Genomic DNA, 55514 nt, shown 5'->3' with positions numbered 1-55514 from the left:
CGGCTCCTGTCTTTGCGGGGTCGAGGCACTCAGGCGTTGCGCAACTTGTCGAGGGTGAAAGCTTCGCGTTCGGGCATCAGCAGCAATCCAGCCTGAGTGGCTTCGAGCATGGCGCCGTAGCAGGCTTGAAAATGCTGTTCGGCGCTCCGCTCGCAAGGCAGTGCATGACGCAGGTTGTTCATGGCCAACGTGGCATCACTGGCACAACCGAGGGTGTCTACCTGGCTGTCGCTCAGCTCGATGGGACTCAACATGGCGACGCTTTCGGGCGTATCGGGAGCCCCTGGAAAGTGCTGGGGAATACCATCGCGATCGAGCCAGCTCCAGAACACCGCTGGACGCAGCCACGGCTGTTGCTGATCGGCTTGCAACACATGACTGAACAGCAGCGGGAACAGACGCGGATCGTGATAGCGCAGCAACCCCGGATAGCCGCCATTGCGTGCTTCAAGACAGCGCCCCAGGTGCTCGGCCAAGGCCTGGAAAGGCCAATGGGAAGCGAGCGCCAGCAGTTGCGAGCGCCCCTGCAAGTCATGCATCAACCCCTTGAGCCACTGCCGCTGCAGCGGCTGCGCCAGGTCAACGCGCACCAGCAACGGAGCCAGTTCTTCGGCCCCGGCTTCCGGCAGCCCGGTGAACAACGAGTACCAGGTCAGTGATGGCTGCACACTGACCACACTTGGAAGCAATGGGGCATTGCTGCCTGCCTGGTCGATGATGATGTCCAGGCAGGTGATTGACGCTTTCGCGCACGAGGCCTCCAGCAAACCGATCCAGGAACCGGGTTGAGTGATCGTCATGCTTGAGTCTCCCTGAGCACGAAGCCCTGCGCTGCGGCCTGGGCTCTTTTCAGGCAGTCCTTGCACACTGAGCCGGGCAGTTCAGGCAGAGGAAAGGGCTCGCTGGCGGCCAGGTTGAACTCGTGACTCGCAGCCTTGACCTTGTGGTCGCCCGCCGTACCCGATTCGATGCCGCCCGCATCCAGGTTGAGGTAGCTGCCGCCGCCGTTGAGGGCGATTTTCTTTTTCGCGGTGATATGGATTTCGTCTTCGGTGCTGGTAATCGACAACCCGAGGCGAGCCAGCAGTTCCAGGGTGCCGTTCTGCGCCTGCACGGAGATCGGCCCGTGGTTGGCAAACAGCTTGATCCCCAGCTTGCGCACGAACAGGCTCAATCCCTGGCCCACACCCATGAACAAGCGCTTGACCACGCTGAGATCAGCCTGGCCGCCGGCGTTGAGCATCAGGTTCTCCTGCGCCGCCAGTTGCAGGTGCTGTCCGCTGCTCAACCCGCGCAGTGTGGCTGAAGTGATTGCCGACTGGACCGGCGTGCCGCTGGGCAGTCTGCTCAAGGACGAGCAGGCCAGCCTGTTGGCACTGGAGCGGCAGTTGAGTGATCGTGTCGTCGGCCAGGATCATGCCCTGGGAGCACTGGCCCAGCGCCTGCGCGCGGCCAAAACCGGCCTGACCGAGGAGCAGGCACCGTTGGGTGTGTTCCTGCTGGTCGGTACCAGCGGCGTCGGCAAGACGGAAACCGCCCTGGCGCTGGCCGACTGCCTGTTCGGTGGTGGGCAGTCGCTGATTACCCTCAATCTCTCCGAGTACCAGGAAGCCCATACCGTCAGCCAGCTCAAAGGTTCGCCACCGGGCTATGTCGGTTACGGCCAGGGTGGCGTGCTCACCGAAGCGGTACGCCGACGCCCCTACAGCGTCGTATTGCTCGACGAAGTGGAAAAGGCTCACCGCGACGTACTCAATCTGTTCTACCAGGTCTTCGATCGCGGCTTCATGCGCGATGGCGAGGGGCGCGAAATCGATTTTCGCAACACCGTCATTCTCATGACCTCGAACCTGGGCAGCGATGAACTGCAAGCCTGCCTGCATGAACATCCTGAAGCAGCGGACAGCACCCTGCAGGAGCTGTTGCGGCCACTGTTGCGCGAACACTTCCAGCCGGCCTTGCTCGCCCGCTTCCAGACCCTGATCTACCGCCCGCTGCAAGTCGACGCACTGCAGCGCATCGTCGCGCAAAAACTCGCCCGGGTCGCTACGCGCCTGCAACGCCACTACGGCCTGACCTGCCAGATCGACAACGCACTCAACCAGGCCCTGGTTGCCGCCTGCCTGCTGCCCGATACCGGCGCGCGCAACATCGACAGCCTGCTCAACCAACAGATCCTGCCGGTGCTCAGCCAGCAACTGCTGCAGCGCCAGGCGACCCATCGGCAAGCCCTGGGGGTGACCCTGGGTTACAGCGACGATGAAGGCATCACGCTGCAGTTCATCGACACACAGGAATCGATGCCAAGCGTCGCCAAGGAGGCTCGAACATGAGCACCCAGCCACGCATCTTCTTCAACCACACCCGCCACAAATTCGCCATCCGCTGGTTCGACGCCGTCTTCGACGTCCTGGCGTTCGAGGGCGAAGAACACCTGAGCCAACCCTTCACCTACCGTATCGAATTCACCTGCACCGAGCAGGACCTCAGCGCCGAGCAGATGCTCAACAAGGACGCCAGTTTCAGCCTGTACCCCCTGCCGCCCAAGCCACCTTACCCAGGCCTGCCAGCGCCCGAGTACAAGCCGTTGCGCAGCCTGTACGGCATGGTCAACCGCTTCCAGCGCCTGTCCAGCTCCCGCGACGAAGCCCGCTACGAAATCACCCTGCAACCGCGCCTGGCGCTGCTCGCACGTGGCCGCCAGTACCGCCTGTACCAGCATCAGTCGGTGCCGGAGATCGTCGAGCACATCCTGCGCAGCCGCCATGACTTTCTCGGCCAGCATTTCCTGTTCCAGCTGGTGCGCGAATACCCCCGTCGCGAGCAGGTCATGCAATACGGCGAAAGCGACCTGGCGTTCATCGAACGGCTGCTGGCCGAGGTCGGCATCTGGTACTGCTTCAGCCACGATGACCGCCTGCAGATCGACGTCGTCGAGTTCCACGACGACCAGCGCCACTACCAGTTCGGCGTAAAGCTGCCGTTGCGTGCACCGGCCGGCTTCGCCAGCGGCGAGGACGGTGTTTGGGATCTGCAGACCCGTCATCAGGTGGTGGAAAAATCCATAAATTTCCGTGCCTATCACCACCGCGACGCCCGGGCCCGGCTCGATGGCGAAGTCGACCAGACCCGCGGCACCACGACCACCACCTACGGCGAGGCCTACCACTACGCCGAACCCTACCGCGTGCTCGGCGATCGCCTCGATCAGGACGAAGACCTGCAAAGCGAAAGCGGTTTTTTCTACGCCCGCCTGCGCCACGAACGCTACCTCAACGACCAGACCCACCTGCGCGGTGCCAGCAGCAGCGCCACCCTGGCGCCGGGCCAGGTGCTGAAAATCGCCGGCGCGCCCCAGGCCTTTACCCCCGGCGCGGTGATCACCGGCCTGCACACCCGCGCCGCCCGCGACCGCAGCATCGAAGTGCACTTCGAGGCCATCCCCTACGCGGAAATGGTCTGCTTCCGCCCGCCGGTCCCGCCCAAACCGATCATCGCCGGCACCCTGCCGGCCCGCGTCACCAGCGGCAAAGCCAACGATCCCTACGCCGAAATCGACCTCGAAGGCCGCTACAAGGTCAACTTCCTGTTCGATCGCGACCCCTGGAAGCTTGGCCAGGAAAGCATGTGGCTCCGCCAGGCGCGCCTCTACGCCGGCGACACCCATGGCCTGCACCTGCCGCTGATCTGCGGCACCGAAGTGGCCATCGCCTTCGAACAAGGCGACCCCGACCGCCCCTACATCGCCCACGCCCTGCACGACAGTGACCATCCGGACCACGTGACCCTGCGCAACTACAAACGCAACGTGCTGCGCACCCCGGCGAACAACAAGCTGCGCATGGAGGACAACCGTGGGGAAGAGCACGTCAAGCTCAGCACCGAGCACAGTGGCAAGAGCCAGCTGAATCTGGGGCATCTGGTGGATGCGCAGAAGCAGAAGCGGGGGGAAGGGTTTGAGCTGAGGACCGATGGGCATGGCGCTATACGTGGCGGCAAGGGCGTGTTTATCAGCGCCGATGTGCAGCCCAAAGCCCAGGGCCAGGTGCTGGACATGCAGGCCGCACTGGGCCGCTTGCAACAGGCTGGCGAGCAACTGCAAGGCATGTCCACCGACGCCCAGGCAGCCCACGCTGATCCCGCCCATGTGCAGGCGCAGTGGGCCCTTATGAATGAACGAATCGACGCACTGCAGGCCCAGGTAGTCCTGCTCAGCGCGCCCCAGGGCATCGCCTTTTCGTCACGACGCTTACGACCTTTACGTTCTCGAGCAGAACGGTGTAGTAAACGACCTCCTGGCCTGCGTCATTGATGCGATACCACTTGAACTCGGCGCTCTTGAAGGTCTGACCCAGGGATGCGCCCTTGAGCAGATAGACGCTGGCGGCATCGATTTCCTTGGTGAACATGAACGGAGTGTGAATCCGTGTGCCTGTCAGCTTGCCGGTGTTGTTGTCAGTAGGAATGGTCAGGCCATGATCCTGGGCCAGCACTTCGATGCTGCCCTCACGCCCTTGAACATCCACCGAACCCTTGATGTCGGCGCCGCCGTCATTTTTCAGCCACAGGTAAACGGGAATTGCCATGTGAAGCTCCTTCTCTCTGAACATGAATGCCGCGTTATGCGACAGGGGGTTGCAAATCCGGCCCCGTAGCGGGGAACACGCAGGCTCCCGGCTCCGGTACCAGACGAATATCGACTCGGCGATTGGCGCTGCGTCCGGCCTCGTTGTCATTGCTGGCGATGGGCTGGCTGGCACCGAAGCCCTGCACCGCAAAACAACTGGCGGGGATACCGCCCATGCGCTGCATCCAGTCGTGCACGGCGGCCGCCCGGGCCCGGGACAACTGCAGGTTTTGCTCGGCGCTGCCAGTGGCATCGGTATGGCCACTGATCACGATGAGCCAGCCAGGCTGGGCCCTGATGTCGACCAGGGCATTGATCAGTACCTTGGTCGAGCCAGGCTTGAGTTGGGCGCTGCCGGTACTGAACAGCGACAGGCTGTCCAGGCGCACCGGCTTTGGATTGCCCGCAAGCCTTGGGACCAGCGACGGATGACGGTGACCGGCAATCGTCGACTGCAGCCTGATGCGCAATCGCTCACCCCTGTAAAGACCCAGTCCCAGCGACAGGGGAGCGCCGTGTCGGTAGTAGCTGTCCAGGCGCAGGGCATCCTCGCGCAGCACCGTAAGTGCCTGCTCGCGCAGGATGAATTCAGGCCGATCGGGTTGTCCTGACACGGGAATGGCGTGGTAACGACGCAGGTCGTCACTGACCTGGCGGACCAGCAGGGTGTTCTGCCAGGCCGAGCTGGCCAGGGCCGTTGTCCCGGCAATGGCGAACATCCACAACGCGATGACGCTCGCGCGGCGCAATGGGGCGCGTTGAGTCTGCGTGGGCATCAGCGCCAACAAGGGATCGGGGAATGGCATTGACGTGCCCTGCCCTGGCTGCGCCAGCCTGACGTCATGCAGTGCAACCTTGTTGCGCAGCCATTGCTGCCACAGGTTGCCCGCGACTGAATGCGCTAGCGCCGGTACGAAGGTGATGGCACAGACCCTCGGCAGGCTGTCGGGATCGCGCACATCACGGGGGGCCAGGTGGGGCATTACCGCGTTGTCCAGCCATGCCACGACACTGTTCAGCTTCACGCTGGTATGCACCCGGGCTGAGCGCGTTGCGCTGTCTGAAGACTGCCTTTGCCAGTCGCCCAGGCTGGTGCAGGTTCCTGCCTCGCGCACCCTGGGGCTGACTTCACCGGCCTCCCAACTGAACCAGGGGCCTTCTGCGGTCGAGGCTTGCACATAGCTGGTCAACAGTAGCGGCAGCGCAACGTCGCCCTTTCGAACGATGCCGAGCTGATAGCGCAATGCACGCACATTTCCAGCCAACACGGCGCTGTCGACGTGTTGGCCCGGATTGACGATGAACATGACGCTGAGCTGCCCAGTCCACTCAGGGCGCAGCGTCACCAGGCTGGCGGTGATCGCAGGCAACTGCTCAAGCTCGGGGACCCGCACATAGCAACCCTGGCGGGTTGTGCGCAATGCCAGTTGTTCCACGGGAGTATCACCGAACAACCCCGTCAGGCCATCGCCACAGACCAGCACCACCGGATGACGATAGGCTGCCGGGGGCAGCGATGTATTCTCGGCCAGGGTCAATGATGCGCACATTGACGTTGCACGTCGCCCGAGCCGATTCCAGGCCAGGACCGTGACGCACACAACCACCAGCACAGCCACTGCCCGCAGGCCCCAGGCCAATGGAACGACTATCAGCAACGCCAGTGACAGCGCGCCCGCCCACAACCAGAGACCACGCATCTGCGCCAGCGTCATCGGCCTCACCTCAGACCTCACCGGGCAAAACCGAGTTGAGGAGATTGGCCAACAGTTGGTCAAGCCCCCACCACAGGCCGACAAAAAGCAAACCCACAAGCAGACCATGAGCCAGTGGCGAGCGCGGCCACAGCGCGATACGCAGTCCCTGTCCGGTCTTCACTTTTGTCGCCGGCGTCTGGCTGAGCGCCAAAGGTGCGACCTGCGCATGGAACGCGCTCAGCAACTGTTCGCGCTCAGGGTCGTCGGCATCGCGGTAGCGCCCCTGGAAGCCCAGCATCAGTACCCGATGGAACGCCGTCAGCACCAATGGATCCGGGACGGGCTCGCGCAAGACTTCGCGCATGTCTTCATACAGGAACTCGCCCGCCTGGTGGCGACTGAAGAACTTCGCTTGCAAGGGCTCTTTCGTCCAGGCATCGCGAGCCTGCTTATCGACACGCAGTACGGTTTCATCAAGCAAGGCGCACTGGGCATGGCTGATGTGATCAATGCTGCGCGGGCTCAGGCCGGCGTGCTCGAGCATCTGGCGAACATGTTCGACCTGCTTTACGCAATGGTCCTTCAGGGTTTGGCCATCGTGCGCCGATGCCCCCTGGCACAGTTCCACCACCAGCAGGTAGCTGTCCTGCAGCAACGCGTCGATATCCACCGCCAGTGCGGCTGGTTTTCTTGAGGCTTTCAGGTTCATGTGCGCAACACCGCAAACAGTTCAAGTTTCACCTCGGCCAGCGTGCTCGGGACGTAGAAGGCGCAAACCCCTGCAGCCAACACCGCCTGCCCCTTGGCATGGTCGAGATCGAGGGCGAAATACTGGTTCTCCAGTCGCAGCGGAATGGCAGCCGGGACATGGCTGAGTGACTGCAACGGCACACCGTCGAGCGCGGCGTTGATCAGGTGATCGACTTCATCCGGCGTACCGATCTTGCACAAGCGCGGGAACTGGCTCTGCACCTGTGCTGCCGGCAAGCGGCAACGCACCGACAGATAGAAATCAGCACCTTCATGCTCACGCAGACGTGGATCATTGAGGCTGACCTTCCACCGGTTGGCGCCGTCCTCCGCAAGCTCCAGGGCGATGACACGCGAAGGCAGGCTGGCCTCCAGCAAGGTGGAAATCAGCCGCAACAGTGGGGGGAAAACGTTTTCCAGATGCTCATGCCGGTAAGGCGGAATCTGCTCGATATCGTGTTCCAGGGAAAAGGTCAGCAGGCTGCCGGCCAACTTCGCCAGCTCCCGATAGACCTGCTCGGGATGCCGTGCCGGGTGGGTCTTGAGATCAACCAGAATCGGCTGGTAGGTGTTCAAGGCGTTGAGCAGCCAGAACAGTGACACATCGGCCACGGCAAAATCGGCCATGCGCTGGTTACTTTCACGACGCATGCCCATCAGCCGTTGACGTTTGGCGGCCAACTGGATCAGCAGATTATCCAGCTGAGCCAGCAATCCCGGGTGAGCCGCGAAGTCGAGCGATGGCGGCACATAAGCGCTGTCAAGGCCCCACGCGCCCTGCCCGTCCCGCATCAGGCGCGCGATCGGGCAGGTCAGGTAATCGGCGTTATCGTCGTTATCGTCGTGAGCAAAACGCAGGCTCAGCACGTGTTCGAGCACGCCGATCTGTTGCGCCTCGCCATCGTACAAATCCTGCACGTTGCGCCAGTCCTGACGATAACGCGTCGGTCGCTCGGACTTGGTGGTATCAAGCAGGCAGTTGTTGCCATTGGCCTGTTCCAGCGGCAAGGCCAATAGCACCGTAGCGTCCTGAACTTCACTGGAAAGCAGATGAGTCAATTCCAGAGCAGAAGGCAGACGATCCACCTGATCGGTATCGATCAAGGTGCCATCGGGCATGCGCAGGCACAATCGGGTGGCCTTGAGCTTGCCCAATCGCAAAGTCTCCAGGTCAAACGCCACCGCCTGGACACCCCACGGATGCACCAATGACAAATGCGCCAGACGTTCGTTGGACCAGGCTTCCCAGCGAGCCTGTTGCTGGAACTGCTGGGGGCACAGCAGTGCCCCCGCAGACCATACGGGACGGTCGATTTTCAAGACCTGGATTCCCCGCGAATATTATCGGCCTTACGCTTGGGCATCTGCGACACCAGCGACAGATTGACGTCCATGCCTTCGACCTGGAAGTGCGGCACCGCATACAGCTTGACGCGGAAGAAGCCCGGGTTGTCTTCGATGTCTTCCACGGTCACCTTGGCGTCACGTAGCGGATGCGAGGCCTGCAAGTCGTCGCCCGGGTCGGTCATTTCGGTCACCAGCCCGCCGATCCACTTGTTCAGTTCCAGTTCCAGCAACCGCCGGTCCTTGGTGGTGCCGATGTTTTCGCGCTGGATCAGCTTGAGGTAATGGGCAATGCGCGACAGCAGGAAAATGTAGGGCAAGCGCGAATTGATCCGACTGTTGGCGGTCGCATCGGCGGTGTCATACAGGGCCGCTTTCTGGGTTGAGTTGGCCGAGAAGAAGCACGCGTAGTCACGGTTCTTGTAATACGACAGCGGGATGAAACCGAGGTCGGCGAATTCGAATTCGCGGGTCTCCGGGATCATGACTTCCGAAGGGATCTTCACCTGGTTGCCGGTGCCAAGGTCGTACAGGTGGATCGGCAATTCAGTGACCGCGCCGCCCGACTGCGGCCCGCGGATCTGCACGCACCAGCCGTTGGCGATGAAGCTCTTGACCATGTTGGCGGCGAAGGCGAACGAGGCGCTGGTCCACAGGTACTTGTCGTGGTCGGGGCCCTTGACGCTCTCGATGTAGTTGAAGCTGCGCACCGGGACAGTGTCCGGGCCATAAGGCAGGCGCCCGAGGACTCGGGGCATGACCAGGCCGATGTAGCGGGCGTCGTCACTGTCGCGGAACGCCTTCCATTTCAGGTATTCGGCACGGTCAAAGTAGTTGCCGATGTCCTTGATGGCGGCCACTTCTTCCATCGAGCGCTTGCCGAAGAAGGCCGGGCCAACGGTGCCGATGAACGGCATGTGCGCGGCCGCGGCGACTTTGGAAATGTTGCGCAGCAGGGCGATGTCCTGCGGGCTGCGATCGAACTCGTAGTTGGAAATAGCCGCGGCAATCGGCTCGCCGCCCGGTGTGTCGTACTCCTGGGTATAGGTATGCACGTAGAGGCCGCTTTGAGCGATTTCCGGTGCATCGTCGAAGTCCTGGACCAGATGATCCTTGCTGATATCCAGCAATTCGATGCGCACGTTCTGGCGAAAATCGGTCTGGTCGACCAGGGATTTGACCCCGCGCCAGGTTGACTCGACGCGCTGGAAATCCGGGTGATGCATCACGGCATCGAGTTGCCGGCTGATTTGCGCATCCAGTGAGGCAATGTGATCATCAAGCAGGACTTTATCCAGGCGCTCGACTTTCTGCGAAGACTGCCCGAGTAGCTTGAGAAACACACTGACTGCCGCCGTCACTCGCTCATCGGCCGACACTTCGGACAGTGCCTCGGTATTCTGAAACACTTCGATACTACTTAGTGTGTCGACCGGGCTGAGATTGATCTTGCCGAACAGTGCGCCATATACACCTCTATTTTCTTCGGACAACACTGTAGCGCCGCGCGATTGCACGTTAGAACTTTCGATGGACATGAAGGTAACTTCCCTTTAAACGAACCGAAGTGGGTTAACGATTTTCTTGCGGCGCCAACGCGGCCAATTCAGCGCGCAGTTCGTCACTCAGCGCATCGTCCTTGAGAATGCGTTCCAGTTCATGACGAAAAGTGGCATTGTCCAGCAAGTTCGACTTGAGGTCGCGCAACAGGTTGCGCATGGCCAGCAACGCACGCAGGTGCGGAATTTGCCGTGCCACCTGCTCCGGCTCGAAGTCCTTCATGCACTGGAAATTCAGCTCGACGGAGGTATCGCCGCCATCATCGACCAAGGTATTTTCCACGGCCACTTTCAAGACCGGCGAAAACTCCGCCAATACGCTATCGAAGTTGTTTTTATTGATGGAAACCTTGCTGCGAGCGAATAAGGGACGCTGCTCCTGGCCATTGCTGTAGTCGCCCATCACCATCAGCTTCAGGGGTAACTCGACTTTTTTCTGCGCACCGCCGGTATGCAGGTCAAGCTTAATATTGACCCGGGCCTTCGGTACTTCGTTTTGAAAACTGCTTGAAGACATAACACCTCCCGATTTTTTTGCGACAGCCACTGCCATCGCTAAAACCTGTAGCGACAGGAACTCAAAACTCTAGCCAACAGAATATAAAGTTGCTCCGCTACAGCCTGTGAATTCCATATCAAAATGAGTAAAGCAACATACGCACGGGAACTATGTCTGTTCTCCTACAACGACATTGAACTATCTCACTCGCACATTCCACCCCTCCCAGCAACTTTGGGAAATTTCGTACTCATTTCCAGAAATGCCCTACAAGAATCCACGGGATACGGACGTTTTGCCGGGCATAAGTCGATGATTTTCTTCTCCGACCGGGCTGCGCCCTCCCCTCCCATCCGCCCGGTCGAAGCCTCTGCATCAATTATTTATACTCAAATCCCAGCTTAATAATATTTTACCGATATCAGGCTGATCCCTAGTCTTGAGCCCAGGAAATGGCAGGTCGACACCGACCGTTAACCAACTTCGAAGGGCAAAGAGATGACCATTGAAAAAACAATAATAGATACCTTGATTGTCGGCGCCGGCCAGGCCGGCGTCGCCATGAGTGAACACCTGAGCAAGCTCGGCGTGCCGCACCTGGTGCTGGAGCGCAACCGTATCGCCGAGCGCTGGCGCACCGGCCGCTGGGATTCGCTGGTGGCCAATGGTCCGGCCTGGCACGACCGTTTTCCGGGCCTGGAATTCGACGATATCAGCCCCGATGGTTTTGCCCCCAAGGAGCGCGTGGCCGATTACTTCGAAGCTTATGCCCGCAAGTTCAAGGCGCCGATTCGCACCGGCGTCGAGGTGAAGAAGGTCGAACGCAACGTCGGTCGCCCGGGCTTCACCATCGAGACCTCCCAAGGCGTGATCGAGGCCAGTCGCGTGGTAGCTGCCACGGGGCCCTTCCAGCGTCCAGTGATCCCGCCGATCGCCCCCCAAGATGCGCAATTGCTGCAGATCCACTCGGCCGACTACCGCAATCCAGGACAATTGCCCGAAGGCGCGGTGCTGGTGGTAGGTGCGGGTTCGTCGGGGGTGCAGATCGCCGATGAATTGCAGCGCTCCGGCAAGCAGGTCTACTTGTCGGTGGGTGCTCACGATCGCCCGCCTCGCGCCTATCGCAACCGTGATTTCTGCTGGTGGCTGGGGGTGCTGGGCGAGTGGGACCAGGCCGCCATGAAACCCGGCCGCGAACACGTGACCATCGCCGTCAGTGGTGCCCAGGGTGGCCGCACCGTGGACTTCCGTGGCCTGGCGCATGCCGGCATGGTGTTGGTCGGCCTGACCCAAGCGTTCAATGGCAGCGTGGCGACCTTCCAGCCGAACCTGGCGGAAAACCTGGCCCGGGGCGATGAAAACTACCTGGCCTTGCTCGATGCCGCCGATGCCTACATCGAACGCAATGGCCTGGACCTGCCGGAAGAACCCGAAGCGCGCCATACCTTCCCGGAGCCGGACTGTGTCACTAACCCGATCCTCGAGCTCGACCTGGCCAAGGCCGGCGTGACGTCGATCATCTGGGCCACCGGTTTTGCCGTGGACTACAGCTGGCTGCAGGTCGACGCCTTCGACGACAACGGCAAGCCCCGGCATCAGCGCGGTGTGTCCAGCGAGGCTGGCGTGTATTTCCTCGGCCTGCCGTGGCAGTCCCGTCGCGGTTCGTCGTTCATCTGGGGCGTGTGGCACGACGCCAAGTACGTGGCCGATCACATTGCCATCCAGCGGACCTACCTCGAGTACCGCGATGCCGCTCAACGTGAGGCGCAAACCTCCCCGGCCGATCACAAGACCACTGTCAGCGCTTGATAACCGCTCGGCGCGTGAACCGCGCCGGCCCCCCATACTTCAGGAGTTTCAAATGACCACGCCTACTCACACTCGCATCCGCATGTTCAACACCAAGGAAACCTACCCGAACCAGAGCCTGGACAACGACCTGTGCCAGGCCGTCCGTGCCGGTAACACCGTGTATGTGCGCGGTCAGGTCGGCACCGATTTTGAAGGCAACCTGGTTGGCCTCGGCGATCCGCGGGCGCAGACCGAGCAAGCCATGCGCAACGTCAAGCAATTGCTGGAAGAAGCCGGCAGCGACCTGAGCCACATCGTCAAGACCACCACCTATCTGATCGACCCGCGCTACCGCGAGCCGGTGTACCAGGAAGTGGGCAAGTGGCTCAAAGGCGTGTTCCCGATATCCACCGGGCTGGTGGTCACGGCATTGGGTCAGCCGCAGTGGCTGATGGAGATCGATGTGATTGCCGTGATCCCGGAGTAGGAGCGAGCTTGCTCGCGAAAGCGCCCGCAAGAACACCACTTCCCCCCAGGCTAGACAAGGACCCGCCCCATGACCTTTTCCATCGCCGCCCGCTGCCCCGACACCGGCCAGTTCGGCATCGCCATCAGCTCCTCGAGCATCGCCGTGGGCGCCCGCTGCCCCTGGTTGTTGCCCGGTGTGGGCGCCGTCTCCACGCAGAACATCACCCTGCCCTCCCTGGGCCCGGAAACCCTCGCCCTGATGGAGCAGGGCCTGGCACCCGCCGAGGCCCTGGACAAGGTACTGACCCGCAATGGCTACAGCCAGTACCGGCAGATCACCGCCATTGACCACCTTGGCCGCACCGCGCATTTCAGCGGCGCGCAAACCCTGGGCAACCACAATGCCGTGTCCGGCGAGCAATGCGTGGCGGCCGGCAACATGCTCGCCGCCCCCGGGGTGATCGAGGCCATGGTCCGCGCCTTCGAACAGGCCGAAGGCCAACTGGCCGACCGTTTGCTCGCGGCGATGCAAGGCGGCATGGCGGCCGGTGGCGAAGCCGGGCCGGTGCATTCGGCCGCCGTGATGGTGGTCGGGGAACTGACCTGGCCGATCGTCAACCTGCGGGTCGACTGGGCGGATGAAGACCCGATTGGTCAGCTGCAAAAGCTCTGGCAGGCCTACCGCCCGCAAGTCCAGGACTACATCGACCGCGCCCTGGCGCCCGACCGCTCCCCGGGCTACGGCGTCGCCGGAGACGATCGATGAGCGCCAGCCGCGATCTGCTCGAAAGCCTGGTGGCGTTCGACACCACCAGCCGCGAGTCCAACCTGCAGCTGATCGAGTTTGTCCGCGACTATCTCGCAGGCTTCGATGTGCCGTGCCAACTGGTCTACAACCAGGAGCGCAGCAAAGCCAATCTGTTCGCCACGATCGGCCCGACGGACCGGCCAGGCATCGTGCTCTCGGGGCACACCGACGTGGTTCCCGTCGACGGCCAGCCGTGGACCGTCGCGCCGTTCCAGCTCACCGAACGCGAGGGCAAGTTGTACGGTCGCGGCACGGCGGACATGAAGGGCTACATCGCCTGCGTGCTCGCCCTGATACCCTCGCTGGTGCAGGCCTCGTTGCGCCTGCCGGTGCATATCGCCCTGTCCTACGACGAGGAAGTCGGCTGCCTGGGGGTGCGATCGCTGCTCAAGGCCCTGGAACAACGCCCGGTCAAACCGATGCTGTGCATCATTGGAGAACCCACCGAACTCAAGCCGGTGCTGGGCCACAAGGGCAAGCTGGCGATGCGCTGTGACATCCACGGCCATGCCTGCCATTCGGCCTACGCTCCGCTCGGGGTCAATGCCATCGAATACGCTGCTGAGCTGATCGGTGAACTGGGGCGTATCGGCCAACGGCTCAAGGCACCCGAGCAGCATGACGCGCGCTTCGATCCGCCGTTCTCCACCGTGCAGACCGGCGTGATTGGTGGCGGCAAGGCCTTGAACATCGTTCCGGCCGACTGCCGCTTCGACTTCGAAGTTCGCGCCCTGCCCTCACACGACCCGCGCCTGGTGGCACAGGAACTGCAGGCCTATGCCGAGCAGCACCTGTTGCCGCGCATGCGCGCCGTGAGTGAACAGAGCGAGATCCGTTTCAGTGAGTTGTCGGCGTATCCCGGCCTGGCCACCGATGCGCGCAGCGAAGCCGCTGAGTTGATCGCGGCGTTTTCCGGCTCCCGGGATTTCGGTACGGTGGCGTTCGGCACCGAGGGCGGCCTGTTCGATGCGGCGGGAATCCCGACGGTGGTGTGTGGCCCGGGCAGCATGGAGCAAGGCCATAAACCCGATGAGTTTGTCAGCCTGGACCAACTGCACGGCTGCGATGCCATGCTGCAACGGATGCTGTTAGCGATCAGCAACTGATGGCTGGCCCGATGCTCAGGTATAGAGCCGGGCCAGTTCTTCCTGACAGTAATCAACGAAAAGCTGCACCGGTTTGGTCAACTGCGCCCGGCGCAACCACGCCGCGGACAACCCGGAACCGGTCACGGTTTCGGCCAGCGGCACGCACACCACTTGTTGTCCGTCATAGGTGTATTCGGAAAACGGTTTGGTCACCAGGATCGAAAAACCGAAACCCCGCCCTACCATCCCCCGCACCATCTCGATCGAAGGCGAACTAAAGACGATGTTCGGCGTCAGCCCGCGCTCTTCAAAAATGCTCACGAAATAGGTCCGGCTGGGCACCACGTCCAGCAAAATCATTGGTTCCAGCACCAGGTCGTGCAGCGAGACCTTCGCCTGCTGCGCGAAGCGATGGTCCGCGGGAAGCAGCGCGTAGGGTTGCTGCGGCGGCATCAGTGCCACGGTCTCGATCGTGCTGTCCAGGTCGTGCTCGAAAACCATGGCCATGTCGATGCTGCCGGCGGTCAGCGCCTGCACCAATTCCTGCTGTTCGCCATCGCGAATGCGGATTTCCACCCCTGGCCAGCGTGCCTTGAAACCGGCGATCAGCCGTGGCAGGTACAGCGGCGCCACGGTCTCAAAACAGCCGATGTCAATCTGCCCCGCCACCACGTCATTGTCCGCCAGGGCGTTCTGCTCGAACTCATGGGCCACCCGCAGCAGCTCCTGGGCCTTGCGGTAGAACCGCGAACCGCTGGGCGTCAGCGAAACGCCCTGGGCGTGATGGCGGATGAACAGTTGCACGCCAAAACTCTCTTCCAGGTGCTTGATCGCCGTCGACACCGATGGCTGCGCGATATAGAGCTTGCGCGACGCCTCGGCCACGCTGCCGCAGTCGGCCGTGGTGACGAAATATCTGAGCTGGCGCAAGTTGTAAGCGGCCATGGGGACCTCCGGAAAACACAACATCAGGATCAAGGGATCGACAGCGCCCACAAGGGTTTTGCGTCAAGGCTGAACATACCGGAGGCGAGCGCAGCCACGGCATATATTTTTTAAGGTTTGAGGCAACAAACTTACTAATTTATCTATCCCGATCCATTGCACATGATCACTCCAACAAGAAAAGCGTCGTTCGCGCGGCGCTCTCCGAAGTACGTCCACGTACTCACTTTGCCTTGGAGTTCGTCATGGTAACCACTGCAACAACGAGCGCCCCGCTCATTGAAAAACACACGATCGGCTACGTGCCGCCGCAAGATCGTCACGGCAAGACCCGCGACCTGTTCACCCTCTGGTTCGGTGGCAACATCGCCCCCTTGCCCATCGTCACCGGCGCCCTCGGCGTGCAGATGTTCCACCTGAACCTGGTCTGGGGCATCGTCGCCATCCTCGTTGGCCATCTGGTCGGCGGCGTGCTGATGGCGCTGCACTCGGCCCAGGGCCCGCAGATGGGTATCCCGCAGATGATCCAGAGCCGCGCCCAGTTCGGCTCCCTGGGTGCGCTGCTGGTGGTGCTGATCGCCGGCGTGATGTACATCGGCTTCTTCGCGTCCAACATCGTGCTGGCCGGCAAATCCCTGCACGGCGTGGTCGACAGCGTGCCGGTGCCCGTGGGCATTGTCATCGGCGCCCTGGGTTCGGGCATCATCGGCATCATCGGCTATCGCTTCATTCATGTGCTCAACCGTATCGGCACCTGGGTACTGGGGATCGGCATCGTGCTGGGCTTCGGCTACATCCTGACCCACGTGCAGACTGACGACTTCCTCACCCGCGGCGGTTTCAACCTCTCCGGCTGGCTGGCGACGGTTTCCCTGGCCGCGCTGTGGCAAATCGCCTTCGCGCCCTACGTGTCCGACTACTCGCGCTACCTGCCGGCCGACGTGCCCGTGGCGGCGACCTTCTGGACCACCTACCTGGGCACCGTGCTCGGTTCCAGCCTGTCGTTTGTCTTCGGCGCCGTCGCCGTACTGGCCACGCCCGTGGGCATGGACACCATGGACGCGGTCAAGCTCGCCACCGGTTCCATCGGCCCGCTGATGCTGGTGCTGTTCCTGCTCAGCGTCATCAGCCACAACGCCCTCAACCTTTATGGCGCCGTGCTGTCGCTGATCACCCTGGTGCAAACATTCGCCTACCGCTGGATCCCCACCGCCAAGAGCCGCGCCGTGCTTTCGGTGATCGTGCTCGGTGCCTGCTGCTTTGCCGCCGTCGGTGCCTCGGCTGACTTCATCGGCCACTTCGTCGACATGGTATTGGTGTTGCTGGTGGTGCTGGTGCCGTGGACGGCGATCAACCTGATCGACTTCTACGCCATCCACAAGGGCAAGTACGACATCGACTCGATCTTCCACGTCGATGGCGGCATCTACGGGCGCTACAACCCGCAGGCGCTGCTGGCCTACGCGATCGGCATCCTGGTGCAGATTCCGTTCATGAACACACCGCTGTACGTCGGACCGATTTCCGAGCACATCAATGGCGCGGACCTGTCCTGGTTGGTGGGCCTGGCGATCACGTCGCCGTTGTACTGGTGGCTGGCCAACCGCGACAGTGCCTACAAGCGTCGGTTGTCGAGTGGAAAACTCGCTACCAGCCTGTAGTCAAGATCCACAAATTCGCTCGCGACAAGAACCTGACATCGACCGTCAGGCCTTGCGCGAGCAATCCCCGCCTGAACCGCCCCGCTTGATACCTCCCTGATACGTCCCCCCGATCGTGCTGTTACCTCACCGCCCCACTTGTCACTTCTGCGCCGAACGGCAGGCCAATACAGTAGGGCCTTCGGTGTGTTGCGGCAGGCATGAACGCTGTCGACCCTCAACCGCACCGATTTCCCATCACGGAAGAGGTGACATCATGAGTTTCGTCAAAGTGGAAAAAAACCAGAGCAGTGCCCCGTCGCAAGCCGACATGGAAAAAGCCATGGTCGAATCTGGCGGCGTACCTGGCGAGTGCAGCGGGAGCAATGCCGCCCGCACCCTGACCTACGCCGGCCTGGTCAATCACACGGTGTATGAGAACAAGCTGATCGAGATTGCCAAGGGCAGGCGCACCAGCTGGAACTTCGTCTGGGCCGATGTGAAGGCTGCCTGATGCCATGGCGGGGCGGCCCCAGGGTCGCCCCGCCGTTTCAACCCGGTTGATACCGCCCCGTTACCCGCCTGTAACGCCAAGACACTTAGCCAGTGCGCTGCCTGAACCTAGAGTGAAGCCCTCGATGGATGGACCGGGTTGACCGCCCGCCAGCCATCGATGCCCAACACACCACCAAGGAAGAGGGACACCATGAGCCAATCAAACGCTGTCAGCCAACAACGCCAGCAGCTGCACGATGATGTGCAAGAAGCCGTCAAATCGATCATGGGTGCAACGCAACTGAAGGCGTCGGACTATGGCAGGGTCTTGAAGTCCGCCCTGGCGGCGACGCAGAAAACCGTCACCATCGAAATCGCCCCCGGCGACCTGACCCTGCTCAAGAAGTCTGGCTACAAGCTGTGCTTTGCCAAGAAAGTCGGCACCGCCGACTACAACGTGGTCTGGCAGTCCTATGTCGCTTACCTGAGCAACAACGAATTCAGCTGGACGCCGTTGTATCAGCTGTTCGCCTCCAACGTGTTCAAGGAAAACGTGCAGGTCAAGGTCTCGACCAACATCGTCAATATCGGCCTTGGGCAGACTTCGACACTCGATGAACACGGCCTGCTGAGCCCGGCGATCACCGGCGGCCCGGACATTTCCATGACCTTCGTCAACGAGTACGCGCCGATCCATCCGGGGATCAACCAGCTGTCCACCGGCATCGATGGCAACCAGGTCAGCACGCCGATCTACGTGGCGGTGGACCAGGTGGTCACCGGTAATACCGTACTGACCCCCGTCGAAACCATCCTGGTATGGTTTGAACAAAACGTGCAGACCAGCACCATGTTCAGTACCTCACGCTCCAAGGCGATCGAAATCGACCTGACGTTCGATAACACCGCAGGTCGCCTTTATGAAGGCGGTCAGTGGAAAACCGTGTAACCGTTGTGCGCCGGGGCAACCCCAGGGTTGCCCCCTTCATTCGTCAATCGCCCCTTTGGCAAAGTAGCCCGTGAGGGACAGGCAGATCGATTGCGCCAGGTCCTCCTGGGTGGCGATGCCATAAGGCTGGGTGCGATCGAACTGCGCCGACCAGCGAATCCGCCCCTGCGCCACATCCACCAGGCGCAACGACGCCCGCACCCGCGCTGGCTCGACCCGCACACTGCCCTCCAGGCAATAGCTGTAGCGCCCGCCGCGTCCGCCATCCGCTGTCTTGACGCTGCTACGCGGCACCTTCATCAACACATGATTGGCCCCGGTCTGCGCCTGTTCGAACGACTCGAACAAGCGACAGCTCAGCTCCTCGCACAAGCCCCGGGCGAAGTCATCGCCATCGCGGGTGATGCAGGTGAACGGCTGGATCTGCAGAACCGGATGGCGGGTGGCGATGCCCTTGGGCTGCAAACGCTGATAAGCCAGGCGATAACACCCGGCCGGTATGCTCAGGCGCACCGGGTCCTGCTGACCGTTGCTGGCGTAATGCGCCGCCAGCTTGCGCCGCAACCGCCCCACCTGCACCCGCACCACCGGATCATCGCCGGTGCAGTACACCGCCGGATCGCGACGGAACACCGCGATGCCGATGGCGTGTTCGGTGAGGGGTATATTTGAAGGTTGCAGGTCGTGCTCGACCAGAAAGCGCAACAGACTGCCCATGCGCCGGGACTTGGCGAACCACGGGCTGGCCAGCAGCAACGCCAGTACCCGCTGCATTTCTTCAGGATCGAGCGGCACGCAAGCTCCCGCCGCGCTCGAATCAACCATGCGCTTGATCACCATCGCCTGCCTCCGTGCAGATTGCCGACAGGAATAGAGGAGGAACTCCGTGGTTACGCACGCAACGTGAGCCCAGGGAGGCTCGGGTGCTGCAACGTCGAAGCTTAGCAGCCGTGATGGGATCGGGAGGCAATTGCAGCGATCGCAACCCGCCAGCCGACGAACGATCAACCGTCGTGGGCCATGAATCATGCAATGACCCCTGAAATGAGGGGAACCGCGCACCTCATCGCGTTTTCGAAACTCTATCGGCGCCGCTCCCAATCAGGCAAAGGCGCCATTGCAGAGGAAATGCCGATGAACCCTCGACTTCTGCTTCTGATCGCCTGCCTCATGCCCGGCCTGGCCGTCGCTGAAGGCTGTGACGTGCTGACGCGCTCGCAAAGCCCTTCCGTTCCCGCGGTCGAGACCCACAGCTGTTATGAATACGATGGCATGCCGGTCAATGCCATCGATTGGTCCTGCAGCAACGAAAGCAAGGACATGCTGACCCGCACCAAGAAAAAAGTCGAACACTGTGCCGATCACTTTCAAGCCTCCTGCACCGCCACGCTGACTCAGGAATCCCTGGCCAACCCGCATTCCACCAGCAAGGACAAAAACAGCACGTCGCTGAACATTCCCGACAGCGCCCAGGTCACCACCTATTACTACGATGCGCAGCACATTGACCAGGCCAGGATCGATTGCGAGTCCGGTGGCGGTCACTGGAAAGCAAAGTAGCGCCGAAAATTAAATGAACCCCGGGTTTGCATGACCACCTAACTGAATGACTATCAGGAGGTGTGCATGCAAACAGAAACGCTATGGATCGTATTGGCGGCAGTGCTGCTGGCCCTTGAGTTGTGGGCAATCAACCGGGTGCGTAAAAGCGCAGGGAAAGCCAGCACCAAGGGGGTGTGGATGGTGGTGATCGTGTTTGCGCCGCTGATTGGATTGATCCTGTGGGCCCTGGCGGGGCCCAAGCACGCTGTTCAGGCATAGCGCGGCGCACAGCTGGCAATCAGAAGTTCGCCGGCGTGTTCGCGCTGATGATTTCCGCCTCATCCTGGCCGATATTGCGAAACTTGTGCGGCAAGGTCGTCGGAAAGTAATACCCGTCCCCGGCATTGAGCACGCTGATCTGCCCGTCCACCGTCAGCTCGACGGTGCCACGGGTGACCAGCCCGCACTCCTCGCCTTCGGAATGCACGATCGGCTCTTCCCCGGAGCTGGCGCCCGGTGCGTATTGTTCGCGCAGCAGACGCATCTGCCGGCTCGGCACGGAGGCGCCGATCAGCAAAAGGCGCAGGCCGTGGCGGCCGAGGTCGGGCTGTTCGTTGGCGCGGAAGACGTATTGATGCTCGCGCGGCGGCTGATCGAAGGTGAAGAAGTCGGCCAGGGACATGGGGATGCCTTCGAGCAGCTTTTTCAGCGAGCTGACGGAAGGGCTTACCCGATTCTGTTCGATCAGGGAAATGGTGGCATTGGTGACGCCGCTACGCCGGGCCAGCTCGCGCTGGGACAGCTTGTAGCTTTCGCGTACTAATTTGAGTCGTGAGCCCGTGTCCATGACAGCCTTATGTGCTTGGTACGCAAGGGTAATGGGGGTGGAGAGCAGGCGTGGATCGCGCCGTTTTCCGGTCCCGGAAACGTGAAAGGCAGCTATTAAATCACGTTTGTGGGTGTTGCTGTAGGCGCAGCCTTCGGCAGCCCCTACAGGGGTTACGGTGTTGCCATTCTCGATTTGCGGCATAAAAAACCGGCGCCACCTGTTGGGGGGTAGACGCCGGAGAGGTAAAGCTTAGATGCCGAAACGGTCGCGCAGCGAGTAGTACACGGCGCCAAGGGCGGTCAACGGGGCCGAGAAGGTGCGCCCGCCGATCATCGGCATGTGTGGCAAGGAGGCGAACGCGTCGAAACGCTCGGCGTCGCCACGGATCATTTCCGAGATCAGTTTGCCGGCCAGGTGCGAGCAGGTGACGCCGTGCCCGCTGTAGCCCTGCATGTAGTAGGCGTTTTTCTCGATGCGGCCGAATTGCGGCATGCGCGACATGGTCAGTAGGAAGTTGCCGGTCCAGCGGTAGTCGATCTTCACGTCCTTCAACTGCGGGAAGGTCTTGAGGATTTTCGGGCGGATCAGTTGTTCGATGTCGTCCGGCTCGCGGGCGCCGTAGACCACGCCGCCACCGTAGAGCAGGCGGTTGTCACGGGTCAGGCGGTAGTAATCGAGCAGGTAGTTGCAGTCTTCGACGCAATAGTTGTTGGTGATCAGGCTGCGGGCGACTTTTTCCGACAGCGGCTCAGTCACGACGATTTGCGAACCGCACGGCATGCTCTTGCTGGTCACGCGGTTGTCGAGCCCCTGCGGCAGGTAGGCATTACCGGCGATCAGCAGGTACTTGGCCTTTACCACGCCTTTGGCGGTGCGCACGGTGATCGGCTCGCCGTAGGTGATTTCCACGGCCGCCGATTGCTCGTAGATCTTGCCGCCCAGGCCGATGATTGCCGAGGCTTCGCCCAGGGCCAGGTTCAGCGGGTGAATGTGCCCGCCCTGCATGTCCAGCAGGCCACCGACGTAGGCGTTGGAACCCACTTCGCGCTTGATGTCGGCCGCGTCGAGCATTTTCAGGTTCTTGTTGCCGTAGCGTTCCCAGCTCTTCTTCTGCTCGGCCAGGCCTTTGAGCTGCTTCTTGTTCATCGCGGCGAAGATGCCACCGGGACGGTAGTCGCACTGGATGTCGTAGTGCTGTATGCGCTGACGAATGATGTCGGCGCCTTCGAAGATCATGCTGCCGAGGACTTGCGCGGTCTTGTCGCCATAGCGCTCTTCGATGACATCGACGTCGCGACTGTAGGAGTTGACCAGCTGACCGCCGTTGCGACCGCTGGCGCCGAAGCCGACCTTGGCCGCCTCGAGCACGGTCACGCTGTAGCCCGCTTCGGCGAGGAACAGCGCCGAGGACAGGCCGGTGTAGCCGGCGCCGATCACGCAGACGTCGCAGTCCACCGCGCCTTCCAGCACCGGGAAATCGCCGGTGAAATTGCGGGTGGCGGCGTAGTAGCTGTTTACATGTGCTTGTTTCATAGGTTTCTCCGATGGCCGTCGCAGGTTGCCGACGACCGCCGCTTTATTGTTATTAGAGCTTGATCCAGGTCGCTTTAAGCTCTGTGTACTTGTCGAACGCATGCAGCGATTTGTCCCGACCGTTACCCGACTGCTTGTAGCCACCGAACGGCGCGGTCATGTCGCCGCCGTCGTACTGGTTGACCCAGACACTGCCGGCACGCAGGCCACGGGCGAAGGTGTGGGCCTTGCTCAGGTTGCTGGTCCACACGCCGGCGGCCAGGCCGTAGATGCTGTCGTTGGCAATCGCCAGGGCTTCTTCAGCGGTGTCGAAGGTGATGACCGACAGCACCGGGCCGAAAATTTCTTCCTGGGCGATGGTCATGGCGTTGGTCACGCCGTCAAAAATCGCCGGTTCCACGTACAGGCCGCCGGTGTCTTGGAGGGTGCGGCTGCCGCCCGCGATCAACTGCGCGCCCTGCTCCTTGCCGATGTCGATGTAGCGCAGCACGTTGTCCAGTTGACGCTGATCCACCACCGCACCGACGGTGGTCGCAGGATCGAGCGCGTGCCCCGGTTTCCAGCCTTGCAGGGCTTCCACCAGCAGCGGGATGAACTGATCCCGGATCGAGCGTTCCACCAGCAAACGCGAGCCGGCGGTGCAGACTTCGCCCTGGTTGAAGGCAATGGCGCTGGCGGCACCCTGCGCCGCGGCAAGCAGATCCGGGGCATCGGCGAACACCACGTTGGCGCTCTTGCCACCGGCTTCAGCCCAGACGCGCTTCATGTTGCTTTGCCCGGCGTAGATCATCAGTTGCTTGGCGATCGCCGTGGAGCCGGTGAAGGCCAGCACGTCGACGTCCATGTGCAACGCCAGCGCCTTGCCGACGGTGTGGCCGTAGCCCGGCAGGACGTTGAACACGCCTTTGGGGATGCCCGCGTCCAGCGCAAGCTGGGCGATGCGGATCGCCGTCAGCGGCGATTTTTCCGAAGGCTTGAGGATGAACGAGTTGCCCATCGCCAGGGCCGGGGCGAATTTCCAGCTGGCCATGATCAGCGGAAAGTTCCACGGCACGATGGCCGCCACTACGCCGGCCGGTTCGCGAGTGACCAGGCCCAGTTGATCGTGGGGCGTGGCGGCGACTTCGTCGTAGAGCTTGTCGATGGCTTCGGCGGTCCAGCGGATCGCGTTGGCGGTTGCCGGAATGTCGATGCTCGTGGAGTCGCTGATCGGCTTGCCCATGTCGAGGGTTTCGAGCAGCGCCAGTTCTTCCTGGTTGGCCAGGATCAGGTCGGCGAAGCGGATCAGGATGCGCTTGCGCTCGGCCGGGGCCAGGTTGGCCCAGACGCCGGATTCGAAGGTGCGACGGGCAACGGCTACGGCGGCGTTCGCGTCGGCTTCGTCGGTACTGGCCACATTCGCCAGGAAACGACCGTCCACGGGACTGATGCATTCGAACGTGGCGCCGCTGGCGGCTGCGCAGTATTGGCCGTCAATGAAGGCACGGCTTTCGATGTTGAGGGACTGGAAGCGTTGCTCCCAGTCGCTGCGAGTGATTGTCATGGTTGTGACTCGACGCAGGGGAATATTGGATGCTGACTGATCGACCGCCTTCGCTGGCAAGCCAGCTCCTACAGTTGATCTATGCCGCTTATAGATGCCGCGCCCGACACACAACCCTGTAGGAGCTGGCTTGCCAACGAAGGCTGTGCATCAGGCGACATCGATGAATCAGACGGTATGCAAGTACCAGTTGTACTCGAGGTCGGAGATGGAGTTCTCGAACTCGGCCAGCTCGCTTTCCTTGCAAGCCACAAACACGTCGATGTACATCGGGTCGATGTATTTGGCCATGACTTCGCTGTCGTCCAGCTCGCGCAAGGCATCGCGCAGGTTGTTCGGCAGGCTCTGCTCGTTCTGCTCGTAGCTGTTGCCTTCCACCGGGGCACCCGGCTCGATCTGGTTGGTCAGGCCGTGGTGCACGCCTGCCAATACCGAGGCCATCAACAGGTACGGGTTGGCGTCGGCGCCGGCCACGCGGTGCTCAATGCGCACGGCGTCCGGTGAACCGGTCGGCACGCGCACCGCCACGGTACGGTTGTCGACGCCCCAGCTCGGCGAGTTCGGCACGTAGAACTGGGCGCCGAAACGACGGTAGGAGTTGACGTTCGGGCAGAGGAACGCCATCTGCGCCGGCAGGGTCTCGAGCACACCGCCGATCGCGTGTCGCAGCGCGGCGTTCTGCTCGGGATCCTCGCTGGCAAAGATGTTGTTGCCTTCCTTGTCGAGAATCGAAATGTGCACATGCAGACCGTTACCCGCCTGGCCCGGATACGGCTTGGCCATGAAGGTGGTGTCCATCTCGTGGTCGTAGGCGATGTTTTTCACCAGACGCTTGAGCAGCACCGCGTAGTCGCAGGCCTTTATAGGGTCGGCCACATGGTGCAGGTTGACTTCGAACTGCGCCGGGGCGCTTTCCTTGACGATGGCGTCAGCCGGGATGCCCTGCTCTTTCGCGCCTTCCAGGATGTCCTGCAGGCAGTCGACGTATTCGTCGAGGTCGTCGATCAGGTACACCTGGGTCGAAATTGGACGCTTGCCGGACACCGGCGAACGTGGCGACTGAGGACGGCCGTTCACGTTGTCCTGGTCAATCAGGTAGAACTCCAGTTCGAACGCGGCGCAGATGGTCAGGCCCATGTCGTCGAACTTGCGCACCACATTGGCCAACACTTCCCGCGGGTCGGCGAAGAACGGCTGGCCTTCGAGTTCGTGCATGGTCATCAGCAGTTGCGCGGTCGGGCGCTTCTGCCATGGCTCGATGCTCAGGGTGCCAGGGATCGGGTAGCAGATCCGGTCGGAGTCGCCGATGTCCAGACCCAGGCCGGTGCTTTCCACCGTGGAGCCATTGATGTCCAGAGCAAACAGGGACGCCGGCAGGTTGATGCCTTTCTCGTAAACCTTATGAAGACTGGTGCGTTCGATGCGCTTGCCGCGCACCACACCGTTCATATCCGCAATCAGAAGGTCGACGTACAAAACCTCAGGATATTTCTTAAGGAATGCGTTTGCTTCGTTGAGTTGAACGGTACGCAGAGGGACCGACATGATGCACCTATTAGCTGTTAATTATTATGTTCACCGCCCTTTCACGTAGCCAGTCAATCCGAAAGGCAAAGTGAAGTCAATAGCGAACACCCCGCCTTTAAACGTTTATTTTCGGGCATCTCAGAGGCACGAGAGTGCCAGTTCATCCCTGGAACACGCGTAAATCCTCGTCTTCAGACGTGCGGCGTTTAGAATTTTTTACATGAGAGTTGTTAATTAAAATCAACAAGGCTAAGCTCCGGAAAAGCTCGTTCAAGTGTAAAACTTCGAGGTGATAAAAATGGCATTCAAGCCATTGATCGGCGTTACTGCATGCGTCAAACAGATTGGCCTGCACCCCTACCATGTCAGCGGCGACAAGTACTTGCGTGCTGTCAGCGTTGCAGCGCTGGGGCTGCCCGTCGTTATTCCTTCATTAGGTGACCTGACCGAAATCGAAGACCTGCTGCCGCAGCTCGACGGTCTGTTGCTGACCGGCTCGCCGTCGAATGTGGAACCCTTCCACTATCAAGGCCCCGACAGCGCGCCCGGCACCGAACACGATCCCCAGCGCGATCGCACCACCCTTCCCCTGATCCGCGCGGCCATTGCCGCTGGCGTTCCGGTGCTCGGCATCTGCCGCGGCTTTCAGGAGATGAACGTGGCGTTCGGTGGCAGCCTGCATCAGAAGGTCCATGAACTGCCCGGCTTCCTCGATCATCGCGAAGCCGACCATCCGGACCTCGCGGTGCAATACGCAGCGGCGCATGCCGTGAGTGTGCAACCCGGTGGTGTGTTCCAGGCGCTGGATCTGCCCCCGGGGTTCCAGGTCAATTCGATTCACAGCCAGGGCATCGACCGACTCGCGCCCGGTCTGCGTGCCGAAGCGCTCGCGCCCGATGGCTTGATCGAGGCGGTCTCGGTGGAGCACAGCAAGGCCTTCGCCCTCGGTGTGCAATGGCACCCCGAATGGCAGGTTCTTGAGAACCCGCCGTATCTGAAAATTTTCCAGGCGTTTGGCGACGCGTGCCGACAACGGGCGGCGCTGCGGAACTCGCGCTGACGTAACAAGCGATCAATCCATTTACTGCCCCCGCGAGCGGGCAGGCGGGCTTTTGCGCGCCTCTCGCCCGCGAAAACAACACACTGCAATAACAACAAGCACTACCAGGCAGCCAGGACGGCGGCGCCGAATTAACCCGAGTGGAGTGCCCGTCAGGCATGCGCAATACCTTGTAGGAGCTGGCTTGCCAGCGAAGAGGCCCTTCGCTGGCAAGCCAGCTCCTACAGAGACCGCGTCCTGATTGGCGCCTTACTGCAAGGGTTTGCAATCAACTATTAAGCCAGGCCACGTTGGCCCGGCGACTGAAACCTGTTGGGAGTTTCACATGGCAAACGCCTCCAGCATCTACAGGAAGGCTCTTGAAGGTCACCAGGCACCGAAAAAGGTGTTGGTGAAAGTCGACCGCGTCACCAAGAAGTTCGACGAGACCACCGCAGTGGACGATGTGTCCCTGGAAATCCATCAGGGCGAGATCTTTGCCCTGCTCGGTGGTTCCGGTTCCGGTAAATCGACGCTGCTGCGCATGCTCGCCGGCTTCGAGCGCCCGACTGAAGGGCGCATCCTGCTCGATGGCGTGGACATCACCGACATGCCGCCCTACGAGCGGCCGATCAACATGATGTTCCAGTCCTACGCCCTGTTCCCGCACATGACCGTGGCGCAGAACATCGCCTTCGGCCTCAAGCAGGACCGTTTGCCCGCCAGTGAAATCGATGCGCGCGTCGACGAAATGCTGCGCCTGGTGCACATGACCCAGTACGCCAAGCGCAAACCCCATCAGTTGTCCGGCGGACAGCGCCAGCGCGTGGCATTGGCCCGCTCCCTGGCCAAGCGTCCGAAGCTGTTGCTGCTCGACGAACCCATGGGAGCGCTGGATAAAAAACTGCGCTCGCAGATGCAGCTGGAACTGGTCGAGATCATCGAGCGCGTCGGCGTGACCTGCGTCATGGTGACCCACGACCAGGAAGAGGCCATGACCATGGCCCAGCGCATCGCGATCATGCACCTGGGCTGGATCGCCCAGATCGGCAGCCCGGTCGACATCTATGAAGCACCGGTCAGCCGCATGGTCTGCGAGTTCATCGGCAACGTGAACGCGTTCGAAGGCACAGTGGTGGAAGACCTGGAAGGCCACGCGATCATTCACAGCAAGGACCTGGAGCAGAAGATCTACGTCGGTCACGGCGTCAGCACCTCAGTAGAGGACAAGTCGATCACCTACGCCATCCGCCCGGAAAAGTTGCTGGTCAGCACCACCAAGCCCGACGCCCGCTACAACTGGTCCAGCGGCAAAGTGCATGACATCGCCTACCTCGGCGGCCATTCGGTGTTCTACGTCGAACTGCCCGGCGGCAAGGTGGTGCAATCGTTCATGGCCAACGCCGAACGCCGTGGTGCACGTCCGACCTGGGACGATCAGGTCTACGTGTGGTGGGAAGACGACAGCGGCGTGGTACTGCGCGCATGAGAACCTTCAATCAGCAATTCCTGCGCCTGGTGCCCAGCGGTCGAAAGCTCGTGATCGGCATCCCGTTCCTGTGGCTGTGCCTGTTCTTCATGCTGCCGTTTTTCCTGGTGATGAAGATCAGCTTCTCGGAAGCAGCCCTGGCCATTCCGCCCTACTCGGAGATCTACACCTACGCCGAGCAGAAATTCAATCTGCTGCTCAACATCGGCAACTACACGCTGCTGGGCGAAGATGAGCTGTACCTCTCGGCCTACCTCGGTTCGTTGAAGGTCGCGCTGTTCAGTACACTGATGTGCCTGGTGATCGGTTTTCCGATGGCCTATGCCATTACCAAGGCAAGCAAGGAAGCACAGAACGTGCTGATGCTGCTGATCATGATGCCGACCTGGACGGCGATCCTGATCCGCGTGTATGCGTGGATGGGCATCCTCAGCAACAACGGGCTGCTCAACGGCTTTTTGATGTGGATCGGGCTGACCGATCACCCGATCGAGATCCTCAACACCAACACCGCCGTGTATATCGGCGTGGTGTATGCGTATCTGCCGTTCATGATCCTGCCGCTCTACGCCAACCTGGTCAAACACGATCAGAGCCTGCTGGAAGCGGCATCGGACCTGGGTTCGAGCACCTTCAACAGCTTCTGGAAAATCACCGTGCCGCTGGCCAAGAACGGCATCATCGCCGGTTGCATGCTGGTGTTCATTCCAGTGGTCGGCGAGTTCGTGATTCCGGAACTGCTGGGTGGTCCCGAGACCCTGATGATCGGCCGTGTGCTGTGGCAGGAGTTCTTCAATAACCGCGACTGGCCGGTGGCGTCTGCCCTGGCGGTGGTGATGCTGTTGATTCTGATCGTGCCGATTCTGCTGTTCAACCGCAGTCAGGCCAAAGAGATGGAGGCACGGGGATGAAACGCTTCGGATTTTCAAAGTTCATGCTGATTTTCGGCCTGTCGTTCATCTACCTGCCGATGCTGATCCTGGTGATCTACTCGTTCAACGCCTCCAAGCTGGTGACGGTGTGGGGTGGCTGGTCGTTCAAGTGGTACGCCGGCCTGCTCGACAACTCGCAACTGATGGGCTCGGTGGTGCGTTCGCTGGAAATCGCCTGCTACACCGCGATTGCCGCGGTGGCGCTGGGGACCCTGGCGGCATTCGTGCTGACTCGTGTGACCCGCTTCAAGGGCCGCACGCTGTTCGGTGGCCTGGTCACGGCGCCATTGGTGATGCCCGAAGTGATCACCGGTCTGTCGCTGTTGCTGCTGTTCGTGGCCATGGCGCAGTTGATTGGCTGGCCGATGGAGCGTGGCATCGTCACGATCTGGATCGCCCACACCACGTTTTGTGCCGCCTACGTTGCAGTGGTAGTCTCCGCCCGCCTTCGCGAGCTGGACCTGTCCATCGAAGAAGCGGCCATGGACCTGGGTGCCAAGCCATTCAAGGTGTTTTTCCTGATCACCATCCCGATGATCGCGCCGTCACTGGCGGCCGGCGGCATGATGTCGTTCGCCCTGTCGCTGGATGACCTGGTACTGGCAAGCTTCGTCTCGGGCCCGGGTTCCACCACCCTGCCGATGGAAGTGTTCTCGGCGGTGCGCCTGGGCGTGAAGCCCGAGATCAACGCCGTGGCCAGCCTGATCCTGTTGGCCGTGTCGATCGTGACCTTCATGGTCTGGTACTTCAGCCGCCGTGCCGAAGCCAGCCGTAAACGGGCGATCCAGGAAGCGATGGACCAGACCGCAAGCGAATCCTGGCAACAACCGAAAAAGCAAATGGTAGAAGCGACGGCCTAGTGCCGTCGCGTTTCACAGTCTTTGCGTTTGAATAAAAAAAGAATGGAGTTGTACCGATGAAAATGTTTGGCAGGACTCTGCTGACACTGTCCTTATTGGGCGCGATCGCCTCGGGCGCCCAGGCCAATGACAAGGTTCTGCGCGTCTATAACTGGTCGGATTACATTGCGCCGGACACCGTCAAGAAGTTCGAAGACGAGACCGGCATCCGCGTGACCTACGATGTGTTCGACAGCAACGAAACCCTTGAAGCCCGCTTGCTGGCGGGCAAGTCCGGCTACGACATCGTCGTGCCGTCCAACAGTTTCCTGGCCAAGCAGATCAAGGCCGGGGTCTATCAGGAACTGGACAAGTCGAAACTGCCCAACTGGCAGAATCTCAATCCGGTGCTGCTGAAAAACGCCTCCGCCAGCGACCCGGACAACGCCCACGCCTTCCCGTACATGTGGGGCTCGATCGGCATCGGCTTCAACCCGCAGAAGGTCAAGGAAGTGCTTGGCACCAATGCCCCGACCAATTCCTGGGACCTGCTGTTCAAGCCGCAAAACGCTGAAAAACTCAAAGCCTGCGGCATCAGTTTCCTCGACTCGCCCACCGAGATGATCCCGGCCGCCCTGCACTACCTGGGCTACCCGGTGAACGATCAGGACAAGGCGCACATCGCCGAAGCCGAAGCACTGTTCATGAAAATCCGCCCGTCGGTGGCGTATTTCCATTCGTCGAAATACATCTCGGACCTGGCCAACGGCAACATCTGCGTGGCCGTCGGTTACTCCGGCGACGTGCTGCAGGCCAAGGCCCGCGCCGAGGAAGCCGGGGACAAGGTGAAGATCGACTACAGCATCCCGAAAGAAGGCGCCGGCAGCTTCTACGACATGGTTGCCATCCCGCGCGATGCCGCCAACGTCGAGAACGCCTACCTGTTCATGAACTTCCTGATGCGCCCGGACATCATCGCCGAGATCACCAACAACATCGGCTACAGCAACGCCAACGCGGCCGCGACGCCGTTGGTGGATGAGGCGATTCGCAACGATCCGGGCTCGTATCCGCCTGAAGCGGTGATGGCGACTTTGTATGCCATTCCTGACCAGCCGATTGGCGTGCAGCGGGTGATGACCCGGGGTTGGACCAAGGTGAAACTCGGCCAGTAACCATGCCACGGATCGCGGATCGTTCCCACGCGCAGCACCATTACATTCATGCAGCGCCTTACCACCGCTGCATCCCTCACCTGGCTCCTCGGTTAAGGTGAAGTTTGGCGCCCTCGGGCGCCTTTTTTTGTGATCGTTCCCACGCTCTGCGTGGGAATGCAGCCCGGGACGCTCCGCGTTCCAGCTTTCAGTCAAACACCCCCCAACGGCCATTCGGCCAACACCCGGTAACGGCCCTTGTGCGATTCGAACAAGGTGAAGCGCTCGGCACGCAGGATAAATTCCGGTGGCGTGGCAGACTCCGGCACCGGCGCCCGATAGTCACGCGCCAGGGTCAGGTGCGGGCGAAATTCCCGTGGCGCATCCGCAAGGACAAAGGGCAACATGGCCTGCTCCAGGTCATACACCAGCCGCAACAGCGCAGGCGATGCCTGTTCGGGCGCCAGCACCAGGACCCCTGCCCTGCGCCACACATCCAGGCGATCGAGCTCCACGACCAGGTGTTTACCCGCGGTGCGCACAGACGCGGCAGCCTTGCAGACATCGGCAATCTGCGCGATCCCGACCGCCCCCAGGAACTTCAAGGTCAGATGAAAATTCTCGACCGGCACCGCACGCCCACTGCGCAGTTGCAAGGCGCTGCGCCATTGGGCGATGGCCTTGCGTTGCGCCGGTGCGCAGTCCAGGGCGAAAAACAACCGCTTGAACGGTTCATGGAGTTCGTCATTCATGCCAGGTATCTCTGCCGGGGATTGCCTTGAGTCTACAACCGGCAAGCCCCTTCCTGGCATCTGCCGGCATGCGCGTTATAGTTGATGCAAGCGAAGCAACCGGAGGGGAGCATGCGACAGATCCTCAGCAAGGAACCCTGGTGGGCGAAGCCGCCTGAGCCCGGTCAGGACGAACTCAAGTTGGAATGGGGCTGGCTGGTGCATTACAGCGAAGGCGAGCCGCGTTTCGAGTTCGTCCGCGAGCGACCGACCGATGACGAAATCCGCAACCGCAAGAGTTGCCGGATCACCCCGGCGGCGGAGTGATCCGGCGATTCGGTTCACGCCTTCACGATCATTTCAAAACCGCCGAAAATCATCCGTTGACCATCGAATGGCATGGGATTGATGTCGGGTTGTATCCGCGGATCGGTCATCAGTTTCGCCATCCCGGTGTCACGGGTGGGTTTGTCCGGCCAGACGATCCAGGAAAACACCACGGTCTCGTTTTCCTCGAGCTTTACCGCCATCGGGAACGAGGTCAATTTGCCGTCAGGGACGTCGTCGCCCCAGCACTCGGCAAGACTCAGCGCGCCGTTCTCCATGAAGATGGCCGCGGCCATCTCGGCGTGCTTCCTGAATTTTTCGCGGTTGGCGGTGGGTACGGCAGCGACAAAACCATCAACATAAGACATGGGTGTTCTCCTTGGGTCATGGGTTGATCTGCTGGTTAGTCGACTGGGTCGGACTCCAATCGACAGATCCCGTGTCCGAACCGACCGACGGCTCTGCGCTCTGCGCCAGGCTCCCTTCTATTTGCGACGCCATGTACAAGGTGCCCGCCATCACGCCGGTGGTCGGGTTCTGCAGCAGCTTCGTCCAGGCCTTGTCGAACGTGTTGCCCAGGCTGCTGCGGATCAACGCTTCGCTGTCCGGCCGGTCGTTGGCCTGGATGATTGCCCGCACGCCCGCGACGCCGACGGAGATCAACGCACCGGCCAGTTTGCCGGCGGCCGCCGCAACCGCGCTGGCCGCCCCGCGCGGGGCCATCTCGGCTTCAATCCGTTGACTGGCGCGCTTGGCCACCGGGGCCATGGCGGTGTCGGTCGAGCCCACACCCTTGTCGCCACCGGCCTTGTGGACCTTGTCGACCAGCGCGGCGTAAGCCGGCAGCGCGGTAAGCTGCTCGGTGTGTACCACCTGGTAGAGCGAGGCGTCCCTGGCGGGTGGCGGTCCGAGGGCAATTGCCGGAATTTTCTGGATGCGCCCATTGAGCTGGGCCATGGGCACGCCATGACGTTGGGAAATCTTCTGCAATTCTTCCTTGAGGATGTCCAGGTAGAACGCCGCGGCCAGGGTGAGGATCGCATCGGGGTCAACCTCCAGCGCCGCCGGGGCCAGTACTTTTTCCTGGTACTTCTCCAGCAAATACTCTGCCAGGCGTTTCTCCGAGGCATCTTGCTCGTCTTTGGAACTGCTGATGGTGTACCAACTGACCTTCACGGACAGCCATTCCTGGGTCCAGTAACTGCTGAACCAGGGGATGAAGTTTTCTTCGGTCAGCTGATAAACCCGCGTGCGCCAGTAGTCCATGGCGCCGCGCGCATAGATTTTTGCCTGTTCGGTGGCCGATTGCGAGGCATCGACAATTTCCCGGTCCACTTGTTGCCAGGTACTCGGGGAAACCATGATCTGCGGCACTTCCACCGGGGCAGGCGGGGCCGTGACGCATCCCGCCAACACCACCAGCACGGCGACGATCAGCGAACGCAGCTTCAAGATTGCGCTTTCCTGAAAATGTGCCCCGAACGGCATGTCCGGCGCGCCAAGCCCCCTGATTTGAGTATAGGTCGCGGCAGTTGCCCGCCCGGGTCCGGCCATCACTCCCATCGATATTTACCATCGCCACGAATGCCTTCCGCCCGCCGACCGACAGCGTAGGATCAACTTCAAACCAACACCCAAACCCTGTAGCGGAGGGTCGAACCATGCTGATCCATCTCCTGACCTGCCTGGCCCTGACGGCCTTCACGTTGAGCGTATTCGGCTGGTTCGTCCTCTCCGAGGAGCGCACGTCATGATCAACTACGTCACCCTGGCCGTGAGCTTCCCGGTGTTCGGCAACAACTACTACTCGCAGCAATTGGAGTCTCGTAAAGTATTGACCCTGGTGTTCGACGAAAAATTCGAAGCGTTACTGATTCCGGCAGCCGGTCATCACTTCAGCAACGAAGTGGTCGGGCTCAACGATCAGTTCCGCTTTCTCAATGACGTACTGGCCGAGCACCTGCTGGCAACCGAAGTCGCCTCTAGCGCCCGCCGGAATCAATACTTCTGAGAAGCTGACCCAGACCCTCGGCAAAACAGGTCGGCTTACCCAGGGAAAAATGCTCCACTAAACGGCTGTTCTCGGCGCGCGAATGCCTGATGTCACCGGATCGTGGCGCATCGTAGGTCAGCGACAGGGGCCACCCCAGCAGTTCGCTTAGCATCGTCGCCAGATCGTTAAGGCTGGTGGACCGATTGAACCCGACATTGACTGGTTCGACACGCGGTTTAGCGTCAGAGACCGCCTGTACCAGGATCTTGACCAGGTCATCGACGTAGACAAAATCCCTTGTTTGCTCCCCATCACCGTAAACCGTGATGGGGAGTTTTTTTTGTGCTCGCTCGCTGAAAATACTGATCACGCCGGAATAAGGCGACGAAGGATCCTGGCGCGGCCCATAAATATTGAAGAATCGCAGAACGACCGGTTCCAGCCCATGTTGCCGGCGATAGAAATCGAGGAAGTGTTCACTGGCCAGTTTGTCGGCGGCATAGGGCGTCAGGGGATTTTTTGGCGTGTCTTCGCTGATCGCAGTGCCTTCGCCGTTGTTGCCGTAGATTGCCGCACTGGAAGCGTAAACCACCCGTCTTACGCCCGCTTCGCGCATGGCTTCGCAAATATTCAGCGTGCCGATGAAGTTGCTTTGGTGAGTGGCGATCGGGTCGTCGACCGAGGCCTGCACCGAGGCCACCGCCGCCAGATGGACCACCGCGGTACAGTCTTTCATCGCGCGCGCCACCGTCGGTGCATCGGCGACGTCGCCCACGACCAACGTCAGATGACAACGATCAATCGGCAAATTGGATAATTTACCGGTGGAAAGATCGTCCAGGACCCGAACGCTGTAACCGTGTTCGAGCAGGGCTTCGACAAGGTGCGAGCCGATGAAGCCGGCGCCACCGGTGACCAGAATTCGTTCAGCAGTCATCATTATTGAGCCTCCGATACGCTGGTATTGCTGTTGGGAGCTCGATCCATTGCGATGAACTCCCCTAATTGATCAATCAGCTCACGACTGTCACTGAGCAGTTGTGGCCAGTCCGTGGGAAAGCGAACATTCAACGGCAACTGATCGATTCGCCAGCGCGGCGGCAGCGGACGGTCAAACCGGGCAGCGACCTGCAAGCCCATCTCGCTGGCAGCGAACGGCCCGCGCAACACCGTCGGCGTCCGGCCGGCACTGTCGACAGCCTGGACCACATGGGCGCTCAACCACTCGCCGTCCGGCATGCGAACCCGCAGCGGCTGGCCAATCGCGGCGTAGCTGATGTTCAGCGGTTCCAGATAAATCCACAGCAGTGGGTCTTCCAGTCGCTCAATGCGCATCAGCAGCGTACCGGCACCGACGTTTTCGCCTGGATTGACCAATACCTCGGCAATCCGGCCGCTCTGGGCGGCGTTGATCGGCAGCGCAGCAAGGCGGGTCTTCAGCCACTGCTGCTCGGCATGCTGTTGAATGACATCGCGCTCAACACTCAAGGGCGCCTGGTTGGCCATTTGCTCACGGCGCTCGAACGCCAGCAGGTCCGCCCTGAAACTATCGAGTTCGGACTGGGCCGACAGCACTTCGCCGCGCGACACAGCGCCTCTGGTAACCAATTCTTCAAGCACCCTCACCCGATCCTGTGCCCGGCCTATGCGGGTCTTGAGCAACTGGCGTTCACTGCCACCCAATTTGGTATTGAGCACAGGCTTGGTCTGCGTCGGCATCGCCGCCAGTTGCGCCAGCCGTGCGCGCCATTCGGGGTTGTCGAGATTGACCAGGAGCTGGTCGGTCTGGACCTGATCGCCAGCCTTGACGAACAATTGCTCGACCCGCCCGGTATCACGCGCGCGCACCTCAAGAATCGGCAGGCGCAACTGGGCCGGCGCGTCGATCATCAGCATGCCGTAGGCCAGCTTGCCACCCAGCCAGATCAACGGGCTGGCGACCAACAGCAGGATCAGATACCAGCGTACGCGGAAGGCCATGCGTTTGCCGGGTGCGTACAGCACGGTCAATCCCTGTTCCTGAGTCGGTCTCAGTTCTTTACGACTATCGAAACGAATCTTCATGACGGCTCACCGTTTTGGGAAGTCTCGCCAGGCTTGCCAGTCGATGCCGGCAATCCCCAGGGGTTGCAGTTGTTCACGCCAGACACTGCTCTGGTGTTGCAACTGTTCAGTCGACGCACCAGCCCAGGACTCCGTGGCATCCAGTTGCGGCTCCGTGCTTTGGGCGAGGCGAAACTGCAGATCGGGCCAGCGCTTGGCGATCTGCTCTGCAATCCGTGCGCTGTTCTTCGGGTTGCGGGTGTAAATCATCAGGCTGACCCGGCGCACGCCAGCGTCGGGCAGCCCGCACGGCACGCAGGTTTGTCCGGGTTTGGTAGCCGCGAACCAGCGATGATGGCTGGAAATCTCGACCGGCCATGGGCTCTCTCGGGAAGCCACACGCAAGGTGTCGAGCAAGTCCTTCAAACGCTGATCAGGTACCGGTACGCCCAATTGCTCGACTTCCAGGTCGAGGTGCAAGCTGCTGAAGGACAGTCCTTTGAGCTTGTCCAGCAAATCGCTGAGCTGATGGCGTTCCTGCGGCTTGAGCCACTCAGGGTCGCCCAGCAACAGACTCACCTGAATCCCTTCGTTGGCCGCTTGCTGCAGCAATTGCTCCAGGCGTTGGCGCGTCGTGGCCAGGTCCTTGATCTGTGTGCCCGTGAGGCCAAGGTAGATCTTGTCCATCCCGGCATTGCGCAGTGCGCTCAGTTCAGCCGCCCGATGCCCGGGATCGAGCAACGCCTCGCTGTCCCAGACATAGCTGGCCTGGGACCACTTTTGCGATTGCCCCGCTTCAAGCGTCATGGGTTGTACCGCCAGCATCACAGGGGCCATCCACAGCGTCACGGCCAGAAGTAACGATCGCATGTCAAAACCTCGTGGCGCGACTGAGCACCCACCACGGTGCCATCGAGCTTTCTTCATGGCCGCGACGGAATATCTCGTTAAGCATGGCCACGACGCTCCAGCACCGCAGCAGCAGCATGAACAACGGGAAGAAAGGCACCAGCAGCCCCAGTACCATGTCTTGTCGAGGCCGGTCGGACACCATCACCAACATGGCCGAGAACATCAGCAGGGTAATCATCAGATACAGCAGATAGATCAGCGCAAACAGAAACAACAGCGTCTTGCCCGGCAGGATGAACAGCGCCAGCAAGGTGTAGATGAAGATGATGAACGGCAGCACCAACTGAAAGAAGAAGCCCGTGAGCAGGATCATCAGGAAAGTGCGCCAGCCCAACAAGGTGGGGCTGATGTTGTGGTTGTGCTTTCTGATGTAGAGAAAAAACAGATCGCCATCCCAGCGCAAGCGCTGCATCAGGAACTGGCTCAGCGTCGCCGGCGCATCGGTATGCCCTACCGCTTCCGGCTCGAAGGGAATCCTCAGGTCATGTCGCTTGAAGTAGCTCTTGATGCGCAACGTCAGGTCCAGATCCTCGGCGGTGTGAGTGTTCCAGCCACCGATTTTCACCAGGAAACTGCGACGGAACGCGCCAAAGGCGCCGGAAACGTTGTTGACCAGGTTCCATTCGGCCAGACCGATTTTCGACATATGAATCGACAGCAGGTACTCCAGCGCCTGCATCGCTGTCACCCAGGAGCCCCAGACATTGCGCACCCGCAGGCTACCGGCTACCGCAGGCACCTTAGGGTCCTCGAAATGCCGCACGATGGAGGCGACCATATTGTTGTCGAAGGATGTATCGCCATCGAGCGCCATTACGATTTCACCGCCTGCCAGAGACAGGCCGGCGTTCAGCGACGACACCCGCCCGCCCCGCTGCCATTTGGCGATCGGCCGTAAATGACGCTTGGGGTATAACTGCGGGTCCACCTTGAAACTGCGAACGGCATCGAGCGTCGGCTGGTTCACCGTGGCGCCATCCACCACCGGAATCATCTCGATGTGGCCGCCATAGGTTTGCTCGCACAGGCTCAACAGCGTGGTCTGAACGTCCATGCCTTCGCTGTAGCAGGTAATAATGCAAGAAACCTTGGGCCGATAAACACTGATTTTCGGCACGCTGGTGCGCCGACGTGCGAACCAGCGCAATACCCCCAGCAGCACGATGATAATCATCGGCAATTCGAACATCAGAAACGCTGGAAAAAGCATGTAGAACAAGCGGCTCATTCCATCCGGCCCCGAGAGCGCGCTGAGTGCGTTCATCAGTTGCTCCAGGAAAGGGCTCATGGTGTATCACCCAACTCTCCGGCCATGCGCGCCAGCAAGAGTTCGCCATCTTCTTGATCGAGAAGATCCTGGGGTGCGGTGATGCTGATGACGCGCAGGGTAATGTCGCTGACCTCCGGTGCCGAAAACAGCTCGGCGACCCGGCCCAGGCGCTGTTTGACGATTTCCAGCCCCTTCTCGTCGGTATGGGGAAGCATGATCCAGAGAAACTCTTCGGTACTGCGCGAGCAGCGGTCCGTTTCCCTGACAGTTTCCTTCAAGCGATCGGCCACGCTATCGATAAAGGCATGACCGCGCTGTTCACCCAGGTGCGACAACGCACCGGCCAGGTTGACGAAGCGTAGGCCGATCAGCGAGAACTCAGGCACCGGGTGGCGGCGCACAATCTGCATCTGCCAGGTCAGCAGATCATAGAAGTCCTTGCCGCCTAATAGATTGAGCCGACCGAAATGCTCAACCGATTTTTCACTGAACTCCTGGCGGCAACGGAAACGCCCAGCCTCGGACAGGCGCAAATCCCTGATTTCGCGTATGCGCAGCTTGTCTGGCGTGTGTGACAGACCACAATCCAGGCAGCGCGCCTGCACCTCGGCATCGACAAAAAACGCCTGGCAGGAACGACAGCGATAATTCTCCATCGGGCGGTCGTAATCACTGCCGATGTGGCGCAGCCGATTCAGACAGTTGGGGCACAACAACACCCCGTCCTTGAGAAATGATTCCTGTGCCCCGACGTGGCCGCAGGTAAAGCAGTGCAATGAGGGCTGCCGTGCTATGTCCAGGGAGTGACATTCGGCACACACGTCAATGTAATTGAGCCGGCCCGAACCACAATCCGAACAGAGTCGGACGCGATCGACCAGAACCCCTTCTTCCAGCCAGTCCTGTTGCACCATCAGGCTCAGCCAGACGAACGTGTTGACCTGCTCGGTGTCTGCCAGGACATCCAGCAACGGATAGCGATAGTGCTGAGGCACCTGCGGATCGCGCAAGGCAAGTACCTGAGCGCCGTCGCGCAACCACAGCCAGGAAAGCACCCGGCTTTCAAAGCGCTCAGGCGCAGAGCCATGGTTGAACAGCCTGAAGCGGTCGCGCCACACGCTCCAGAACTTCTTTATTTCGCTGGTCTCCACAGGACACGCGCCATCGCCCAAGGCTTCACACCAGCCATCCTGATCACGGCAGCAGTAAATGAGCGTGTAGCGGTAAGGGGGAAGTGAGCGCAATTTTCGAAGCACTTTCCCGGCATACGCCGCTGGCATGTCCAGCAGCACCACGTCAAAGGGTTCGGCAGCCAGCAAACTGCCCAGGTCGGTAAAGTGTTCAAGCTCTGGAAGGTTCAGGCTTGGCACTCTATTACCAAATATCGCAATCCGCGGATTTGAAGTCGGCATGTCGCACGTCCTCTCCTGACAGACAAGTGCGGTTAATTGGAGGTAGGAACACTAACACCCCATATAAGAAACGTACGTATTTATTTGAAGTTATTTTTTGACATGGGAAAAGCGAAAAATCCACAACCACTCGTCGCCCAAGATAATGGAGTGACTATATGGATCCTATTTCATTGAAAGAGCAACACAGCCAACACAAGGCGTTGATATTTATATAATTAAAATTAACAACAAACCAATCAATCCACAATCCTCAACACTAGCAAGTGAGAGTCCATTCCAATTACAGCCAACTCATCTGACATCCCATCTATATGCTGATACTCCGCTCAATTCCAGAAGTTCAGATTTTCTTATACCAATATAATCGTCACATAGCGCCACCGAGAACATAAGAAACTAGTCACGCTAATGATACAGCCATTAATTTAATATCAAACATCATAAATAAGAAGAAGATTGATTATCAGCCAGAAGCACAGACATCCCTCAGGCAGCCACGCAGCCAGCGATGCACCGGGTCGGCATCCAGCCGCGGATGCCAAAGCATCGCCACGGTAATTTCCGGCAGCGACAGCGGCAGTGCAAAGCTGTGCATGCCTGAGCGCAGGTTGGCGGTATGGCGCTCAGGCACATTGGCAACAAGATCGCACGATCGGGCAAGCGTCAGCGCGGTGGAGAAACCGGCGACCATGGTCGCGATGTGCCGCTGCAGACCGAGCGATCCCAGGGCTTCATCGATCGGCCCCTTCTCCACTCCCCTGCGCGACACGCTGATGTGACTGTGCGCGGCAAAACGCGCGGCTGACATCTCGCCCTCGCACAGCGGATGGCCCGCGCGCACCACGCCGATGAAGCGATCGCGAAACAACCCTTGGGTACGCAGTTCCGGGCCTGCGGCCTGGCCCACCACGCCGGTTTCCAGATCGACCGTGCCGTCGCGCAGGGCAGTGCTGTCCTTGTCGGTTTTATGCACGAAGCGCAGACGGATGCCCGGTGCCTGGTGGGCGACGCGGGCGATCAGCGCAGCGCCGAAGTTTTCGACAAAACCTTCGCTGGTACGCAAGGTGAATGTGCGCAATACGTGCATGAGGTCAGGTTGCTCGGCCGGGCGCAGCACCGCCTGTGCATCCTGCACCAGTTGACCGACCCGTTCACGCAACTCCAGGGCGCGCGGCGTAGGCACCAGGCCGCGACCGGCCCTGACCAGCAGCGGATCGCCGGTGGTTTCACGCAATCGCGCCAGCGCCCTGCTCATCGCCGACGGACTCAGGCGCAGGCGCTTGGCGGCGCGGGCGACACTGCCCTCTGCCAGCAGCGCATCGAGGGTGATCAGCAGGTTGAAATCGGGTGTGGACATGCGTGGTCCTAAGCGTCGGATGATATGGCGTTATGTGCACGCATTCAGTGCAACCCATGTGCCTTCCGCCATATTAGGTCCCAGCGTAGATTTCTGATAGCTCCAATCGGGAGTGGCCAGGAAGGAGGCACGACATGAATGACGGTTCTGCAGTCGCGGCAGTTGCTCAACGCACGCCGTCGGTAAAAGGGGCGCTGGCCAGCCTGTCGTTGGCGATGTTGTTGTCATCGCTGGGTACCAGCATCGCCAACGTCGGTTTGCCATCGTTGACCCAGGCATTCAGCGCGTCCTTTCAACAGGTGCAGTGGGTCGTCATCGCCTATCTGCTGGCCATTACCACCTTGATCGTCAGCGTCGGTCGACTCGGTGACCTTGTCGGCCGGCGCCGGTTGCTGCTGTGGGGCATTGCCCTGTTCACATTGGCGTCGGCCTTGTGCGGCCTGGCGCCCAGTCTGGGCCTGCTGATCGCTGCCAGGGCCCTGCAAGGCCTGGGCGCGGCGGTCATGATGGCGCTGACCATCGCGTTTGTCGGCGATACGGTGGCCAAGGGCAAGACCGGTGGCGCCATGGGCCTGCTGGGAACAATGTCGGCCATTGGCACCGCGATGGGCCCGGCGCTCGGGGGCGTGCTGATCGGCGAATTCGGCTGGCGCTCGATGTTCCTCGTCTGCGTGCCCCTGGGTCTGTCGACATGGCTGCTCGCACAACGCTACTTGCCCGGAGATGGTCAAGCGCATAACGGGCGTACGAGTTTCGATTCGCTGGGCACGCTGTTACGGGCCCTGTTTCGCGATACGAGACTGCGCGGAAGCCTCGCCATGAGCCTGCTGGTGACGAGCGTGATGATGACCACGCTGCTGGTCGGGCCGTTCTACCTCTCGCAGACCCTGGGGTTGACGACTGCGGAGATCGGCCTGGTGTTGTCGGTCGGGCCGCTGGTCGCCGCGCTGACCGGTGTGCCCGCCGGACGTATCGTCGACCGTTGCGGTGCACCTGGCATGACCCTCGCCGGGCTTGTGGGCATGGCGTTCGGCTGCTTGATGTTGTCTGTCGTGCCCGAGACGTACGGCATCGGCGGCTACCTCGCCCCCATGGTCATCGTCACCTTGGGCTACGCGCTGTTCCAGACCGCCAACAACACCGCCGTCATGCTCGACGTGCCGCCCGATCAACGCGGTGTAGTGTCCGGCCTGCTCAATCTGTCGCGCAATCTGGGGCTTGTCACCGGGGCCTCGGCGTTGGGTGCCGTGTTCGCCTTGGCATCGGCAAGCGTCGACATCGGCACCGCGCAGCCGCAGGCCATTGCCAGCGGCATGCGCATGACCTTTCTGGTCGCGCTGGGGCTGATTGTCGTTGCCTGCCTGATCGCGTGGCGCAGGCAGGCTGACGCGCGGTAGAGGCGCTTATTGCTCCAGTTTCACCAGCGGCGTGTCTTTCTTGACGATGTAGGTCGCCAGTTCCGACGCCTTGCCCTGGCCGACGTTCCTGGCCACATGGGCGGTACCGGCCGGGATGTACAAGGAGTCACCGGCCTTGAGCGTAATGGTCGGTTGTCCTTCGAGTTGATATTCGAAGGTGCCGTCGATGACGTAGGCCACTTCCACCCCGGGGTGCGAGTGTTTCGGCGACACCACGCCCGGATCGAAATCAACGCGCACCTGGATGACTTCGCGCCCGGCGACATCCAGGTCACGGCGTACCAGGTCCGTGCGCTTGAGACCAGCCTGCCAGTTTTTTGCAGGGGGCTGGCCCGCCTCCTGGGCTTGGGCAAGGCCGGTGAAAGCACTGAGTGTCGCAGTGACGAGGGCAACGCCGAGCAGGCCTGCCGCGTAGCGGGTGGGGGTTCGGGACATCATTATTCTCCAATGAGCGCAGGGTAGAAAAGCGCGGGGTGCCGTTGTGCGGCTTGTTGCATTACGCCCTCGCCGTGTATCGTCTGCGTGTCCAGCCACCCCGTTTTTTGTATGCGAACGTAGCGTTGCGAACGACGGATACGTTGCGATACACACCCTTTCAAGGTTCTTTCACCGGCAAGCCGTGCTCCTATAATCACTGACACTTGCGCTACCCTCAAGAAGCGCCTGGCGGCAACCCGTGTGCCAGGCGTCTACTTGCGCTAATGAACCGGAGAACTTTACATGCTCAAACGCACCCTGGCCTTGGCTGTCGGCCTGACCCTGTCGCTTTCCACTCTGATGGCGCAGGCTGCCGACACCCTGAAGGTCAGCGCCATTCCGGATGAAGCCCCCACCGAACTGCTACGCAAGTTCCAGCCCCTGGGCACTTATCTGGAACAGCAATTGGGCATGAAGGTCGAGTTCGTGCCTGTCAGCGACTACCCGGCCGTGGTCGAGGCGCTGGCCACCGACCGGATCGACCTGGCCTGGCTGGGCGGTTTCACCTTCGTCCAGGCGCGCCTGAAAACCGGTAATGCCACGCCATTGGTGCAGCGCGAACAGGACGCCCAGTTCACCAGCAAGTTCATCACCGCTGACCCGAACGTCAAGTCCCTCGCCGACCTCAAGGGCAAGACCTTCGCCTTCGGTTCGGTGTCCTCGACGTCTGGCAGCTTGATGCCGCGCTACTTCATGCTGCAGGACGGCATCAAGCCGGAAACGTTCTTCAGTCGCGTGGGCTACTCCGGTGCCCATGACGCCACCGTTGCCTGGGTCCAGGCGGGCAAAGTCGACGCCGGTGTGCTGAACGCCAGCGTCTGGGAAAAACTGGAAAAGGCCGGCAAGGTCGACACCAGCAAGGTCAAGGTATTCGCCACCACGCCGGCTTACTACGACTACAACTGGACTGTGCGCGGCACCCTCGATCCGGCCCTGGCAGCGAAGATCAAGGCCGCCTTCCTCGCGCTCGATCCGGCGAACCCTGAGCAAAAAGCGATCCTGGACTTGCAGGCCGCCAGCCGCTTCATCGAGACCCGGCCCGAGAACTACAAGGGCATCGAGGAAGCCGCACGCGCTGCCGACCTGCTGAAATGACATTGCACCTGACCCGGGTCAGCCTCACCCACACCAATGGCGTACAGGCGCTGCGCAGCCTGGACTTGCACATCGAAGCCGGTGAACAGGTCGCCATCATCGGCCCGTCCGGCGCGGGCAAGTCGAGCCTGCTCAACGTCCTCGCCACCGGACTGCGCCCTGGCAACGGCGAATTGCAGGTGCTGGGTGAACAGCCCTGGCATCTGTCGGCGCGCCAGCGCCAACGCCTGCGCGCGCGTATCGGCCTGGTGCATCAAGCACCGCCGCTGCCACCGCGCCAGCGGGTGATCACTGCAGTGCTGGCGGGAAAAATCGGCCAATGGGGATTGGGCAAGAGCCTGTTGAACCTGGTGCATCCGTTGGATGTTCCGGGGGCTCGCGCGGCATTGGCCAGGCTGGACCTGCACGACAAGCTCTTCACCCAGTGCCAGCAATTGTCCGGCGGTCAACTGCAACGCGTGGGCATTGCCCGGGTGCTGTACCAGGCCCCGGAGGTATTGCTGGCCGATGAACCGGTGTCGGCCATGGACCCGGTGCTGGCCGGCCATACGCTCAAGGTCCTCTGCGAGCATGCGCGCGAGCACGCCGTGACCCTGGTCGCCAGCCTGCACGCGGTGGACCTGGCGCTGGCGCACTTCTCGCGGATCATCGGCTTGCGTGACGGGCAGATCCTCTTCGACCTGCCGGCCAGCGCCGTCGACCGCGAGCAACTCGATGCACTCTACGCCAACGAACAGTTGCAGCCCTCACCGCCCCCGGTCCTCCCCTTGAGTGTGCAGATTCCCCGATGCTGAGCCGTGACACCCGTGACCCCGCCGCCCGACCACGCCTGCTCCTAAGCCTGTTGGCGATTGCCCTGTTGTGGCCGGGCTTGCGCTTGAGCGAACTGGACCTGAGTGTGTTGCTGGCCAGTGACAACCGGGGCGAGATGGGTCGCTTTGTCGCGACCTTCTGGCCGCCCGCCCATGGCGCAGAATTCCTCGAGCTGTTGTGGCAAGCCACCTTGCAGACCCTGGCCATCGCCACGGCCGGCATGGCCCTGGCGCTGCTCCTGGCGATCCCCGCCAGCCTGCTGGCCAGCCGCGCGCTGTCGTTGTCGGCTGCGTCCCGCGCCGGTCGCCCGAGCCAGTGGGGGCAACTGCTGCGCTGGCCGGTGCGCGGCGTGCTGATTTTCCTGCGCAGCGTGCCGGAAATCGTCTGGGCGCTGCTGTTCGTGCGCGCCGTTGGCCTGGGCCCGACGGCCGGGGTCCTGGCCATTGCGATTACTTACAGTGGCATGCTGGGCAAGGTCTACGCGGAAATCTTCGAGTCGGTCGACCAACGCCCCGCCCACGCGTTGCTGCAAGCCGGCAGTGGTCGGCTGGCGGCATTCAGTTACGGGATCCTGCCCAATGTCGCGGCGGAATTGTTGTCGTACACGGTGTACCGGTGGGAATGCGCTATTCGCGCTTCGGTGGTGATGGGCTTCGTCGGGGCCGGTGGCCTGGGCCAGCAAATCGACCTGTCGATGCGCATGTTCGCCGGCGGTGAGGTGGCCAGCCTGTTGCTGACCTTCCTCGTCCTGGTGCTGTTCGCCGATCAGTTGAGCAGGCTGCTGCGCTGGAGGCTGGCATGAAGCGCCTGGTCAACCTGCTGCTGGTGCTGTGCATCGGCACCGCGGTGCTCACTTCGTTCCGCTACCTGGGCATCGACCTCGGTGAACTGGGCGCCAGTGGCAACCTGAAACAGATGGCCGCCTATGTGCAGCGCTTTCTCAGCCCGGACCTGAGCACGGGGCATTTGCAGGCCATTGCCCGCGGCGCGCTGGAAACCCTTGCGATGTCAGCCCTGGGCACGCTGTTGGCAACAGTGTTCGGCTTGCTGCTGGCGTTGCCTGCGGCGGGTCGATTCGGCTGGCCGTTGCAGGGACTGTCGCGCCTGATACTCAATGCCTTGCGCGCGATTCCGGAACTGGTGTGGGCGGTGCTGATGGTCCTGGCCGCCGGGCTTGGCCCCAATGCCGGCACCCTGGCCTTGGCGCTGCACACGACCGGTGTGCTGGGCCGGCTGTTTGCCGAAGCACTGGAAAATACCCCGCCAGAACCTGCCGATGCGATCCGCCTGCAGGGGGGCAACGCCATAGGGGCGTTCTGCTACGGCACCCTGCCCAATCTGTTCCCGCAGTTGCTGGCCTATATCCTGTACCGCTGGGAAAACAACATTCGCATGGCCAGCGTGCTCGGTTTCGTGGGTGCCGGTGGCCTGGGACAAATGCTCTACCTCAGCCTCAGCCTGTTCCAGGAGGCCCAGGCCAGTACGGTCATACTCGCGATGCTGGTGTTGGTGTTTGCCGTCGACACCCTGAGCAGCTGGAGTCGCCAGCGCTGGGTGAAAGCCTGAGTTTTTGTATCAATGTGTATTGATCGCCGGCGAACGTACACAGCGATACACATCCGTCGGTTCAGGACACATTTCCATGACATGAAGATGAAACAGTGGGTGGGTCGCACTTCAGCCAGGACTGAAGCCCCCAACCTCAGCAGGAGTCTTGCATGATCAATCAAATCGAAACTGTCCTTTACACTGGCAGGACCGTGACCACTGGCGGCCGTCAAGGCGAGTCGCGCAGTGACGACGGCCGCCTGGACATCAAGCTGTCCCCGCCCGGTTCTTCCGGCAGCGGCACCAATCCGGAACAGCTGTTGGGTGCGGGCTGGTCGGCTTGCTTCATCGGCGCCATGGGCAAGGCAGCCACTGCGTTGAAGGTGAGCCTGCCAGCTGACGTGAACGTTGCCACCGAAGTCGATCTGGGCAATACCGGCAACGCCTATTTCCTTCAGGCGCGCCTGAATGTCAGCCTGCCGGGCCTGGACCCTATGCTGGCCAGGACGCTGGTGGACGCGGCGCATCAGACTTGCCCGTACTCCAAGGCAACCCGTGGCAATATCGATGTCACGATCAACCTGGTATGACAGACAAACAAATGCCCCGGAGTTCGGGGCATTTGATCTTGGCTAGCTGCATATATTCAGCTGCACAAGTCGGCTTCAAGAGCCAAGTAGGTGGCCAGCGCTGGTCTCTGGCTTACGAGGTTTATCAGGACTCCCACAGCAGCAGCAATAAGCGCTGCCCTGCTTCACACGGCATAAGGGCTGGATCTCAGCGCGGAGATCTTTCTAACCGTGTACCCTTCGGAGCGCGCCCCACGCGTCCTCGCTATCCGCTTGCGCATCAGTCTGCGTTTTCACCTACAACCTCAGATTAGCAAAACACTCGGGGTGTGGAACGGTATTTTTAGATCGATTTTTTCCTGTAGGAGCCGGGGGGGGGGCGGGGGGCGGGGGGGGGGGGGCGGGGGGCCCCCCCCCCCCGGCCCCCCCGCCCCCCCCCCCCCCCCCCCCCCCCCCGGCTCCTACAATACCTGTGATCTCATCAACGCGCTGCGCGTTTGCCGATTATGCTGCAATAACGCAGCACTCGGTCATCAGGCTGCGCGCATGCCCTCCTGTTCAATGGCTTTTGAGTTGGCATGCGATATGCCCTTGTCAAATTGCCCTGGCCCTGTGTGCCCAGGTCCCATTAGCCGAATCGAGCCGATCCACCGATGGATATCCTGAATTTGCTGGTAACCAAAGCCCAGCCCCTGACCAGTACTGTCGCCGCCGACGGGCAATTACTCAACCTGTCCTCCAGCCTGAGCGATCAATTGGGCTATGCGCCTGAAGAGCTGCTCAACCAGCCGATCGAACGCGTATTGAGTCTGGAGTCGCTGCGCACGGTGCAGGCGCTGTTTGCCAACCCGCCCGCCGACGAATTGGTCAACAGCCTGGAACTGACCCTGATTCGCCGCAACGGCGGCCTGCTGCCTGTGATTGCCAGCGGTCTGCTGCAATGGCGCGACGTGCAGCCGGCACGCCTGCACCTGTTGAAGATTCCGTTGGGCACGCTGGGGCACCGGCTGCGGGAAATGCACAACGCCAACGAGGTGATGAACCAGATGCTGCAAAGCGCAAAGGTCGCCTATTGGTGCATCGAGTTCGCCGAGGCGGTGGACATCAACCATGTCCCGGATGAAATCGTGCGCCAGGTGTTCGAAAACGACTCCCATTGGCGCCTGTGCAACCGGGCCATGGCCGAGGTGTACGAGATGCCCTCGGATGTCGACTTCAACCAGCAACCGGTGCGCCTGTACTGGCCGCGCAGCCCGGCCAACGAAGAATTCGTGCGGCGCCTGATCGAAGCCGGGTTTCACGTCGACGGTGCACTGTCGGTGGATCGCCGCCACGATGGCTCGCCTGCCTATGTGGAAAATGACGTGCGGGCCACCATCATCAATGGCCAGCTGTTGCGCATGTGGGGCAGCATTCGTGACGTCAGCCAGGAGTTGCGCATGCAGCACGATGCCGAGCAACGCATCGATGCCTTGCGCCGGGTCTTCGATGCCGTGCCCGACGCGGTGCTGGTGATCGATGAACACCTGCAACCGCAATGGCGCAACGCAGCCTTCGAGGACACCTTCGGCATCACCCATGGCGCCGGCATCGCCCGTTTGCTGCTGGACAATGCCTTGCCCGAACGCACCTGGCACAGCCTGCCCTTGCCGGACCTGAGCGGGCGCGACCTGAACTTCAACGTGCATTGCTCGCGCATCCTGATTCGCGAAGGCGTGGCCTGGCGCGTGGCGGTGTTTCGCGAAAGCCAGGGCGTTCGCACTCCCCTAGAGTTGCACCCATGAAAGACACCAACCTGCCACCCACCTTGCAGATGGGCATGCGCTCTTCGGTCAATGTCAGCAGCGAAGTGCTGGGCGCGCTGCTGGAAACACCTGCCTTGCATGCCTTGCTCGACAGCTTCAGCGAAGCGCTGATCGTCACGGATGGCGAAGGACGGCTGCGCTTTATCAACCTGGCCGCCGAACGCGTCAACCGGCTGTCAAAACAGCAGGCCGTGGGGCTGTCCGAGAGTGATTTTTTCCAGCGTTCGGCGTTGAACTACGACGACTTCCTGGCAGCGCTGAACCGCGGTGGCAACAGTGCGTTGACCCGTTCCCGGGAAGGCCGGGTGCTGCTCAGCAGTACCCACGCGATCCCCACTGGCGCCTACGAAAAACCGTTCAGGATGCTCACCCAGAAAGACTTCGACGCCAGCCAGCCGCAGCGCCGGGCATCGCTCAACACCCGGCCACTGGAACCCCAGGGCCTGCGCGATCCCCAGGACAACGCCCTGCACCTGTCACCGCAGCTGTCGAGCATCGCCGACACCGGCGTGCGGGCTTTCCGTCGGCGCGCGCGCCTGTTGCTGCTGGGTGAGCCGGGGGTCGGCAAGACCGCCATCGCCCGGCACATCCATCGTGCCGCCGGCTGGGGCGATCGTCCGTTCATCCACGTCAATTGCGGGAGCATCCCGGAGAGCCTGTTCGAGTCCGAGATGTTCGGCTACGAGCGCGGCGCGTTTACCGGTGCCCTGCAGGGCGGCAAGCAAGGCTATATCGAAGCGGCGTCGGGCGGCACGTTATTCCTCGACGAGATCGGTGAGATCCCGTTGCACGTACAGGCCAAACTGCTGAAATTTCTCGAAGACAGCACGATCCAGTCGGTCGGTTCGCCCTTGAGCAAATCCGTGCAGGTACAAGTCATTGCCGCCACCAACAAGGACTTGCGTCATCTGGTGGACATGGGTGAGTTTCGCGCCGACCTTTATTATCGTCTCGCCGTGCTGCCGGTGGAGATTCCGCCGCTGCGCCAGCACCGGGATGACTTGCCGTTTCTCATGGACATCCTGCTGAGCCGCATCAATGGCGACCGCGTACCGTCCCTGAGCCTGTCCGCCGGGTGTCGCAAGCGCCTGATGAGTTACGACTTTCCGGGCAACATTCGCGAACTGGTGAACATTTTCGAACGCTTGGCGGTGCTGGCTGACGATGAGGCGCAGGAGCATCACCTGCCGGCCGAACTGCTGCAACCGGTGCGCGCCCGGGAACAGTCGGCCCCCTCGGTTGTGCACGATGAATCTTCGGACGACCCTCAGCAAAATCTCAAGCTTCAGGTTCAGCATTTTGAACGGCAGGTGATCTTGCGCGCGGTGCATTTGTGTGGGAGTAAGCGTAAGGCTGCGCAGCATCTGGGGATTGATATAGGGACGTTGATTCGCAAGCTGCAGCGCGACTGACTGTAGGTTGTTGATCGTTCCCACGCAGAGCGTGGGAACGATCAGGTCCAGCGCAACCATCCACAGCCAGGCCATTTTCGCTACGGTGCGGCCACCCGACTAAAAACGCTGCAAAAACGCCTAACCATAGTTATTTCTGCTTACACTTTTTCTCTCGAAAAATACTTACACCTTTAAAATCAATAACTTAAAGACTTGGCACGCCCTGTGCTCCTGCTATCTGCAACCCACCATCGTTGGGCTTTGCATCTGTGCCGACGTTCACCCGTCGAGCCGATAGCCAGGAGGAATAACAAGAAATGTTGATCACCGGGATCAAAAGTCGGCCGGTCTACGACCGGTTGCAACCTCTGCCGGGAGGCCTGCGGCACATCATTGCCGGGCAAGGCAGTGGCGGTCGCGCCATGTTGCGTTTGCTCGACGAGATGGCCGGGCTGGAGCGGCCCGTGACCTTGCTCTACTCCCTGGAGTCGTTTTCCGGCCAGGACTTCCTTACCCAATTGCAGCAACGCCCAGGTCACGATTTGCGTGTGTATGCCAGCAACCAGGCACTGATCGACGCCCTCGATGACCTGCTCGGCGACGCAAGAATGGGCACCCGCCTGTACCTCGCGGGCTCCGAAAGCTTCCTCGGCAGCGCCATGCAAGTGGCCACCCGCTTCGACCTCAATCGCGACGAAGTGCTACGCGAACACTCCGGCACGCTGGTGCGTCGGGTCTGGTGCGTGCACTGCGACACCTACACCGAGAACGTGACCCAACGCGTCTTCGACTGCCCCGGTTGCAGCCTGACGCTGGTGGTGCGCGACCACTATTCCCGGCGCCTGGCCGCATTCCAGGCGGTCAAGGCCGATGCCGAAGTACCGGGCGAACTGCCCCCAGCCGAGGAGCTTGATACATGAGCCAGAACAATGGGACGTTGAACCTGCGGGTGGCCCGCATCGAATCGGTGACCCCGCAAATCAAGCGCTTCACCCTGGTATCGCCAACCGGCGCGCACCTGCCCGCATTCTCCGGTGGCAGCCACGTGGTGGTGCTCATTGCCAGCCCGAACAATACGCTGCGCAACCCCTACTCGCTGCTGAGTTCGCCCTATGACACCAGTAGCTACCAGATCGCCGTGCGCCGGGTGGAAAACGGCCGTGGTGGTTCGATCGCACTGCACGACAGTGTCTGCGAAGGCGACCTGATCGAAGTCACGCCGCCGGTCAATCTGTTTGCGCTGATCAAGCAGGCACGCCTGCACCTGTTCATTGCCGGTGGAGTCGGTATCACGCCGGTGATCTCCCAGCTGGAGGAATTGCGCCTGAGCAAAGTGCCTTTCGAACTGCATTACGCGGTTCGCGGCGATGAGCACGCACAGTTGGGCAAAGAGCTGCAGCAGACCTACGGCAAGCAGGTCCACCTGTATCGCAAAGGTATCGAGGCACGCATGGATATCGGGCGGATCCTCGCCAATCGTCCGCTCGGCAGTCACGTTTATGCCTGCGGTCCGGACGCCATGATCGACGCCACCCTGGCGTGTGCCCGCGAGCTGGGCTGGACCGACAGCCACGTGCACTTCGAGCGGTTCCTCGAGCAAAGCAGCGGCGGCGAAGCCTTCAGCTTCACCCTGGGACGCAGTGGCGCAACCATCGAGGTCTCGCCTGACCAGACCATGCTCGAAGCGGTCGAGGCCGCGGGCTATAGCATGCCTTACCTGTGTCGTGGCGGCGCTTGTGGCCACTGCGAAACCGAGGTCCTGGAACTCGACGGCGAACTGCTGCACAGCGATGACTGGCTGTCGGACGAAGACAAGACCAGCCGCAAGAAAATCATGCCCTGCGTATCCCGCGCCAAATGCAATCGCCTGGTCATCGACCTCTGATCGACGGAAGACATAACAATGACAATCGAATTCAACCGCGACGAAACCTACCGCGACGACTACACCTTCGCCAACAGCCCGCAGACCATCGCCCGCGCGCCCTTCCCGTTCCCCGATGACGATTACATGTACTCGATGAACCTCGAGCCCCATGTTTCGGTCGGCGACGGCGCCTTGCGCGCGGCGTTCGATATCGACGAGCACTACATCAGCGAATGCCGGGACCGCGCCATTACCCTGGAGAAGGACCCGGGTATGCACTACGTCTCGGCGCCGCACATGATGGAGGCACAGTGGGACTTGCTGGAGCTGATCATGGAGTCTTACGCCCGCGATTACCCGCAGTACTTCACCCTGTCCCGTGAAGGTCGCCAATGGCACTGGACCAACCGCCTGCTGGACATCGACGATCACTTTACCTTCGGCGACCCGGCGACCCTGCCGTATGAGCCGATGGAATACGTGACCCGCCAGGCCCAGGGCGATTGGGTATTGCAGGAAGAACGCGACGGTACCCTGTACTGGGGCGCCGGGATCGCCACCCAGCGCGCCGACTACTCGCTGCGCTTCAACCTGGGCATGAGCTGGGAAGAATTCCACGGCCCGGTGCCACTGGTGAAGGAAATCGGCATGCTCGACCGCGCCCTGAAATTCCTCCTGCGCCTGCGCACCGGCCACCCGGTACGTCGCCTGAACTGGTCGCTGACGGTCAACCCGCGCCTTGAGGTCTCGGCCGAAAGCCTGCCCGAATGGGCACCGGACCGGACCATCGTGACGGCCGAAAACGCCGGCAAACTGGTGTACCTGCGCATCGAGTTGCAACCGCTGCACCGCCTGCCGCGCAGCAACGCCATTGTCTTTCCGATCCGCACCTACCTGCTCAGCCTCGAAGACATCGCCACCAACCCGGCATGGGCGCGGCGCATGCACCGGGTACTGCGCGACCTGAATCAGCAACTGGTCGATTACAAGGGCTTCAGCCGGTATCGCGACGCTGCTGTCGAGTGGCTGTCGCAGTACGACGATGGGCGTGACAGCGAGACAAAAAAACAAGCCTGAACGTAACCGCTCTTCGTAGGAGCGAGCGGGCGGCGATCCGACTTGCCCGCGAAAGCATTCTCGATGACGCCAAAAGCTTCGCCGGCAAGCCTGGCTCCTACGGGGACGGGGGTGTTTTTGAGGTTTCAACAGAACAACAAGCCCCAAACGGGCATTGGCGGGCCAACCCGCCAGCATTAATCCACTGCCATTGATAATGAGGAAATAACATGAGTGGCTCATCCAACACGCGTGCAAGCAGCGCCGATCAGGACGCGGAACAACTGCGCGCCCTCGGCTACAGCTCGGATTTCAATCGCAGCATGAGCCTGTGGGAGAACTTTTCCCTGGGCTTTACCTACCTGTCGCCGGTCGTCGGCGTCTATACCCTGTTCGGTTTGTGCCTGGCCGCCGGCGGCCCGCCGATGTTCTGGTCCTACCTGCTGATCGGTGCCGGGCAACTGCTGGTTTGCCTGATTTTTGGCGAAGTGGTGTCGCAGTTCCCGATTTCCGGCGGTGTCTACCCCTGGGCCCGTCGCCTGGTGGGCAAGCGCTGGGCGTGGATGGTCGGCTGGGTCTATGCCTGGGCGTTATGCGCAACCATCGCCGGGGTCGCGGTGGGTGCCGGTCCTTACCTGGCGATCATGCTGGGCTTCAATCCCGGCCCGGATGCCAACATCGTGATCGCCCTGGCGATCATCCTGCTGTCCACTGCACTGAATCTGGTGGGCACCAAGCTGCTGGCGCGGGTGGCGATGTTCGGTTTTCTCTGCGAACTGGTCGGCGCGATCCTGGTCGGTGGCTACCTGCTGATCTTCGAGCGTCATCAACCGCTCAGCGTGCTGTTCGACACCTTCAACCTTGAGGTCAATGGCTCGTACCTGCCGGCCTTCCTCGCGGCCTCCCTGGCTGGCTTGTTCCAGTACTACGGCTTCGAGGCCTGCGGCGATGTAGCGGAAGAAACCCCGAACCCGGGCAAGCGCATTCCCAAGGCCATGCGCATGACCATCTACATCGGCGGCGCGGCGGCGATGTTCGCGTGCCTGGCGTTGATCCTGTCGGTGCCGGACATGGCCAAAGTACTGGCCGGCGAAGACACCGACCCGGTCGCCACGATCCTGGCCAATGCCTTCGGCCCGGTCGGCTCTCGCCTGGTGATGGCGGTGGTCATGGTGTCGTTCATCTCCTGTGTGCTGAGCTTGCAAGCGGCGGCCAGCCGTCTGCTGTTCGCCTATGCCCGGGACGAGATGATCGTCGGCAGTTCGCTGTTCAAGCGCCTGTCGGCCAACCATGTGCCGTCGTTCGCGCTGCTGGTCAGCGGCCTGGTGCCGGCGGCGATCGTCTGCCTGGGCATGTTCATGGCCGATGCCGTGGCCACTATCGTCGGTTTTGCGGCGATCGGCATTTACGTCGCCTTCCAGTTGATCGTGGTCGCCGCGCTGATCGCCCGCGCCAAGGGCTGGCGCCCGAACGGTCAATTCACCCTGGGGGCCTGGGGCCTGTGGGTGAACCTCGCCGCACTGGTCTATGGCGTGTGCGCCATCGTCAACATGGTCTGGCCGCGCTCGCCGGATGCCGCCTGGTACATCAACTATTCGATGATCCTGACCACGCTGGTGGTGATGGGTGCGGGCCTGGTCTACATGCTGCTGGGCAAGCCCTATGACAAGGGCACGGCGCCAGCGGGGGATGCGTGGAAGTTTTCGAAGCCATTGGCAAAACCTGCTGACCTTGCCGGTGCTTCGGTAAACAGATCGGCGATCTGATAACAACAATCTCCTGTAGGAGCTGGCTTGCCGGCGAAAGCGGTGTGTCAGCCGACATCATTGTTGGCAGTGATGGCCCCTTCGCTGGCAAGCCAGCTCCCACAGGGAACCCGAACGAGGACAGACTCATGCAAACCCAACTCCTGATCAACGGCCAACTGCTCACCGGCGAAGGCCCCGCCCAACCGGTGTTCAACCCCGCGCTAGGCCGTGTGCTGGTGGAAATCAACGAAGCCAGCGAAGCCCAGGTCGATGCCGCCGTGCGCGCCGCCGATGCCGCGTTCGACAGCTGGTCGCACACCCCGCCCAAGGAACGTTCGCTGCTGCTGCTCAAACTCGCCGACGCCATCGAAGCCCATGGCGAAGAGTTGGCCAAGCTGGAATCGGACAACTGCGGCAAGCCCTACAGCGCCGCGCTCAACGATGAGATCCCGGCGATTGCCGACGTGTTCCGCTTCTTCGCCGGCGCCAGCCGTTGCATGAGCGGCTCGGCCGGGGGCGAATACCTGCCCGGCCACACCTCGATGATCCGCCGCGACCCGGTGGGGGTGATCGCCTCCATCGCGCCGTG

52 protein-coding genes and 3 pseudogenes are annotated in these 55514 nt (G+C 61.3%); 31 read left to right on the top strand and 24 right to left on the bottom strand.

All coding sequences use genetic code 11. The features are described from left to right. Positions 1–29: 29 nt before the first annotated feature. Entirely contained in the window at positions 30–800 is a 771-nt protein-coding gene (locus ACIO0C_RS11145) for a DUF4123 domain-containing protein (protein ID WP_401311573.1), read from the bottom strand. After that, positions 797–1243, bottom strand: coding sequence for a DUF2345 domain-containing protein (locus tag ACIO0C_RS11140; protein ID WP_401311570.1), 447 nt, complete (start codon positions 1241–1243; stop codon positions 797–799). The genes ACIO0C_RS11145 and ACIO0C_RS11140 overlap by 4 nt, the downstream gene beginning before the upstream one ends. A gap of 40 nt (positions 1244–1283) precedes the next feature. Between ACIO0C_RS11140 and ACIO0C_RS11135 the strand changes: the two are divergent. Continuing rightward, positions 1284–2333 (top strand): annotated as a pseudogene (locus ACIO0C_RS11135) (AAA family ATPase); the annotation flags it as partial. Then, a pseudogene (locus tag ACIO0C_RS11130) lies at positions 2330–4231 on the top strand (type VI secretion system Vgr family protein); the annotation flags it as partial. The pseudogenes ACIO0C_RS11135 and ACIO0C_RS11130, both read left to right, overlap by 4 nt. A gap of 4 nt (positions 4232–4235) precedes the next feature. Here the strand turns inward: ACIO0C_RS11130 and ACIO0C_RS11125 are convergent. The 6 genes and pseudogenes from ACIO0C_RS11125 to tssB all read right to left on the bottom strand — a co-directional run. Continuing rightward, positions 4236–4586: pseudogene (locus ACIO0C_RS11125) on the bottom strand (Hcp family type VI secretion system effector); the annotation flags it as partial. Positions 4587–4620: 34 nt separating this feature from the next. Next, positions 4621–6342: an OmpA family protein gene (locus ACIO0C_RS11120; RefSeq protein WP_401311567.1), complete on the bottom strand. Its 1722-nt coding sequence runs from the start codon at positions 6340–6342 to the stop codon at positions 4621–4623. 10 nt (positions 6343–6352) lie between these two features. Beyond that, positions 6353–7033 (bottom strand): type VI secretion system protein TssL, short form, encoded by a 681-nt coding sequence (gene tssL / locus ACIO0C_RS11115; protein WP_401311564.1) that lies wholly within the window; start codon positions 7031–7033, stop codon positions 6353–6355. After that, positions 7030–8394 carry a type VI secretion system baseplate subunit TssK gene (tssK, locus tag ACIO0C_RS11110; RefSeq protein ID WP_401311561.1) on the bottom strand — a complete coding sequence of 455 codons (1365 nt, stop codon included), beginning with the start codon at positions 8392–8394 and terminating at the stop codon, positions 7030–7032. Before tssK ends, tssL begins: the two co-directional genes overlap by 4 nt. Next, a complete protein-coding gene (gene tssC, locus ACIO0C_RS11105; protein ID WP_401311559.1) occupies positions 8391–9956 on the bottom strand; it encodes a type VI secretion system contractile sheath large subunit in 1566 nt (521 codons plus the stop codon). The genes tssK and tssC overlap by 4 nt, the downstream gene beginning before the upstream one ends. A 34-nt stretch (positions 9957–9990) precedes the next feature. Continuing rightward, a complete protein-coding gene (gene tssB / locus ACIO0C_RS11100; protein WP_401311556.1) occupies positions 9991–10494 on the bottom strand; it encodes a type VI secretion system contractile sheath small subunit in 504 nt (167 codons plus the stop codon). A 480-nt stretch (positions 10495–10974) separates the two neighbouring features. Here tssB and ACIO0C_RS11095 point away from each other — a divergent pair, with 480 nt between their 5' ends. From ACIO0C_RS11095 to argE, 4 genes are all read left to right on the top strand, one after another. Beyond that, the gene (locus ACIO0C_RS11095; protein ID WP_401311554.1) at positions 10975–12285 is read left to right on the top strand and encodes a flavin-containing monooxygenase; all 1311 of its coding nucleotides are present in this window, start codon (positions 10975–10977) and stop codon (positions 12283–12285) included. Between the two features lie 52 nt (positions 12286–12337). Further along, complete coding sequence (locus ACIO0C_RS11090) at positions 12338–12754, top strand: RidA family protein (RefSeq protein WP_008058648.1); 417 nt, start codon at positions 12338–12340, stop codon at positions 12752–12754. Positions 12755–12823: 69 nt separating this feature from the next. Beyond that, complete coding sequence (locus ACIO0C_RS11085) at positions 12824–13501, top strand: DUF1028 domain-containing protein (RefSeq protein ID WP_401311550.1); 678 nt, start codon at positions 12824–12826, stop codon at positions 13499–13501. Next, a complete protein-coding gene (gene argE / locus ACIO0C_RS11080) occupies positions 13498–14649 on the top strand; it encodes an acetylornithine deacetylase (RefSeq protein WP_401311547.1) in 1152 nt (383 codons plus the stop codon). Before ACIO0C_RS11085 ends, argE begins: the two co-directional genes overlap by 4 nt. Positions 14650–14664: 15 nt before the next feature. On the opposite strand, the gene ACIO0C_RS11075 is transcribed toward argE, so the two are convergent. Beyond that, a complete protein-coding gene (locus ACIO0C_RS11075) occupies positions 14665–15576 on the bottom strand; it encodes a LysR substrate-binding domain-containing protein (protein ID WP_008058642.1) in 912 nt (303 codons plus the stop codon). 245 nt (positions 15577–15821) lie between these two features. Between ACIO0C_RS11075 and ACIO0C_RS11070 the strand changes: the two genes are divergently transcribed. From ACIO0C_RS11070 to ACIO0C_RS11060, 3 genes are all read left to right on the top strand, one after another. After that, positions 15822–17237, top strand: coding sequence for a purine-cytosine permease family protein (locus ACIO0C_RS11070; RefSeq protein ID WP_401311545.1), 1416 nt, complete (start codon positions 15822–15824; stop codon positions 17235–17237). Between the two features lie 256 nt (positions 17238–17493). Then, positions 17494–17730 (top strand): hypothetical protein, encoded by a 237-nt coding sequence (locus ACIO0C_RS11065; protein ID WP_401311543.1) that lies wholly within the window; start codon positions 17494–17496, stop codon positions 17728–17730. A 192-nt stretch (positions 17731–17922) separates the two neighbouring features. Continuing rightward, positions 17923–18660 (top strand): hypothetical protein, encoded by a 738-nt coding sequence (locus ACIO0C_RS11060; protein ID WP_401311540.1) that lies wholly within the window; start codon positions 17923–17925, stop codon positions 18658–18660. 36 nt (positions 18661–18696) lie between these two features. Here ACIO0C_RS11060 and ACIO0C_RS11055 read toward each other — a convergent pair whose 3' ends face one another. Beyond that, a complete protein-coding gene (locus tag ACIO0C_RS11055; RefSeq protein WP_401311537.1) occupies positions 18697–19500 on the bottom strand; it encodes a hypothetical protein in 804 nt (267 codons plus the stop codon). A 294-nt stretch (positions 19501–19794) separates the two neighbouring features. On the opposite strand from ACIO0C_RS11055, the gene ACIO0C_RS11050 reads away from it, so the two are divergent. Both ACIO0C_RS11050 and ACIO0C_RS11045 read left to right on the top strand, forming a co-directional pair. Continuing rightward, on the top strand, positions 19795–20220 hold the full coding sequence (locus tag ACIO0C_RS11050) for a hypothetical protein (protein ID WP_401311535.1): 426 nt from the start codon (positions 19795–19797) through the stop codon (positions 20218–20220). A gap of 66 nt (positions 20221–20286) precedes the next feature. After that, positions 20287–20481 (top strand): PLDc N-terminal domain-containing protein, encoded by a 195-nt coding sequence (locus ACIO0C_RS11045; protein ID WP_401311532.1) that lies wholly within the window; start codon positions 20287–20289, stop codon positions 20479–20481. A 19-nt stretch (positions 20482–20500) separates the two neighbouring features. Here the strand turns inward: ACIO0C_RS11045 and ACIO0C_RS11040 are convergent, their stop codons facing one another. From ACIO0C_RS11040 to ACIO0C_RS11025, 4 genes are all read right to left on the bottom strand, one after another. Continuing rightward, the gene (locus tag ACIO0C_RS11040; RefSeq protein WP_007946335.1) at positions 20501–21049 is read right to left on the bottom strand and encodes a cupin domain-containing protein; all 549 of its coding nucleotides are present in this window, start codon (positions 21047–21049) and stop codon (positions 20501–20503) included. 231 nt (positions 21050–21280) lie between these two features. Then, positions 21281–22564 (bottom strand): NAD(P)/FAD-dependent oxidoreductase, encoded by a 1284-nt coding sequence (locus ACIO0C_RS11035; protein ID WP_401311528.1) that lies wholly within the window; start codon positions 22562–22564, stop codon positions 21281–21283. A 52-nt stretch (positions 22565–22616) separates the two neighbouring features. Continuing rightward, a complete protein-coding gene (locus ACIO0C_RS11030; protein WP_401311526.1) occupies positions 22617–24107 on the bottom strand; it encodes an aldehyde dehydrogenase in 1491 nt (496 codons plus the stop codon). A 168-nt stretch (positions 24108–24275) separates the two neighbouring features. Beyond that, on the bottom strand, positions 24276–25652 hold the full coding sequence (locus tag ACIO0C_RS11025) for a glutamine synthetase family protein (protein ID WP_401311523.1): 1377 nt from the start codon (positions 25650–25652) through the stop codon (positions 24276–24278). Positions 25653–25932: 280 nt separating this feature from the next. On the opposite strand from ACIO0C_RS11025, the gene ACIO0C_RS11020 reads away from it, so the two are divergent. From ACIO0C_RS11020 to ACIO0C_RS11000, 5 genes are all read left to right on the top strand, one after another. Continuing rightward, positions 25933–26694, top strand: a complete 762-nt coding sequence (locus ACIO0C_RS11020; RefSeq protein WP_401311521.1) for a gamma-glutamyl-gamma-aminobutyrate hydrolase family protein — start codon at positions 25933–25935, stop codon at positions 26692–26694. 325 nt (positions 26695–27019) lie between these two features. Beyond that, a complete protein-coding gene (locus tag ACIO0C_RS11015; protein WP_401311518.1) occupies positions 27020–28162 on the top strand; it encodes an ABC transporter ATP-binding protein in 1143 nt (380 codons plus the stop codon). A gap of 29 nt (positions 28163–28191) precedes the next feature. Beyond that, positions 28192–29073: an ABC transporter permease subunit gene (locus tag ACIO0C_RS11010; RefSeq protein ID WP_162831853.1), complete on the top strand. Its 882-nt coding sequence runs from the start codon at positions 28192–28194 to the stop codon at positions 29071–29073. Continuing rightward, positions 29070–29954 (top strand): ABC transporter permease subunit, encoded by an 885-nt coding sequence (locus tag ACIO0C_RS11005; RefSeq protein ID WP_338586316.1) that lies wholly within the window; start codon positions 29070–29072, stop codon positions 29952–29954. The genes ACIO0C_RS11010 and ACIO0C_RS11005 overlap by 4 nt, the downstream gene beginning before the upstream one ends. Before the next feature lie 56 nt (positions 29955–30010). Beyond that, entirely contained in the window at positions 30011–31108 is a 1098-nt protein-coding gene (locus tag ACIO0C_RS11000) for a polyamine ABC transporter substrate-binding protein (protein WP_401311515.1), read from the top strand. 191 nt (positions 31109–31299) lie between these two features. On the opposite strand, the gene thpR is transcribed toward ACIO0C_RS11000, so the two are convergent. After that, positions 31300–31839, bottom strand: coding sequence for an RNA 2',3'-cyclic phosphodiesterase (gene thpR / locus ACIO0C_RS10995; RefSeq protein ID WP_401311512.1), 540 nt, complete (start codon positions 31837–31839; stop codon positions 31300–31302). A gap of 111 nt (positions 31840–31950) precedes the next feature. On the opposite strand from thpR, the gene ACIO0C_RS10990 reads away from it, so the two are divergent. Further along, positions 31951–32145: a hypothetical protein gene (locus tag ACIO0C_RS10990; protein ID WP_008063752.1), complete on the top strand. Its 195-nt coding sequence runs from the start codon at positions 31951–31953 to the stop codon at positions 32143–32145. 14 nt (positions 32146–32159) lie between these two features. On the opposite strand, the gene ACIO0C_RS10985 is transcribed toward ACIO0C_RS10990, so the two are convergent. Beyond that, complete coding sequence (locus tag ACIO0C_RS10985; RefSeq protein ID WP_401311508.1) at positions 32160–32513, bottom strand: DUF1428 domain-containing protein; 354 nt, start codon at positions 32511–32513, stop codon at positions 32160–32162. A gap of 16 nt (positions 32514–32529) precedes the next feature. Next, the gene (locus ACIO0C_RS10980; RefSeq protein WP_401311505.1) at positions 32530–33597 is read right to left on the bottom strand and encodes a hypothetical protein; all 1068 of its coding nucleotides are present in this window, start codon (positions 33595–33597) and stop codon (positions 32530–32532) included. Between the two features lie 298 nt (positions 33598–33895). Here ACIO0C_RS10980 and ACIO0C_RS10975 point away from each other — a divergent pair, with 298 nt between their 5' ends. Continuing rightward, the gene (locus ACIO0C_RS10975; RefSeq protein ID WP_401311502.1) at positions 33896–34156 is read left to right on the top strand and encodes a hypothetical protein; all 261 of its coding nucleotides are present in this window, start codon (positions 33896–33898) and stop codon (positions 34154–34156) included. Here ACIO0C_RS10975 and ACIO0C_RS10970 read toward each other — a convergent pair. The 6 genes from ACIO0C_RS10970 to ACIO0C_RS10945 all read right to left on the bottom strand — a co-directional run bounded on the left by ACIO0C_RS10970 (position 34128) and on the right by ACIO0C_RS10945 (position 41135). Further along, positions 34128–35075: an NAD-dependent epimerase/dehydratase family protein gene (locus tag ACIO0C_RS10970; RefSeq protein ID WP_401311993.1), complete on the bottom strand. Its 948-nt coding sequence runs from the start codon at positions 35073–35075 to the stop codon at positions 34128–34130. The genes ACIO0C_RS10975 and ACIO0C_RS10970 overlap by 29 nt on opposite strands. 2 nt (positions 35076–35077) lie before the next feature. Then, a complete protein-coding gene (locus tag ACIO0C_RS10965; RefSeq protein WP_401311499.1) occupies positions 35078–36202 on the bottom strand; it encodes an HlyD family secretion protein in 1125 nt (374 codons plus the stop codon). Between the two features lie 6 nt (positions 36203–36208). Next, positions 36209–37051, bottom strand: coding sequence for a hypothetical protein (locus ACIO0C_RS10960; protein ID WP_401311497.1), 843 nt, complete (start codon positions 37049–37051; stop codon positions 36209–36211). A 1-nt stretch (position 37052) separates the two neighbouring features. Then, positions 37053–38381 (bottom strand): glycosyltransferase, encoded by a 1329-nt coding sequence (locus ACIO0C_RS10955; protein WP_401311494.1) that lies wholly within the window; start codon positions 38379–38381, stop codon positions 37053–37055. Beyond that, complete coding sequence (locus tag ACIO0C_RS10950; RefSeq protein ID WP_401311491.1) at positions 38378–39775, bottom strand: diguanylate cyclase domain-containing protein; 1398 nt, start codon at positions 39773–39775, stop codon at positions 38378–38380. The genes ACIO0C_RS10955 and ACIO0C_RS10950 overlap by 4 nt, the downstream gene beginning before the upstream one ends. 466 nt (positions 39776–40241) lie before the next feature. Further along, positions 40242–41135, bottom strand: coding sequence for a LysR family transcriptional regulator (locus tag ACIO0C_RS10945; protein WP_401311488.1), 894 nt, complete (start codon positions 41133–41135; stop codon positions 40242–40244). Positions 41136–41269: 134 nt separating this feature from the next. Here ACIO0C_RS10945 and ACIO0C_RS10940 point away from each other — a divergent pair, with 134 nt between their 5' ends. Then, positions 41270–42532, top strand: a complete 1263-nt coding sequence (locus ACIO0C_RS10940) for an MFS transporter (protein ID WP_401311485.1) — start codon at positions 41270–41272, stop codon at positions 42530–42532. 6 nt (positions 42533–42538) lie between these two features. Here ACIO0C_RS10940 and ACIO0C_RS10935 read toward each other — a convergent pair whose 3' ends face one another. After that, the gene (locus tag ACIO0C_RS10935; RefSeq protein WP_401311482.1) at positions 42539–42988 is read right to left on the bottom strand and encodes a cupin domain-containing protein; all 450 of its coding nucleotides are present in this window, start codon (positions 42986–42988) and stop codon (positions 42539–42541) included. Between the two features lie 285 nt (positions 42989–43273). Between ACIO0C_RS10935 and ACIO0C_RS10930 the strand changes: the two genes are divergently transcribed. The 12 genes from ACIO0C_RS10930 to ACIO0C_RS10875 all read left to right on the top strand — a co-directional run. Continuing rightward, positions 43274–44125: a putative selenate ABC transporter substrate-binding protein gene (locus ACIO0C_RS10930; protein ID WP_401311479.1), complete on the top strand. Its 852-nt coding sequence runs from the start codon at positions 43274–43276 to the stop codon at positions 44123–44125. Then, the gene (locus tag ACIO0C_RS10925) at positions 44122–44919 is read left to right on the top strand and encodes a phosphonate ABC transporter ATP-binding protein (protein ID WP_401311476.1); all 798 of its coding nucleotides are present in this window, start codon (positions 44122–44124) and stop codon (positions 44917–44919) included. The genes ACIO0C_RS10930 and ACIO0C_RS10925 overlap by 4 nt, the downstream gene beginning before the upstream one ends. Then, positions 44913–45740: an ABC transporter permease gene (locus ACIO0C_RS10920; RefSeq protein ID WP_282488193.1), complete on the top strand. Its 828-nt coding sequence runs from the start codon at positions 44913–44915 to the stop codon at positions 45738–45740. Before ACIO0C_RS10925 ends, ACIO0C_RS10920 begins: the two co-directional genes overlap by 7 nt. Then, a complete protein-coding gene (gene phnE, locus ACIO0C_RS10915; protein ID WP_179054125.1) occupies positions 45737–46504 on the top strand; it encodes a phosphonate ABC transporter, permease protein PhnE in 768 nt (255 codons plus the stop codon). Before ACIO0C_RS10920 ends, phnE begins: the two co-directional genes overlap by 4 nt. Positions 46505–46656: 152 nt before the next feature. Continuing rightward, entirely contained in the window at positions 46657–47076 is a 420-nt protein-coding gene (locus ACIO0C_RS10910; protein ID WP_401311472.1) for an organic hydroperoxide resistance protein, read from the top strand. Between the two features lie 632 nt (positions 47077–47708). Further along, positions 47709–48839: a PAS domain-containing protein gene (locus tag ACIO0C_RS10905; RefSeq protein WP_401311469.1), complete on the top strand. Its 1131-nt coding sequence runs from the start codon at positions 47709–47711 to the stop codon at positions 48837–48839. Further along, complete coding sequence (locus ACIO0C_RS10900; RefSeq protein ID WP_401311466.1) at positions 48836–50272, top strand: sigma-54 interaction domain-containing protein; 1437 nt, start codon at positions 48836–48838, stop codon at positions 50270–50272. The genes ACIO0C_RS10905 and ACIO0C_RS10900 overlap by 4 nt, the downstream gene beginning before the upstream one ends. 299 nt (positions 50273–50571) lie before the next feature. Next, on the top strand, positions 50572–51174 hold the full coding sequence (locus ACIO0C_RS10895; RefSeq protein ID WP_401311463.1) for a dimethylamine monooxygenase subunit DmmA family protein: 603 nt from the start codon (positions 50572–50574) through the stop codon (positions 51172–51174). Then, entirely contained in the window at positions 51171–52139 is a 969-nt protein-coding gene (locus tag ACIO0C_RS10890; RefSeq protein ID WP_401311460.1) for a PDR/VanB family oxidoreductase, read from the top strand. Before ACIO0C_RS10895 ends, ACIO0C_RS10890 begins: the two co-directional genes overlap by 4 nt. Positions 52140–52157: 18 nt before the next feature. Then, complete coding sequence (locus ACIO0C_RS10885) at positions 52158–53198, top strand: heme-dependent oxidative N-demethylase family protein (RefSeq protein WP_401311457.1); 1041 nt, start codon at positions 52158–52160, stop codon at positions 53196–53198. A gap of 209 nt (positions 53199–53407) precedes the next feature. After that, positions 53408–54943: an APC family permease gene (locus ACIO0C_RS10880; RefSeq protein WP_401311454.1), complete on the top strand. Its 1536-nt coding sequence runs from the start codon at positions 53408–53410 to the stop codon at positions 54941–54943. 128 nt (positions 54944–55071) lie between these two features. Further along, on the top strand, positions 55072–55514 hold a 443-nt coding region (locus ACIO0C_RS10875; RefSeq protein WP_401311452.1), incomplete at its 3' end, for an aldehyde dehydrogenase family protein.

The organism is Pseudomonas sp. NPDC087336, assembly GCF_044744285.1.
GTDB lineage: Bacteria > Pseudomonadota > Gammaproteobacteria > Pseudomonadales > Pseudomonadaceae > Aquipseudomonas.
Note: the sequence above shows the minus strand (reverse complement) of the source record. Positions and strands in the feature narration are given on the sequence as shown.

What these genes read in the sequence shown, in the direction of transcription:
- ACIO0C_RS11145 (WP_401311573.1), bottom strand. Translation starts at nt 800, where the DNA reads ATGACGATCACTCAACCCGGTTCCTGGATCGGTTTGCTGGAGGCCTCG.
- ACIO0C_RS11140 (WP_401311570.1), bottom strand. Translation starts at nt 1,243, where the DNA reads ATGCTCAACGCCGGCGGCCAGGCTGATCTCAGCGTGGTCAAGCGCTTG.
- ACIO0C_RS11120 (WP_401311567.1), bottom strand. Translation starts at nt 6,342, where the DNA reads ATGACGCTGGCGCAGATGCGTGGTCTCTGGTTGTGGGCGGGCGCGCTG.
- tssL (WP_401311564.1), bottom strand. Translation starts at nt 7,033, where the DNA reads ATGAACCTGAAAGCCTCAAGAAAACCAGCCGCACTGGCGGTGGATATC.
- tssC (WP_401311559.1), bottom strand. Translation starts at nt 9,956, where the DNA reads ATGTCCATCGAAAGTTCTAACGTGCAATCGCGCGGCGCTACAGTGTTG.
- tssB (WP_401311556.1), bottom strand. Translation starts at nt 10,494, where the DNA reads ATGTCTTCAAGCAGTTTTCAAAACGAAGTACCGAAGGCCCGGGTCAAT.
- ACIO0C_RS11095 (WP_401311554.1), top strand. Translation starts at nt 10,975, where the DNA reads ATGACCATTGAAAAAACAATAATAGATACCTTGATTGTCGGCGCCGGC.
- ACIO0C_RS11090 (WP_008058648.1), top strand. Translation starts at nt 12,338, where the DNA reads ATGACCACGCCTACTCACACTCGCATCCGCATGTTCAACACCAAGGAA.
- ACIO0C_RS11085 (WP_401311550.1), top strand. Translation starts at nt 12,824, where the DNA reads ATGACCTTTTCCATCGCCGCCCGCTGCCCCGACACCGGCCAGTTCGGC.
- argE (WP_401311547.1), top strand. Translation starts at nt 13,498, where the DNA reads ATGAGCGCCAGCCGCGATCTGCTCGAAAGCCTGGTGGCGTTCGACACC.
- ACIO0C_RS11075 (WP_008058642.1), bottom strand. Translation starts at nt 15,576, where the DNA reads ATGGCCGCTTACAACTTGCGCCAGCTCAGATATTTCGTCACCACGGCC.
- ACIO0C_RS11070 (WP_401311545.1), top strand. Translation starts at nt 15,822, where the DNA reads ATGGTAACCACTGCAACAACGAGCGCCCCGCTCATTGAAAAACACACG.
- ACIO0C_RS11065 (WP_401311543.1), top strand. Translation starts at nt 17,494, where the DNA reads ATGAGTTTCGTCAAAGTGGAAAAAAACCAGAGCAGTGCCCCGTCGCAA.
- ACIO0C_RS11060 (WP_401311540.1), top strand. Translation starts at nt 17,923, where the DNA reads ATGAGCCAATCAAACGCTGTCAGCCAACAACGCCAGCAGCTGCACGAT.
- ACIO0C_RS11055 (WP_401311537.1), bottom strand. Translation starts at nt 19,500, where the DNA reads ATGGTGATCAAGCGCATGGTTGATTCGAGCGCGGCGGGAGCTTGCGTG.
- ACIO0C_RS11050 (WP_401311535.1), top strand. Translation starts at nt 19,795, where the DNA reads ATGAACCCTCGACTTCTGCTTCTGATCGCCTGCCTCATGCCCGGCCTG.
- ACIO0C_RS11045 (WP_401311532.1), top strand. Translation starts at nt 20,287, where the DNA reads ATGCAAACAGAAACGCTATGGATCGTATTGGCGGCAGTGCTGCTGGCC.
- ACIO0C_RS11040 (WP_007946335.1), bottom strand. Translation starts at nt 21,049, where the DNA reads ATGGACACGGGCTCACGACTCAAATTAGTACGCGAAAGCTACAAGCTG.
- ACIO0C_RS11035 (WP_401311528.1), bottom strand. Translation starts at nt 22,564, where the DNA reads ATGAAACAAGCACATGTAAACAGCTACTACGCCGCCACCCGCAATTTC.
- ACIO0C_RS11030 (WP_401311526.1), bottom strand. Translation starts at nt 24,107, where the DNA reads ATGACAATCACTCGCAGCGACTGGGAGCAACGCTTCCAGTCCCTCAAC.
- ACIO0C_RS11025 (WP_401311523.1), bottom strand. Translation starts at nt 25,652, where the DNA reads ATGTCGGTCCCTCTGCGTACCGTTCAACTCAACGAAGCAAACGCATTC.
- ACIO0C_RS11020 (WP_401311521.1), top strand. Translation starts at nt 25,933, where the DNA reads ATGGCATTCAAGCCATTGATCGGCGTTACTGCATGCGTCAAACAGATT.
- ACIO0C_RS11015 (WP_401311518.1), top strand. Translation starts at nt 27,020, where the DNA reads ATGGCAAACGCCTCCAGCATCTACAGGAAGGCTCTTGAAGGTCACCAG.
- ACIO0C_RS11005 (WP_338586316.1), top strand. Translation starts at nt 29,070, where the DNA reads ATGAAACGCTTCGGATTTTCAAAGTTCATGCTGATTTTCGGCCTGTCG.
- ACIO0C_RS11000 (WP_401311515.1), top strand. Translation starts at nt 30,011, where the DNA reads ATGAAAATGTTTGGCAGGACTCTGCTGACACTGTCCTTATTGGGCGCG.
- thpR (WP_401311512.1), bottom strand. Translation starts at nt 31,839, where the DNA reads ATGAATGACGAACTCCATGAACCGTTCAAGCGGTTGTTTTTCGCCCTG.
- ACIO0C_RS10990 (WP_008063752.1), top strand. Translation starts at nt 31,951, where the DNA reads ATGCGACAGATCCTCAGCAAGGAACCCTGGTGGGCGAAGCCGCCTGAG.
- ACIO0C_RS10985 (WP_401311508.1), bottom strand. Translation starts at nt 32,513, where the DNA reads ATGTCTTATGTTGATGGTTTTGTCGCTGCCGTACCCACCGCCAACCGC.
- ACIO0C_RS10975 (WP_401311502.1), top strand. Translation starts at nt 33,896, where the DNA reads ATGATCAACTACGTCACCCTGGCCGTGAGCTTCCCGGTGTTCGGCAAC.
- ACIO0C_RS10970 (WP_401311993.1), bottom strand. Translation starts at nt 35,075, where the DNA reads ATGACTGCTGAACGAATTCTGGTCACCGGTGGCGCCGGCTTCATCGGC.
- ACIO0C_RS10965 (WP_401311499.1), bottom strand. Translation starts at nt 36,202, where the DNA reads ATGAAGATTCGTTTCGATAGTCGTAAAGAACTGAGACCGACTCAGGAA.
- ACIO0C_RS10960 (WP_401311497.1), bottom strand. Translation starts at nt 37,051, where the DNA reads ATGCGATCGTTACTTCTGGCCGTGACGCTGTGGATGGCCCCTGTGATG.
- ACIO0C_RS10955 (WP_401311494.1), bottom strand. Translation starts at nt 38,381, where the DNA reads ATGAGCCCTTTCCTGGAGCAACTGATGAACGCACTCAGCGCGCTCTCG.
- ACIO0C_RS10950 (WP_401311491.1), bottom strand. Translation starts at nt 39,775, where the DNA reads ATGCCGACTTCAAATCCGCGGATTGCGATATTTGGTAATAGAGTGCCA.
- ACIO0C_RS10945 (WP_401311488.1), bottom strand. Translation starts at nt 41,135, where the DNA reads ATGTCCACACCCGATTTCAACCTGCTGATCACCCTCGATGCGCTGCTG.
- ACIO0C_RS10940 (WP_401311485.1), top strand. Translation starts at nt 41,270, where the DNA reads ATGAATGACGGTTCTGCAGTCGCGGCAGTTGCTCAACGCACGCCGTCG.
- ACIO0C_RS10935 (WP_401311482.1), bottom strand. Translation starts at nt 42,988, where the DNA reads ATGTCCCGAACCCCCACCCGCTACGCGGCAGGCCTGCTCGGCGTTGCC.
- ACIO0C_RS10930 (WP_401311479.1), top strand. Translation starts at nt 43,274, where the DNA reads ATGCTCAAACGCACCCTGGCCTTGGCTGTCGGCCTGACCCTGTCGCTT.
- ACIO0C_RS10925 (WP_401311476.1), top strand. Translation starts at nt 44,122, where the DNA reads ATGACATTGCACCTGACCCGGGTCAGCCTCACCCACACCAATGGCGTA.
- ACIO0C_RS10920 (WP_282488193.1), top strand. Translation starts at nt 44,913, where the DNA reads ATGCTGAGCCGTGACACCCGTGACCCCGCCGCCCGACCACGCCTGCTC.
- phnE (WP_179054125.1), top strand. Translation starts at nt 45,737, where the DNA reads ATGAAGCGCCTGGTCAACCTGCTGCTGGTGCTGTGCATCGGCACCGCG.
- ACIO0C_RS10910 (WP_401311472.1), top strand. Translation starts at nt 46,657, where the DNA reads ATGATCAATCAAATCGAAACTGTCCTTTACACTGGCAGGACCGTGACC.
- ACIO0C_RS10905 (WP_401311469.1), top strand. Translation starts at nt 47,709, where the DNA reads ATGGATATCCTGAATTTGCTGGTAACCAAAGCCCAGCCCCTGACCAGT.
- ACIO0C_RS10900 (WP_401311466.1), top strand. Translation starts at nt 48,836, where the DNA reads ATGAAAGACACCAACCTGCCACCCACCTTGCAGATGGGCATGCGCTCT.
- ACIO0C_RS10895 (WP_401311463.1), top strand. Translation starts at nt 50,572, where the DNA reads ATGTTGATCACCGGGATCAAAAGTCGGCCGGTCTACGACCGGTTGCAA.
- ACIO0C_RS10890 (WP_401311460.1), top strand. Translation starts at nt 51,171, where the DNA reads ATGAGCCAGAACAATGGGACGTTGAACCTGCGGGTGGCCCGCATCGAA.
- ACIO0C_RS10885 (WP_401311457.1), top strand. Translation starts at nt 52,158, where the DNA reads ATGACAATCGAATTCAACCGCGACGAAACCTACCGCGACGACTACACC.
- ACIO0C_RS10880 (WP_401311454.1), top strand. Translation starts at nt 53,408, where the DNA reads ATGAGTGGCTCATCCAACACGCGTGCAAGCAGCGCCGATCAGGACGCG.